Annotated in this window: 57 protein-coding genes (1 of these 57 only partly in view); 23 read left to right on the top strand and 34 right to left on the bottom strand. The window is 67.2% G+C overall.

Going from position 1 to position 54918, the window contains the following annotated elements; all coding sequences use genetic code 11:
• Positions 1-12: 12 nt before the first annotated feature.
• The gene (locus ACN0WF_RS09215) at positions 13-1044 is read right to left on the bottom strand and encodes a substrate-binding domain-containing protein (protein WP_417772566.1); all 1032 of its coding nucleotides are present in this window, start codon (positions 1042-1044) and stop codon (positions 13-15) included.
• 154 nt (positions 1045-1198) lie between these two features.
• Positions 1199-2569 (bottom strand): ATP-binding protein, encoded by a 1371-nt coding sequence (locus tag ACN0WF_RS09210; protein WP_417772509.1) that lies wholly within the window; start codon positions 2567-2569, stop codon positions 1199-1201.
• 216 nt (positions 2570-2785) lie between these two features.
• Between ACN0WF_RS09210 and ACN0WF_RS09205 the strand changes: the two genes are divergently transcribed.
• Positions 2786-3376, top strand: coding sequence for a tetratricopeptide repeat protein (locus tag ACN0WF_RS09205; protein ID WP_417772508.1), 591 nt, complete (start codon positions 2786-2788; stop codon positions 3374-3376).
• Here the strand turns inward: ACN0WF_RS09205 and ACN0WF_RS09200 are convergent.
• From ACN0WF_RS09200 to ACN0WF_RS09175, 6 genes are all read right to left on the bottom strand, one after another.
• Positions 3350-4093 carry a hypothetical protein gene (locus tag ACN0WF_RS09200; RefSeq protein ID WP_417772507.1) on the bottom strand — a complete coding sequence of 248 codons (744 nt, stop codon included), beginning with the start codon at positions 4091-4093 and terminating at the stop codon, positions 3350-3352. The genes ACN0WF_RS09205 and ACN0WF_RS09200 overlap by 27 nt on opposite strands.
• Before the next feature lie 15 nt (positions 4094-4108).
• Positions 4109-4585: an SRPBCC family protein gene (locus ACN0WF_RS09195; RefSeq protein WP_417772506.1), complete on the bottom strand. Its 477-nt coding sequence runs from the start codon at positions 4583-4585 to the stop codon at positions 4109-4111.
• A gap of 102 nt (positions 4586-4687) precedes the next feature.
• Entirely contained in the window at positions 4688-5533 is an 846-nt protein-coding gene (locus ACN0WF_RS09190; RefSeq protein ID WP_417772505.1) for an ABC transporter permease, read from the bottom strand.
• Positions 5530-6867 (bottom strand): ABC transporter permease, encoded by a 1338-nt coding sequence (locus tag ACN0WF_RS09185; RefSeq protein WP_417772504.1) that lies wholly within the window; start codon positions 6865-6867, stop codon positions 5530-5532. The genes ACN0WF_RS09190 and ACN0WF_RS09185 overlap by 4 nt, the downstream gene beginning before the upstream one ends.
• Positions 6868-6871: 4 nt before the next feature.
• On the bottom strand, positions 6872-7969 hold the full coding sequence (locus ACN0WF_RS09180; protein ID WP_417772503.1) for an ABC transporter ATP-binding protein: 1098 nt from the start codon (positions 7967-7969) through the stop codon (positions 6872-6874).
• A 90-nt stretch (positions 7970-8059) separates the two neighbouring features.
• Positions 8060-9178 carry a substrate-binding domain-containing protein gene (locus ACN0WF_RS09175; protein ID WP_417772502.1) on the bottom strand — a complete coding sequence of 373 codons (1119 nt, stop codon included), beginning with the start codon at positions 9176-9178 and terminating at the stop codon, positions 8060-8062.
• 353 nt (positions 9179-9531) lie between these two features.
• On the opposite strand from ACN0WF_RS09175, the gene ACN0WF_RS09170 reads away from it, so the two are divergent.
• From ACN0WF_RS09170 to ACN0WF_RS09135, 8 genes are all read left to right on the top strand, one after another.
• Complete coding sequence (locus ACN0WF_RS09170) at positions 9532-10443, top strand: MBL fold metallo-hydrolase (RefSeq protein WP_417772501.1); 912 nt, start codon at positions 9532-9534, stop codon at positions 10441-10443.
• Positions 10444-10526: 83 nt separating this feature from the next.
• Positions 10527-11237 (top strand): HAD family hydrolase, encoded by a 711-nt coding sequence (locus ACN0WF_RS09165; protein ID WP_417772500.1) that lies wholly within the window; start codon positions 10527-10529, stop codon positions 11235-11237.
• Positions 11234-11953: an HAD family hydrolase gene (locus ACN0WF_RS09160; protein WP_417772499.1), complete on the top strand. Its 720-nt coding sequence runs from the start codon at positions 11234-11236 to the stop codon at positions 11951-11953. Before ACN0WF_RS09165 ends, ACN0WF_RS09160 begins: the two co-directional genes overlap by 4 nt.
• A gap of 72 nt (positions 11954-12025) precedes the next feature.
• Positions 12026-13084, top strand: a complete 1059-nt coding sequence (locus ACN0WF_RS09155; protein ID WP_417772498.1) for a DUF1499 domain-containing protein — start codon at positions 12026-12028, stop codon at positions 13082-13084.
• A 371-nt stretch (positions 13085-13455) separates the two neighbouring features.
• Positions 13456-13602 carry a hypothetical protein gene (locus tag ACN0WF_RS09150; protein WP_417772497.1) on the top strand — a complete coding sequence of 49 codons (147 nt, stop codon included), beginning with the start codon at positions 13456-13458 and terminating at the stop codon, positions 13600-13602.
• A 187-nt stretch (positions 13603-13789) separates the two neighbouring features.
• Positions 13790-14764 (top strand): magnesium transporter CorA family protein, encoded by a 975-nt coding sequence (locus ACN0WF_RS09145; protein WP_417772496.1) that lies wholly within the window; start codon positions 13790-13792, stop codon positions 14762-14764.
• A gap of 211 nt (positions 14765-14975) precedes the next feature.
• A complete protein-coding gene (locus tag ACN0WF_RS09140; RefSeq protein ID WP_417772495.1) occupies positions 14976-15506 on the top strand; it encodes an RT0821/Lpp0805 family surface protein in 531 nt (176 codons plus the stop codon).
• Between the two features lie 307 nt (positions 15507-15813).
• Complete coding sequence (locus ACN0WF_RS09135) at positions 15814-16788, top strand: DnaJ C-terminal domain-containing protein (RefSeq protein WP_417772494.1); 975 nt, start codon at positions 15814-15816, stop codon at positions 16786-16788.
• A gap of 91 nt (positions 16789-16879) precedes the next feature.
• Here the strand turns inward: ACN0WF_RS09135 and ACN0WF_RS09130 are convergent, their stop codons facing one another.
• The 3 genes from ACN0WF_RS09130 to ACN0WF_RS09120 are packed head-to-tail and all read right to left on the bottom strand — an operon-like array spanning position 16880 to position 20350.
• Positions 16880-17743, bottom strand: a complete 864-nt coding sequence (locus ACN0WF_RS09130) for an SDR family oxidoreductase (RefSeq protein WP_417772493.1) — start codon at positions 17741-17743, stop codon at positions 16880-16882.
• Positions 17744-17790: 47 nt separating this feature from the next.
• A complete protein-coding gene (locus ACN0WF_RS09125; protein WP_417772492.1) occupies positions 17791-18543 on the bottom strand; it encodes a crotonase/enoyl-CoA hydratase family protein in 753 nt (250 codons plus the stop codon).
• 34 nt (positions 18544-18577) lie between these two features.
• Entirely contained in the window at positions 18578-20350 is a 1773-nt protein-coding gene (locus ACN0WF_RS09120) for an acyl-CoA dehydrogenase (RefSeq protein ID WP_417772491.1), read from the bottom strand.
• A 202-nt stretch (positions 20351-20552) separates the two neighbouring features.
• Between ACN0WF_RS09120 and ACN0WF_RS09115 the strand changes: the two genes are divergently transcribed.
• From ACN0WF_RS09115 to ACN0WF_RS09105, 3 genes are all read left to right on the top strand, one after another.
• On the top strand, positions 20553-21551 hold the full coding sequence (locus ACN0WF_RS09115) for an L-threonylcarbamoyladenylate synthase (RefSeq protein ID WP_417772490.1): 999 nt from the start codon (positions 20553-20555) through the stop codon (positions 21549-21551).
• 388 nt (positions 21552-21939) lie between these two features.
• Positions 21940-22869 (top strand): histone deacetylase family protein, encoded by a 930-nt coding sequence (locus ACN0WF_RS09110; RefSeq protein WP_417772489.1) that lies wholly within the window; start codon positions 21940-21942, stop codon positions 22867-22869.
• A gap of 113 nt (positions 22870-22982) precedes the next feature.
• A complete protein-coding gene (locus tag ACN0WF_RS09105; protein ID WP_417772488.1) occupies positions 22983-23240 on the top strand; it encodes an exodeoxyribonuclease VII small subunit in 258 nt (85 codons plus the stop codon).
• Positions 23241-23274: 34 nt separating this feature from the next.
• Here ACN0WF_RS09105 and ACN0WF_RS09100 read toward each other — a convergent pair whose 3' ends face one another.
• The 12 genes from ACN0WF_RS09100 to ACN0WF_RS09045 all read right to left on the bottom strand — a co-directional run bounded on the left by ACN0WF_RS09100 (position 23275) and on the right by ACN0WF_RS09045 (position 36444).
• Complete coding sequence (locus ACN0WF_RS09100) at positions 23275-24414, bottom strand: class I SAM-dependent methyltransferase (protein ID WP_417772487.1); 1140 nt, start codon at positions 24412-24414, stop codon at positions 23275-23277.
• 51 nt (positions 24415-24465) lie between these two features.
• Entirely contained in the window at positions 24466-25740 is a 1275-nt protein-coding gene (locus tag ACN0WF_RS09095) for a class I SAM-dependent RNA methyltransferase (RefSeq protein ID WP_417772486.1), read from the bottom strand.
• Between the two features lie 91 nt (positions 25741-25831).
• On the bottom strand, positions 25832-26575 hold the full coding sequence (locus tag ACN0WF_RS09090) for a TlyA family RNA methyltransferase (RefSeq protein ID WP_417772485.1): 744 nt from the start codon (positions 26573-26575) through the stop codon (positions 25832-25834).
• An 11-nt stretch (positions 26576-26586) separates the two neighbouring features.
• Positions 26587-26778: a hypothetical protein gene (locus tag ACN0WF_RS09085; protein WP_417772484.1), complete on the bottom strand. Its 192-nt coding sequence runs from the start codon at positions 26776-26778 to the stop codon at positions 26587-26589.
• A 29-nt stretch (positions 26779-26807) separates the two neighbouring features.
• The gene (locus tag ACN0WF_RS09080; protein ID WP_417772483.1) at positions 26808-27425 is read right to left on the bottom strand and encodes an SCO family protein; all 618 of its coding nucleotides are present in this window, start codon (positions 27423-27425) and stop codon (positions 26808-26810) included.
• Positions 27426-27432: 7 nt separating this feature from the next.
• Complete coding sequence (locus tag ACN0WF_RS09075; RefSeq protein WP_417772482.1) at positions 27433-28077, bottom strand: copper chaperone PCu(A)C; 645 nt, start codon at positions 28075-28077, stop codon at positions 27433-27435.
• A gap of 91 nt (positions 28078-28168) precedes the next feature.
• Complete coding sequence (locus tag ACN0WF_RS09070) at positions 28169-28612, bottom strand: hypothetical protein (RefSeq protein WP_417772481.1); 444 nt, start codon at positions 28610-28612, stop codon at positions 28169-28171.
• Positions 28613-28682: 70 nt separating this feature from the next.
• On the bottom strand, positions 28683-30143 hold the full coding sequence (locus ACN0WF_RS09065; protein ID WP_417772480.1) for an MFS transporter: 1461 nt from the start codon (positions 30141-30143) through the stop codon (positions 28683-28685).
• Between the two features lie 164 nt (positions 30144-30307).
• Positions 30308-32227, bottom strand: a complete 1920-nt coding sequence (dxs, locus tag ACN0WF_RS09060; protein ID WP_417772479.1) for a 1-deoxy-D-xylulose-5-phosphate synthase — start codon at positions 32225-32227, stop codon at positions 30308-30310.
• A gap of 386 nt (positions 32228-32613) precedes the next feature.
• Positions 32614-33933 (bottom strand): 3,4-dihydroxy-2-butanone-4-phosphate synthase, encoded by a 1320-nt coding sequence (gene ribB / locus ACN0WF_RS09055; RefSeq protein WP_417772478.1) that lies wholly within the window; start codon positions 33931-33933, stop codon positions 32614-32616.
• A gap of 69 nt (positions 33934-34002) precedes the next feature.
• Entirely contained in the window at positions 34003-35088 is a 1086-nt protein-coding gene (gene aroC, locus ACN0WF_RS09050; protein ID WP_417772477.1) for a chorismate synthase, read from the bottom strand.
• Positions 35089-35196: 108 nt separating this feature from the next.
• Positions 35197-36444: a DUF3095 domain-containing protein gene (locus ACN0WF_RS09045; protein ID WP_417772476.1), complete on the bottom strand. Its 1248-nt coding sequence runs from the start codon at positions 36442-36444 to the stop codon at positions 35197-35199.
• 189 nt (positions 36445-36633) lie between these two features.
• On the opposite strand from ACN0WF_RS09045, the gene ACN0WF_RS09040 reads away from it, so the two are divergent.
• On the top strand, positions 36634-36897 hold the full coding sequence (locus ACN0WF_RS09040) for a DUF1344 domain-containing protein (RefSeq protein WP_417772475.1): 264 nt from the start codon (positions 36634-36636) through the stop codon (positions 36895-36897).
• A gap of 48 nt (positions 36898-36945) precedes the next feature.
• Here ACN0WF_RS09040 and ACN0WF_RS09035 read toward each other — a convergent pair whose 3' ends face one another.
• Entirely contained in the window at positions 36946-37599 is a 654-nt protein-coding gene (locus ACN0WF_RS09035) for a hypothetical protein (RefSeq protein ID WP_417772474.1), read from the bottom strand.
• 286 nt (positions 37600-37885) lie between these two features.
• On the opposite strand from ACN0WF_RS09035, the gene ACN0WF_RS09030 reads away from it, so the two are divergent.
• Positions 37886-38512 (top strand): LysE family translocator, encoded by a 627-nt coding sequence (locus tag ACN0WF_RS09030; RefSeq protein ID WP_417772473.1) that lies wholly within the window; start codon positions 37886-37888, stop codon positions 38510-38512.
• Between the two features lie 37 nt (positions 38513-38549).
• Here ACN0WF_RS09030 and ACN0WF_RS09025 read toward each other — a convergent pair whose 3' ends face one another.
• From ACN0WF_RS09025 to ACN0WF_RS09010, 4 genes are all read right to left on the bottom strand, one after another.
• Positions 38550-38822, bottom strand: a complete 273-nt coding sequence (locus ACN0WF_RS09025; RefSeq protein WP_417772472.1) for a hypothetical protein — start codon at positions 38820-38822, stop codon at positions 38550-38552.
• A 135-nt stretch (positions 38823-38957) separates the two neighbouring features.
• The gene (locus ACN0WF_RS09020) at positions 38958-39386 is read right to left on the bottom strand and encodes a TIGR02301 family protein (protein WP_417772471.1); all 429 of its coding nucleotides are present in this window, start codon (positions 39384-39386) and stop codon (positions 38958-38960) included.
• A gap of 89 nt (positions 39387-39475) precedes the next feature.
• Entirely contained in the window at positions 39476-39922 is a 447-nt protein-coding gene (locus ACN0WF_RS09015) for an NUDIX hydrolase (RefSeq protein WP_417772470.1), read from the bottom strand.
• 61 nt (positions 39923-39983) lie between these two features.
• A complete protein-coding gene (locus ACN0WF_RS09010; protein WP_417772469.1) occupies positions 39984-40490 on the bottom strand; it encodes a hypothetical protein in 507 nt (168 codons plus the stop codon).
• Between the two features lie 119 nt (positions 40491-40609).
• On the opposite strand from ACN0WF_RS09010, the gene ACN0WF_RS09005 reads away from it, so the two are divergent.
• Positions 40610-41365 carry an SOS response-associated peptidase gene (locus ACN0WF_RS09005; protein WP_417772468.1) on the top strand — a complete coding sequence of 252 codons (756 nt, stop codon included), beginning with the start codon at positions 40610-40612 and terminating at the stop codon, positions 41363-41365.
• Between the two features lie 24 nt (positions 41366-41389).
• Here the strand turns inward: ACN0WF_RS09005 and ACN0WF_RS09000 are convergent, their stop codons facing one another.
• Positions 41390-42814: an FAD-binding oxidoreductase gene (locus tag ACN0WF_RS09000; RefSeq protein WP_417772467.1), complete on the bottom strand. Its 1425-nt coding sequence runs from the start codon at positions 42812-42814 to the stop codon at positions 41390-41392.
• 224 nt (positions 42815-43038) lie between these two features.
• On the opposite strand from ACN0WF_RS09000, the gene fabI reads away from it, so the two are divergent.
• A complete protein-coding gene (gene fabI, locus ACN0WF_RS08995) occupies positions 43039-43857 on the top strand; it encodes an enoyl-ACP reductase FabI (RefSeq protein ID WP_417772466.1) in 819 nt (272 codons plus the stop codon).
• Between the two features lie 130 nt (positions 43858-43987).
• Entirely contained in the window at positions 43988-44614 is a 627-nt protein-coding gene (locus tag ACN0WF_RS08990) for a histidine phosphatase family protein (protein ID WP_417772465.1), read from the top strand.
• Positions 44615-44647: 33 nt separating this feature from the next.
• On the opposite strand, the gene ACN0WF_RS08985 is transcribed toward ACN0WF_RS08990, so the two are convergent.
• Positions 44648-45922 (bottom strand): L,D-transpeptidase family protein, encoded by a 1275-nt coding sequence (locus tag ACN0WF_RS08985; RefSeq protein WP_417772464.1) that lies wholly within the window; start codon positions 45920-45922, stop codon positions 44648-44650.
• A gap of 360 nt (positions 45923-46282) precedes the next feature.
• On the opposite strand from ACN0WF_RS08985, the gene ACN0WF_RS08980 reads away from it, so the two are divergent.
• The gene (locus ACN0WF_RS08980; protein ID WP_417772463.1) at positions 46283-47050 is read left to right on the top strand and encodes a hypothetical protein; all 768 of its coding nucleotides are present in this window, start codon (positions 46283-46285) and stop codon (positions 47048-47050) included.
• Positions 47051-47063: 13 nt separating this feature from the next.
• Here the strand turns inward: ACN0WF_RS08980 and ACN0WF_RS08975 are convergent, their stop codons facing one another.
• The 4 genes from ACN0WF_RS08975 to ACN0WF_RS08960 all read right to left on the bottom strand — a co-directional run bounded on the left by ACN0WF_RS08975 (position 47064) and on the right by ACN0WF_RS08960 (position 51142).
• Positions 47064-47552, bottom strand: coding sequence for a GNAT family N-acetyltransferase (locus ACN0WF_RS08975; RefSeq protein ID WP_417772462.1), 489 nt, complete (start codon positions 47550-47552; stop codon positions 47064-47066).
• Positions 47553-47567: 15 nt separating this feature from the next.
• Positions 47568-48890, bottom strand: a complete 1323-nt coding sequence (locus tag ACN0WF_RS08970; RefSeq protein ID WP_417772461.1) for an ArgE/DapE family deacylase — start codon at positions 48888-48890, stop codon at positions 47568-47570.
• Between the two features lie 121 nt (positions 48891-49011).
• Positions 49012-50346: a dihydroorotase gene (locus tag ACN0WF_RS08965; RefSeq protein ID WP_417772460.1), complete on the bottom strand. Its 1335-nt coding sequence runs from the start codon at positions 50344-50346 to the stop codon at positions 49012-49014.
• A complete protein-coding gene (locus ACN0WF_RS08960; RefSeq protein WP_417772459.1) occupies positions 50339-51142 on the bottom strand; it encodes a class II glutamine amidotransferase in 804 nt (267 codons plus the stop codon). Before ACN0WF_RS08960 ends, ACN0WF_RS08965 begins: the two co-directional genes overlap by 8 nt.
• Before the next feature lie 361 nt (positions 51143-51503).
• Here ACN0WF_RS08960 and ACN0WF_RS08955 point away from each other — a divergent pair, with 361 nt between their 5' ends.
• The 5 genes from ACN0WF_RS08955 to ACN0WF_RS08935 form a co-directional block, all read left to right on the top strand.
• The gene (locus ACN0WF_RS08955) at positions 51504-52421 is read left to right on the top strand and encodes a YgfZ/GcvT domain-containing protein (protein ID WP_417772458.1); all 918 of its coding nucleotides are present in this window, start codon (positions 51504-51506) and stop codon (positions 52419-52421) included.
• Positions 52418-53050 carry a YfbR-like 5'-deoxynucleotidase gene (locus ACN0WF_RS08950; RefSeq protein WP_417772457.1) on the top strand — a complete coding sequence of 211 codons (633 nt, stop codon included), beginning with the start codon at positions 52418-52420 and terminating at the stop codon, positions 53048-53050. Before ACN0WF_RS08955 ends, ACN0WF_RS08950 begins: the two co-directional genes overlap by 4 nt.
• Positions 53051-53150: 100 nt before the next feature.
• Positions 53151-53693, top strand: a complete 543-nt coding sequence (locus tag ACN0WF_RS08945; RefSeq protein WP_417772456.1) for a tyrosine phosphatase family protein — start codon at positions 53151-53153, stop codon at positions 53691-53693.
• On the top strand, positions 53690-54655 hold the full coding sequence (locus ACN0WF_RS08940; RefSeq protein ID WP_417772455.1) for an NUDIX hydrolase: 966 nt from the start codon (positions 53690-53692) through the stop codon (positions 54653-54655). The genes ACN0WF_RS08945 and ACN0WF_RS08940 overlap by 4 nt, the downstream gene beginning before the upstream one ends.
• 134 nt (positions 54656-54789) lie before the next feature.
• Positions 54790-54918: the 5' end (the start) of a DUF1868 domain-containing protein gene (locus tag ACN0WF_RS08935; RefSeq protein ID WP_417772454.1), read on the top strand. It continues 594 nt past the right edge of the window; only the first 129 of its 723 coding nucleotides appear in the window; its start codon is at positions 54790-54792; the stop codon falls past the right edge of the window.

Below are 54918 nucleotides of genomic sequence, written 5' to 3'. Positions count from 1 at the left end.
TTTCTAGTCGGCTTAGTGGGTCAGGACGGTTTCGCTGGCAACCGCTTCCTGGACCTTGGCCAGCTCCGGATCGGAGACCAGGCCATACTGTGCGAGCGGACCGGAGGGGCCGGCAATCTCGTCGGAGACGAAGAACTGGGCGTACTCCTTGAGGCCCGGGATCACGCCGATGTGCGCCTTCTTGACGTAGAAGAACAGCGGGCGGGAAACCGGGTATTCGCCGGACGCGATCGTCTCGGTGGACGGCGTGACGCCGGCCATGGTCGCGACCTGCAGCTTGTCGGTGTTGTTCTCGTAGAACGAGAGACCGAACACGCCGATGCCGTCCTTGTTGGCATCGATACGGGCGAGCGTCTCGGTGTAGTCGCCGTCGATGTCGACCGAGCGGCCGTCCGTGCGCAGCGACATGCAGGCCTTCTCGGCGGCCTTCTTGTCGGTGCCGGCGTCGATCATCGCCTTCAGCGCGCCGCTGTCTTCGCAGCCCTGCAGGATGACCTTCTCCTCGAACACTTCACGGGTGCCGTGCTTGGTGCCGGGAACATAGGCCTGGATCTGCTGATCGGGGAGCTGGTCGTTGACCTGCTTCCAAGAGGTCAGCTCGTTCTTGACGAGCTTGCCGTCGACGAGGATCTCGGCGGCGAGCGCCTTGTACCAGTCGGCCGGGGTGAACTTGAAGGAGTTACCCTTGATGTCGGAAGCGAAGACGATGCCGTCATAGCCGATGCGGACTTCGATGATGTCCGTCACGCCGGCCTCGGCGCAGGCCTTGATCTCCTTGTCGCGGATGGGGCGCGACGCATTGGCGATGTCGATGGTGTTCTCGCCGACGCCGGCGCAGAACTTCTTAAGACCGGCAGAGGAACCGCCCGACTCGACGACCGGGGTCGGGAAATCGGTGTTCTCGCCAAAGGCTTCGGCAACGATCGAGGCGTAGGGAAGCACCGTCGAGGAGCCGGCAATCTGGATCTGGTCGCGGGCATGGGCAGCGCCGGCGAAGGAGGTCGCGGCAACAGCGAGCGCCGTCGCGCTGAGAAGGGCTTTGATTTTCACCTGACTTCTCCCTGGATGTTCAGGATTTCGTGCGTCCCCTTGCGAACTTATTCCGTCAAGGGCAGGGGGACCCTAGTCCCGCGCCGTGATCCTTCTATGAAGCTTTCGTATCCGTTTTATGACAGTATAAGCATATGAGTTATATGCATTATTTGTTTGAGCCAATCGCCGGGTGCGTTTCCGCAGCCGGTATTTTGACAGTAAACCGCGCCCCCTCCCCGAGCTTGCTCTCGATATCGAGGCGCGCCTTGTGACGGGTAAGGATGTGTTTCACGATGGCCAGACCGAGGCCGGTGCCCTTCATCTCGCGGCTCGTCGCGACGTCGGCGCGGTAGAAGCGCTCTGTCAGCCTCGGCAGATGCTCCGGCGCGATGCCTGGCCCATGGTCGCGCACGCTGATGCACCACTGCCGGGGAGCGCGTGCGGGGCCGTCCTCCCCCTCCCCGCCCTGGGCGAAAAGCGCGATCTCGACCCGACCGCCGGTCGCCCCGTACTTGATGCCGTTTTCCGTCAGGTTCTCGATGACCTCGATCAGTTCATCGCGGTCACCGCGCACCAGGCAGGGTGTCGCCGGGAACTCCAGCGACAGGTCCACGCCGAGGTCGTCGGCCACCGGCTTCAGCGTGTCCCCCGTCTGGCGGACCAGAGGCGCGAGGTCGATCACGGTTTCCGGCTGGACATGCGCCTTCATCTCGATCCGCGACAGTGACAGCAGATCGTCGATGAGCCGGCGCATCCGGTCGCCTTGCTGGAGCATGATGTTGAGAAAACGCTCGCGGGCGACGGCATCGTCGCGGGCCGGGCCGAGGAGCGTCTCGGCGAAGCCGGTGAGCGAAGCCAGCGGCGTGCGCAATTCATGGCTCGCGTTGGCGACGAAGTCGGCGCGCATCCGCTCCAGTCGGCGCTGTTCGGTGAGATCGCGCACCGTCACCAGGATCAGCCGGCGGCCTTCCGGTTCGTCCTGCCCGCCGGAGGCGTCCGCTGCAAGCGGCGCCACGGGCGACACATAGGCTTCCAGCCACTGCTCCGTCGGCACCTTCTCGCTCCACTCGATCCGCTGCGCCTCGCCGCTGGCGATGACCCGGTCGAGCGCCTCGATCAGGCCGGGTGAGCGCAGGCGGAAGGACACCGGATCGCCGGGGTGGGGATTGCCGAAACGTTCGCTCGCGGCGCGGTTGACATAGCGGGTGATGCCACGCGCATCGACGATGAAACAGGGGTTGTGGAGTGCATCGGCGATGCGCTTCATGCCCGCGTCCGGCCACGGCAACGCGGCACGCGCCTGGCGCAGGCGCCGGGCGGCAAGCGGCCGGCGCTGCGGCGCAAGCAAGGCGGCTGCGGCCAGAACGGCAAGGCCGATGGCAACCTGCGCGGGCGTCGCAACGCCCCCGCGCAGCACCAGCGCCGCCAGCAGCACCGCCGCGATCAGCACCCAGCGCTGCGCTTCGAGACGCTCGCGAAAGGGATGGCGCAGCCGCCCGCCGCCGGACCGCGGCCGGGATGTGGAGTTGTCGCTCATGCGCGTGGCCTCGCATGTGCCGGCGGATGAACCGCGCTCCGCGCGATGTCCGAATCCGGCAGGGGGTGGAGTGAAGCGTGCTTCATATCATGGCCCGGATGACAGCCCCAAGACACCGAAACCTAAGCGATTCTCGCAATATTCGTCTTCATCGTCAGAGGCGGTGATGCTAACAACGGTGGCGGGATCGACGCGGCAACGGGAGACACGGGCGCGATGACACCGAGGCAGGCTGCCACCAGGCTCCCCGGCGCGCTTTCCGCCGGTGATTGGCCAGTGGCGCACAAGGCACTGATCGTGCTGTCGAAGGCGGATCCCGCCAACGCCTCCCTTGCTTACAACCTCGGCCTCGTCCTGCGCCGCCTCGGGCGCGACCGGGAGGCCGAAAAGGCGCTCTCACGCGCCCTCGCCCTTGCTTGCGATCATCACAACGCCCGCTTCGAGCTGGCCGCCTGCCACATGGACCTTGGCGAAATGGACCGGGCGGAAGCTGGCTTCGATGCCTATTGCGCGGTGCGCGCGCAGGATGCGGATGCCTGGCTGAACCTCGCGCGGCTGCGGCTGCGGCGCGGCGACGGGCCGGGAGCCATCGACGCCTTCTCGCGACGCGCGGCTCTCGTCGAGTGGGATCTCGAAGCGGAGATCGGCAAGGCGGAGGCGCTGCTGCTTGTCGATGCGCAAGGTGGCCAGGCGGCGCTTGCGGCGCTGTTTCGCGCCCACGCGGGCGAGCGTCCGCGACTGCTCAAGGCGATGACGCAGGGACGCCGCGGACGGATGCCGCTATCGGCCTCCTCCCTTCTCGGCTGAGCCGCCGGGCCTGACCGGCCCGGCGCGGAACTCCTTGCGATAAAGTCCGGGAGACGACTGCAGCCCCTCCTGCACGGCACGATGACGCGCGCGCTCCGCATCCGTCATCGCCGCCACCGACAGTTCCAGCGCCTCGCGGCGGATGGGAAAGGCCTGGGCAACGGGCGTCCCGGCGGCAAGCCGCCCGGAAAAGCCCGGGTCCGTCCAGAGCGCGGGGAAATGCACATAGCCGTCGCGAAACCGGTCGCAGTCGACGAGGCCGGCGAGCGTGCGGAACGGCAGATCCTCGCGGTTGAGCGGATGGGTGAACAACAGCGACACGCCATCGGGCGCCTCCACTGTCCAAAAGTTGGTGAACTTGACGATGAACTGCCCGGGCTCGAGGCCGAAGGGAGCACCGTTTGCCTGCTCGGGCACATGCGCGCCAACGGGCGAGCGTGTCTCGGTCGCCGCCGCATCGAGCGGCGGATCCCAGTCCCAGGACAGCGTCCCGTCGGCGACCTCGACATCGGCGGCAAGGCGGAACATCACGCCAAGCGAAAGCGCATCGACGAGTGGCGGACACTGCTTCATGCCGCGCACCTCCACCCCGCCAAGCGTCTCGCTGACCACCATGGAGGGAAGCGCGCGCAGCCAGTCGGGAAGACTGGCGCGGGCAGGCACAGGCTCGGGCACATGACCCAGAAGCTCCGGCAGGCAGCGCAGGGCAAGCTTCATCCGCCGTTCAGCCCCTTATTTGCGCGCGCGCGCGGCCTCGGCCAGCCGGGCGAGGCAGAGCGGCCATCCCTCCGGCGCCGACATCGCCTCGCGGTAGGCATCAGCTCCATCGCCGTGGCGCAGGAAGTCGGTGTGGGTCAGCTCGACGCGCGTGCCGTCAGCGGCGGTGCGGAACTCGACCATGACGCGGCTCGAGGCAGCCGGGTCGGCAATGACCTCCCGGTTCGGGCCGATCTGCCAGGCGAGGCGAATGTAGAGCGGCCGCTCGATCGACAGCACCGTGCCCCAGACGATGCGCGGCCTGCCAGGCGCAAGCTCGGTACACGCCCCGCCGACCATCGGCTCGATGGACAGGTGGCAATCGGGATCATGGGAGAAGGTGTATTCGTTCGGCCACCACGCGGCCATGCGGTCGACGAAGAGCGCGAAGGCATCCTCGCGCAGATAGGGAAGCGTGGTGTCGAAGATGCAGGGCACTTCCGTCCCGGCCATGGGTGCGTCCTCGCGTAACTTGTTTTCGTTCGTGCGCGCCTTCGGGAATGCGACTCCGCCCCTCGGCATTGCGGCCAAGGTGACAAGCCTTTCCAGCGTCCGTCAACCGGACTTGTCGCTGCGCTGCGAAAGAACCCAGGCCGTGGCGGCGACAATGGTGATCAGCACGAAGATGACGCCGATAACATTGACCACGGGCGACAGACCGAACCGCATGCGCGCGCCGATCTCGGTCACCAGCGTCCAGCTCGAACCGATGGCGAAGAAGGTGGTGTTGTAGTTCTCGATCGACTGGAGGAACGAGATCACCGCAGCCGTCAGCACCGTCGGCATGAGGAAAGGCAGCGTGATGCGCCGGAAGACGAAGATCGACGATGCGCCAAGGTCAAGCGCCGCCTCCTCCAGCACCCGGTCCTGACGCTGCAGGCGCGCCATGAACATCAGCATGCAGTAGGAGGCGATGAAGGCAGCCTGCGCGATAGAAGCCGTCAGCAGCCCCGCCTCCACGCCGAAGACATCGCGCCAGAAGATCATCGTCGTCGCGCCCAGCACGATGCCGGGCGTCAGGATCGGCGAGACCAGCACGGTGTAGAGCAGCGTCGAGGCGCCGGAGCGCAGCCGCGTCAGAATGAGCGCGCCGGCAAGGCCCAGCGGTATCGCGATGACGATGACGCCGAAGGCGATCTGCAGGGAGTGCAGCAACCCGTCGATGAAGCGCTGGTCCTGCGGCAGTTCGCGGAACCACTTCAGCGAGAAGCCCTGCCAGTCGGTGACCGACGGGGTCGGATTGGCGTTGAAGGCTGCCGCCACCATGAAAAGAAGCGGCAGGAACATGTAGGCAAAGAAGACGACGAGATAGCCGGCGAGGATCGCGTCCGACCAGTCGCGGGTCTTCTTGCGGGCCGGGGCGTGGGCCGTCGGCGCGATGTCTGTGTTGGCCGCGCTCATTTGGCGATATCCCTGATGCCGACGCGGAAGACGGCCATGTTGATCAGAATGAAGAGAAGGCAGGCGACAAGCAGCGCCAGCGAATAGGCCGCGCCTTCGTTCCAGGCGTCCGCCTCGAAGAAACGACGGTAGATGACCTGCGAGAACCAGTCCGGGTGCAGGCCGCGCCCGACGATCTCTGGCGCCGCGATGGACCCGGCCGACAGCATGAAGGTCATGATCGCGCCGACGGCGATGCCCGGCTTGGCGTGCGGCAGCACCACGCGCCAGTGAATGCGCCACATGGAACTTCCGAGATCCTTCGCCGCCTCGATCTGGTTGCGGTCGAGCGTCTCGATGGTGTTGTAGATCGGAAACACCATGAACAGCACATAGGCATAGACCATCACGGTGAAGACCGCGCCGTTGGAGGCAACGAAGCGCAGCCCCTCGCCAGCACTCATGTCGATCAGCCCGAGCAGGTCGAGCAAACCATTGAGAATACCCTGCTTTTCCAGGATCATGACCCAGGAGAAAATGCGCAGCAGCTCATTGATCGCATAGGGGATGATGAGGCCAAGCATCATCAGCGCGACCTTGCGCGGATTGTCGGTCGTCGCCACCGCATAGGCAACCGGGTAGCACACGACGAAGGACAGCACCGTGACGCAGAGCGCATAGAAGAGCGTCGAGACGAAGATCTTGAAGTGCAGCTCGCTCATGTCGGTGAAGTTTTTCGCCGAATAGCTCTCGTTGACGCCGACGGCGGAGGAATTGTTGGCCTCCTCCTTCTCGAGAACGGCGATCTTCTCCTGCAGGCCGGCCTTCTCGGTCTCCAGCGCCTGGATGCGCGTCTCCAGCTCGGATGGCGACAGGCTCGGCGTGGAGGAGCGGGCAAAGGGGCTCGGCGCAAGGCTCGGGCTCGGCGTCAGGCCAGGCAGTGACGGGCTTGGCGTTGAGGGACTGGGCGTTGAGGGACTGGGCGTTGAGGGACTGGGCGTCGACGGGGACGGACTGGGAACCAGCGACGGCGACGGTACAAGCGATGGTGACGGCACAAGCGGAAGCGCGCCGTCGGCGGGCGGGCTGGCCGGCCCGCCACTGTCCGAGGCCCGGGCGCGGTCGAGCTGAGCGCGCAGGTCGCGCAGGCTCTCGTCAATCTGGAAGACGCGCACATAGGCGTTGTCGATATCGACGGAGAGCGTCGCCGCCTCGCCGCCGCGATCGCTGTAGGTGAAGGCACGCTCGATCATGCGCACCTGCGGCAGGACGATCAGGATCAGGATCCAGCCCACCGTCAGCAGCACGAAGAGGCCCGTCAGTCCCTTTCCGTAGCTCTTGACCAGAGATCCCATGGCTTCAGGCGCCCCCGCCCGTTGTCGCGTCGGGGCGCATCACCAGCGTGTCGCCGGCGGCGAAGACCAGTGTCTGCTCGCGCGCGGCACCGAGCATGGCATCGCCGGTGTTGTGCAGGCTCACCTGGACCGGCTCACCCGCGGCTTCCAGATGCAGGTTGACCAGCGGGCCCTCGAGGTCGCGCCGCTGCAGGAGGGCGGACATCCGGTTGACGTCGTTCTCGGCCGCCGCCTCGCCGAGGCGGATGCGCTCCGGGCGGACCATGGCAAGCGCCGCGTCACCGACCGCCAGATCGTGGCGGTTGAGGCCGCGGATCGGGCCGTGGCGCGTCTCAACCTCCACGTGACCGTTGACGGTCGATGTGACCTTGCCGGCGAAGACATTCTGCTCGCCGACGAAACCGGCGACGAAGGAGGTCCGCGGGTTGTTGTAGATCTCGTCGGCGGAGGCGACCTGCTCGATCACGCCGCGGTTCATCACCGCGACGCGGTCGGACATGGTCAGCGCCTCGCCCTGGTCATGGGTGATGTAGATGAAGGTGACGCCGGTCTTGCGCTGCAGCTCCTTGAGCTCGGCGCGCATGTGCTGGCGAAGCTTGAGGTCGAGCGCCGACAGCGGCTCGTCGAGAAGCAGAACCGACGGCTCGACGGCGAGCGCGCGCGCGATGGCGACGCGCTGGCGCTGGCCGCCGGAAAGCTCGGAGGGACGTTTCTCGCCCTGCCCGTCGAGCGCCACCATGGCCAGGAGCTCCTCGGCGCGCTCGCGGCGCTTCTTCTTCGAGACACCGCGCGCCTCGAGCCCGAAGGCCACGTTCTCCCAGACGCTCATCAGCGGAAAGAGAGCCAGGTTCTGGAAGATCAGCGCCGTCGGTCGCGCATTCGGGCGGATGCCCGTCATGCTGCTGGTTCCGATGCGGATATCGCCCGAACTCGGATCAAGGAACCCCGAGACCATGCGCAGGATCGTGGTCTTGCCGCAGCCCGAGGGACCGAGAATGGAGAAGAACTCCCCGGCATTTACCGTGAGGTCCGTTGGTTGCACCGCGACGAAATCGCCGAACCGCATCGATACCCCGTCGAGAACGACGTCCTGTCCGTGCATCTGCCCCTCTTTGTCGTTTTGGCGGGAGATCCCGCAAAAGCCTCGCGGACCGCGGCACGGGGCCGCGATCCGCGCGATCTGTCAGACGCCTCAGGCGTTGGTGATCTTGTCGACGTATTCCTGGCGCATCGGCGCGACCCACGGCTGGTCGGCCGGCCACCACCACAGGTTCGCCAGGTTCTCCGCGTTGTAGGTGTCGGCGAACTGCTGCTTGTAGGTGTCGCCAGCATAGTCGGCGGCGCCGGCCACGGCCGAGTTGTAGCCAGTGTTGGCGCACATCAGGCCGGCCATCTTCGGGTCGAGCATCGCGTTGAGGAAGGTATAGCCCTGCTCGACGTTCTCAGCGCCCGACGGCATGCCGACGGAGTCCATCCAGGTGATGCCGCCCTCCTTGGGCATGCGGTACTTCCACTTGGCGTCCTCGCGATTGAGGAGAAGGCCGGTGGTGTCCCAGGTCTGACCGATCTGAGCGCCGGCCTGCTTGAACGCGTTGATCGCCTCGGTGGCGTTGTTCCAGAAGGCGGCAATGTTGGACTTGTGCTCGATGATGAACTGGGTGCAGGCATCGAACGCGCGCCGCGCATCCTCTTCCGACTTGTAGACGTCGGTCATGCGGTTGGAATTGAACTTGCCGATCGCTTCCAGATAGAGGCCGACACCCATCAGGGCCGACTTCTGGCGGAAGGAGGCCTTGCCGACCGCTTCCGGGGTCCACATGTCGCCGAAGGAAACAGCGTCGGCGTTGAAGACGGTGCTGTCGAGCGTGATCGCCTCGGTGCCCCAGTTGAACGGCAGCAGCATGCGCTTGCCGCGATAGGTGCCGCCGAGCTGGATGCTGTCGCGCAGCATCGAGGGGATCAGAGCGTCGAGCTTGACCTTGCTCTCGTCGATCGGCGCCAGAAGGCCGTCGGGATAGTAGTTGTTGCCGTTGGTGATCGACGGGAAGATCACATCGAAGCCCTTGCCGCCGGCGGCGCGCAGCTTCTGCTCGGCCTCGTCGTTCGAGCCGTAGGTCGACAGGTTGACCTTGATGCCGGTATCGCCCTCGAACTTGTCGATCATGTTCTGCTGGATGTAATCGCCCCAGGCGAAAACATTGACCTGACCCGAGGAGGCCAGCGCGTCACCGGCCTTCAAAATGGCAGGCACCGCAAGAACGGTCGACGCGGCGGCCGACCCCTTCAGCATGGAACGACGTGAAATTTTCATGAGGACCTCTCCCGTTGGACAAATTATGGACCTGACGACGACCATCCAAGCGGAGAAGACCACTCGGGTCGTTGCCATCGCCAATAGGTCAAATTGACAACGCTTGTGTGACACAAACCGTCGCGCAACCCTGCCGGGATCCTCCCTCCCTTGGCCGGTCGCGCGCGCATTTTGCGCGGAACTACTTTGCCGCGCAAGCAGTTGCGCTACGGAAGCCCGCCCCCACTTTCCATGCAGGTCGGATCGCGGCGCTTGCCTCGGCGAAGTCTGATCGGCTAAAGCCGCCGGGAAGCAGGCCGTCGCGGCCGATTCCCGGCGTTCAAATCGAGGCCGCACGCCCCTCGGGAGGTTCGATGACAGCACTGCGCCACGACAGGACCTTCGACCCCGCCCACGGGACGGCCGTCACGCTTTCCGATGCGGTGCGCCGGATCACGGTCGACAACCCCGGCCCCTTCACCTTCCACGGCACCAACACCTACCTCGTTGGCCGCGACGAGGTGGCGGTGATCGATCCGGGCCCCCTCGACCGGAACCATGCACGGCTGATCCTGGAGACCGCCGGCAAGGCTCCCATCTCGGCGATCGTCGTCTCCCACACCCATATGGACCACTCGCCCTGCGCACGGCTGCTGAGGGAAATGACCGGCGCGCCCATCGTCGGCTGCGCGCCGCACCGGGCGGCACGGGCGCTCGCCGGGGGCGAGGTCAATCCGCTCGACGCCAGCGGCGACCGGGAGCACCGCGCCGACAGGGAGATGGCGGACGGCGACAGCCTCACCGTCGACGGGCTGACGCTGAGCGCGGTTGAGACCCCTGGCCACACGGCCAATCACCTCGCCTTCGCCCTCGACGAGGGCGACGTGCTTTTCTCCGCCGATCACGTGATGGCCTGGTCGACCTCCATCGTCGCGCCTCCGGACGGGTCGATGCGCCAGTACATGACTTCGCTCGACCGGCTGATGGCGCTCGACCATGCTCTCTACCTGCCAGGCCACGGCGGGCCGGTGATGGAGCCCGCACCCTATCTCGAGGCATTGAAGGCGCATCGCAAGGCCCGCGAGCGCGCGCTTCTCGACCAGCTCGCGAAGGGGCCTGCATCGATCCGCGAGATGGTCGCCACCATTTACCGCGACGTCGACCCGGCGCTCCACGGCGCTGCCGCGCTGTCCATGCTGGCGCAGGCGGAATGGCTCGTCGAACGCGGCCTGATCCTTGCCGGCGACACTGTTCCCGATCCCGCCACACGCCTGCGGCTTGCCTGAGCCCGGCGCTTTGACGAAGACGTGCGGGCATGGCAAGACTGCCCGCCTGTGCGCCCGCATCCTTCTCCAAACGGACTGAAACCATGCAGATCAAGGCCGTCCTCTTCGACCGCGACGGAACCCTCACCGACTTCGACCGCACCTGGGGGCCGGCCATCGCCGCCGTTCTCGGTGAACTCGCGAACGGCGACGACGACACCCTCGCGATGCTTGAGGACATGGCGATGTTCGACGTCGCGCGGCAGTGCTTCACCGGGCCTTCGGTGCTTAAGGTGCAGACGCCGGCGGACTATTCCGCCGCCTGGGCGGAGGCACTTGGCGAGAGCGACCATGCCGCCATGCTGGAGCGCATCGAGGCGACCCTGCTTGCCCGCTGCGGCATCAACGTCACACCTTTCGACGGCGTTGTCGACACGCTGAAGGGGCTCGTCGCCGCCGGCATTCCCATCGGCCTTGCCACCAATGGCACCGAGGCCTCGGCGCGCCACCAGATGGACGTGCTCGGCCTCGGCTCCGACTTCAGCTTCCTGGCGGGTTATGATTCCGGCTTCGGCCGCAAGCCGGAGCCTGGCCAGCTTCTCGCCTTCGCCCGGCACACCGGCTTCGCGCCGTCCGAGATCGCCATGGTCGGCGACAGCCTACACGACATGCACGCGGCCGAGGCGGCCGGCATGATCCGTGTCGCCGTGACCACCGGCGCTGTCGCGCGCGAGGCGCTGGAACCGGCGGCCGACCACGTCTTCGACAAGATGTCCGATCTTCTGACGCTGGCGCTTGGAGAGGCCGTCGAATGACGGGCGCCTTCCCGCCCGTCCGTGCGGTCCTGTTCGACAAGGACGGCACGCTGATCGACTTCCAGGCGACCTGGGGCCCGACCTTTCACGCGCTGATCGCCCATCTGGCAGGGAACGACGAAGCCGTGATGGAGCGGCTCGCCAAGGCGAGCGGTTATCACCTGGACAGCCGGACGTTCGATGCCGATTCCGTTCTTGTCGCCGGCTCGAACGATGATGTTGTCGAGGCCTACGCGGAGATCCTCGGCCTTGCCGATCCGTCGGCGCTGGCGTTGGAGGTCAACGCCATCATCGGCGAGATGAGCCTGCCGTTCCTCAGCGGCTTTCCCGATCTCGACGCGGCCACCGCCCGCCTGCTCGAGCTCGGGCTCGTGCTCGGCGTCGCCACCAACGATTCGGAAGCCTCGGCCCGCGCCCAGATGCAGGCGCTCGGCCTCACCGACCGGTTCCGCTCGATCATCGGCTTTGACAGCGGCCATGGCGCCAAGCCGGCGCCAGGCATGGTGACGGCGTTTTGCACGCTCAACGACCTCGCCCCGGGCGAGGTCGTGATGGTCGGCGACAGCCTGCACGACATGCACGCGGGCCGCGCGGCGGGCGCGCGCACGCTCGCGGTGACCACCGGCCTGATCGAGCCGGCAACCCTCGAGGGCCACGCCGACGCCATCGTCGGCTCGCTTGCCGCTGCGGTCGACTGGATCTCGGCCCAGCGCTGAAGGCGGCTTCGCACGGCCACGGGGGCGTGCTAAGCCCTTGGCAGATACAACAACGGGACCCGCGTGTCCGCCATGCGAAAGACCCTTCCCACGCGCCGCTCGCGGCTCGCAGATCTCAGCCTGCGCTGCGCCCGCTACGGGGTGCCCGTGCTGGTGATCGCCGTTCTCGCGCATCGCAGCGGCCTCGTGGCCACCCCCCAGTTCCTTCTCGCGATCAGCCTCGGCTCACTGATCGGACTGGTCGCCCTGGTCGGTGCACTCGCTGCGATGATCTCCCTCTGGCGCAACGGCGGAGCGGGATGGGCACGCGCGTTGCGTGCGCTGGTCTATGCGCTGGTGGCACTGCTGCCGCTGGCCGGCGCGTCTGTCGCCTTCGTGCAGTACCCCATGCTTTCCGACGTGAGCACGGACCCGCTGTCGCCGCCCTCGCTCGGGCCGGACGACACGGAGCTGCCGACGCAGGAACAGCTTGCGCTTCAGAACGAGGCCTATCCCGATCTGGTGACCCGGCGGTTCCGCATCTCGCCCGGAGAACTGCACCAGGCGGCGCTCAAGGTCGCGACCCAGTCGGGGTGGCAGCTGACCGCCGAGCTTCCACCGGGAATGCCCGACGAGCCAACCCGGTTTCAGGCCGTGGCGGTCTCGCCCGTCTTCGGGTTTCGAGACGATGTCGCCGTGCGCATCCTGCCAGACCCTGTCGGCGCACGGCTCGACATCCGCTCCGCCTCGCGCGTCGGCACCCATGACCTCGGCGCCAACGCGCGCCGCATTCGCGGCTTCTTCCGCGATCTCGACGCGGTGTTGCTCGAGGCCTATGGCGTGATCGAAACCGTGGACGAGGAGGTCGAGGGCGTCGTGCCGGACGAGCTACCGCCGCTCGACCCGAATGCGCCCGCGCCCGCCAATCTGCCGCCACCGCTGCCGGGCTTCAAGCCTGCGGCGGAGGCGCCCCTCGACACCCCGAGGGCCAGTGCCGGCGAAGACGGACAGGCAGGCGAGGCCGACGCCATTGCGGAGCCCGAGGTGCTTCCCGACGATCTCCAGGAGATCTACCAGGAGGAGCCCGACGCGTCTCCCGCGACGCGCGAAACATCTCCCTTATCGCGGTTGAATCCCGTTGCCGGGCAATAGACAGCCGGCAAAAGGCACGGGCATGACATCGCCCGTGATCACAATCGTCAGACCGTCGCGCGAGCGCCAAAAATGACCTTACGTCATCTTCGACTGAGGAATGACACTTCGAATAATTCGTCAAATATTTGATTTTACTCATCTTATCACGACATCCCAGCGCCCGGGATGGGCAATGTGACCGGCTCTTTTGCGTCTCTCGCCATGGAAATTTCGGCCCAGGAAAGCTTTTTGATTACAGGAAGATAAGGAATGTGACTGGCGTCACGGTGTTTCCCTCCCCAATCCTTAGTTTGGTCCCAATTCCACGAGAATTGTCCAAGGCCAATCGGGACTTGCCGAGACCACACAACCCTACGCTGGACAGACCAATGACTGCCAAGAAGCCACAACCCGCAGAAACCACCCCGCGTCCCGACCTGGGCGCCCTCTACAAGCCTGTCGGCATCAGCGCCGTCACCGCGGCGACGCTGTGTCGCAAGCCGGATGTGCGCGTCAAGGCCGGCACCGGCCGATAAGTTTCCGGCCCCTCCAGGCCCTGCGATGGCAGCTTCGACCAGCGCCCTGCGACAGCAGTTATCCACTGCCGTATCGCGCGTTGCAAAACTGTGCGGATTCCCGGCTAAACTTCCGGAAACCGGCGCGCTCGGCCCTGCTTCGGGTGGAGCCGCCGGTATCCCGTCCCCCTCCCGGAGCTTTCCGCCCATGATCAACGCCTGCTGTGTCGACCAGACCTCCGTGACGTTCCGGCTGCTCGCCGAGACAGAGCCGGTGCCCATGGACGCGATCTGGCTCGATCTCGTCTCGCCCGGCCCCGAGGCCCGCGCGAAGGCCGAGGCATGGCTTGGCGTGGGCATTCCCACCCGCGAGGAAATGGCCGCGATCGAGACCTCCGAGCGGCTCTACGAGGAGCATGGCGCGCTGATCATGACGGCATTGCTGCCGATGAACGTGCGCGCGCCCGATCTCAAGTCCTCCGCCCTCACCATCGTCGCCCGCCGCGACCGCATCGCGACGCTGCGCCACACCGAATCCCATTCGCTCAACATCGCCGCCAAGCGCCTCCAGGCGCAGGTCCAGCCCAGCCATGGCGCGGGCGATGCGCTGTTCGTTCTGCTCGATGCCATCGCCGACAGGGCGGCCGATGTGATCGAGGAAGCCTCGGCCGAGTTCGACGCCATCTCCAGTCATGTGTTCGAGGAAGGCATCGATTCCCGCAAGAGCACGGAATACAAGGGCATGATCCAGCGCATCGGCCGCATCGGGCTGAAGGTGGCACGCATGCACGATGTCTGCGGCAGCCTCGAGCGCCTGTTCCTGTTCCTTGCCGCCCATGCCAAGACCGTTGGTCTGACCAGCCAGCAGAAGACCCTGTGCAAGACGCTCGGCCGCGACATCCGCTCGATCCGCGAGCATGCCGACGCGCTCGACAACAAGCTGAACTTCCTGCTCGACGCCACCGTCGGTCTCGTCAATCTCGAGCAGAACCAGATCATCAAGATCTTCTCGGTGCTCGCGGTCGTCTTCCTGCCGCCAACGCTGATCGCCTCGGTCTACGGCATGAACTTCGAGATCATGCCCGAGCTTCACTGGGACCTCGGCTATCCGTTCTCTCTCGTGCTGATGGTGATATCGGTGATGCTGAACTACCTGTATTTCCGATGGAAGAAGCTTCTCTGACGCCCCGCGCCAAGGCGCACCCGCCCCCTTCGGCGAAACGCAAATGCCTGCGCGAAAACGCAGAACGCAATCGCTGTTGTTTCGTGCTTACCATTTGTTAAGCGACATCGCCGATCCTGTCGGGAAGCCGCCGGGGACGCGGGAGACCGTGCCCCACGGCATGACGCGATGGCTGCAACGCCCTCGCCTGCAACAGCGGGACGAGACCGACATGACGCCCTTGCCGTATCCGACACGCCAGATGAAAGCTCCGTCCGCCGGGTCATGCCGCGCGACGCACGGGATATGGCGTGGACGGACCGCGGCGCGCATCGCCCTGCTCTTCCTGCCGCTGGCTCTTGCCGCCTGTGGCGGCGTGTCGATGCCCATCGGCAGCGCCGACGTGGCAACGCCGCTTGACCTGACGGGCTCAATCGACAGCCAGCAGAACGCCGCCGACGTCGACATCAACCAGCAGGACCGCGCGGTCATCGCCCGCACCATCGCCACCGCCCGGGACAACGCCCAGGCGCCGGCGCCCTTCACCTGGACCAACCCGATCAGCGGCAACTCCGGCACGATCCTCTCGCTCGTCGACGACAGCGTCGAGACCGGCACCGGCTGTACGCGCTTCGAGACCACCGCCAACACCATCGGCGGCGTGCGCGCCTATCAGGGCCTCGCCTGCCAGGACGTGATGAAGGACTGGTCCGTCATCGCGCTCAAGGAAAAAGCCGAGGAAACGCAAGCGCCGGAAAGCTGAAGCCGCGCCGCGCCTGCATGCTGCCCGCAACCACCACCGCCTGATCCCCTGCCGGGCGTCTCCCGCCTTACCTCCGCGTTTTCCCCAGACGGCCGGAAGCGAGTGCCGGGTCTTGCATCCCTATCGCCGCGCGGTCATGCTTGTCGCGCCTCGAAGTGGAATGCGCGTGGGGCCTGGGGGCCGCCCTGCCGGACCCTGTGTCGGCAACGCGAGGGGGCTGGATTTTATTCCTATAAACTCCCATATGGCACATGAGCCTTTCGCGGGTGTATACCCGTGACAACCACAGACATTTGCGGTCGGAACCATGCGTGACCCCTACAGCGTCCTCGGCGTCGACAAGTCGGCGAGCGAGGCGGACATCAAGCGGGCGTACAGAAAGCTCGCCAAGGCGTTCCACCCGGACCAGAACGCCGACAACCCTTCCGCGAAGGAACGCTTCGCCGAGGTGACCCAGGCCTATGAGATCATCGGAGACAAGGAGAAGCGCGGACAGTTCGACCGTGGCGAGATCGACGCGGAAGGCAAGCCGCGCTTTCAGGCCCACGGCTTCGACGGCTTCTCCGACAGCGACATCTTCCGCAATGCCCGTGGCGGGCGCGGCTTCGCCGGCGGCGGCGGGCCTCAGGCGGGCGGCTTCGACGATATCCTGAACGACATCCTCGGCGGGTTCGGCGGCGGCCGGGCGCGGGCCGGCGGTGGCGGCGCTGGCGCCGGTTTCGCAGGCGCGCGCGCGGCCAAGTCGCGGCGCGGCGCGGATGCGCAGATCACCGCACGGGTGACGCTGGAGGAGCTCGTCCACGAGCACAAGGTGCGCGTCAGCCTGCCGAGCGGCAAGTCGGTCGACGTCAAGCTCCCCGACGGAACGGTCGACGGCGAAAAGATCCGTCTGCGCGGCCAGGGGTATCCGGGCGAGAATGGCGGCAGCGCCGGCGATGCCATCGTCGAGATCCAGCTTGCCCGCCATGTGTTGTTCACACCGGCCGGCGACGATCTGAAGCTCGACCTTCCGATCACGCTCTACGAAGCGGTTCTGGGCGACAAGGTGCGGGTGCCGACGCTTGACGGCGCGGTCAACCTGACGGTCGGCCCCAATGCATCCGCCGGCAAGACAATGCGGCTGAAGGGCAAGGGCCTGCCCAACAAGGCGGGCGGCCGCGGTGACCTGCTGGTGTCGCTGCGCATCGTGCTGCCCGAGGGCGGCGACGAGGAGCTGACGACGCTGATGCGGGCGTGGAAGGAACTGCGCCCCTACCGCCCGCGCGGGCCGGAGTTCAGCTGACTCTCGGTTAAATCATCGATTTAATCGAATTTGAGTTCAAAATCATCGAGAAGCGCCGTCCGCAAGGCCGGCGCTTCTTTTTTGACGTGGATCAGCCCTTCGCCGGCCCCAGCGAGGCTGGCGCGATGCTATCTTCCGGCACGAAGAAATCCGCCATCAGCTCCTTCGACGGATCGACCCGGTACTGGTCGAAATCCGTGACCCCACGGCTGGCCAGGAAGGTATCGTCGATCAGGAACTGACCGGTCAGTTCGCGCGCCGGCGAGGTGAAGATCTCACGCGCGGCATCGGCGAGGATCTCCGGTGTACGACTGCGCGAAATCATGTCGTCGCCGCCGATGATGTTCCTGACGGCGGCCGTCGCGATGGTTGTGCGCGGCCACAGAGCGTTGACGGCGATGCCGCGCGCCCGCAGCTCTCCGGCAAGTCCGAGAACGGCGAGACTCATGCCGTATTTGGCAATCGAATAGGGCGTGAACGGCGCGAACCATTTCTCCGACATGTCGAGCGGCGGCGACAGCATCAGGATGTGCGGGTTGTCGGACTTGGCCAGATGCGGGATCGCGTGCTTGCACGAAACCAGAGTGCCCCGCGTGTTGATCTGATGCATCAGGTCGAAGCGCTTCATGTCGGTCTGGGACAGAGGCGTGAGCTGGATGGCGCTGGCGTTGTTGACGAGGATGTCGATACCGCCGAAGGCATCCGCCGTGCGCTCCATCGCCTCCTTCACCGCCTCCTCGTCGCGCACGTCGACGACGAGCGGCAACGCCCGGCCGCCCGCGGCCTCGATCTCGCTGGCGGCGCTGAAGATCGTGCCCTCGAGCTTGGGATGCGGCTCCGCCGTCTTGGCGGCAACCGCGACATTGGCCCCCTCGCGCGCGGCGCGCAACGCGATGGCCTTGCCGATGCCGCGCGAGGCGCCGGTGATGAAAAGCGTCTTGCCGGATAGCGACATCGAATTCCTCCCAGATGCGATGACGAGCGGGTCCTTGGCCAGGCGGATCAGTCCGCCGGGCGCGCCCGGTCCATGAAGGCGGTAAAGGCGGCGCGCGCCTCGGGCGAGGAAAGCCGTTCGGTGAAGGCGGCGATCTCACGCTCGACGCGCACGGCAAGCGCGGCGCGGTCGCCCAGCAGCAGCTCGCGCGACAGGCGCATCGCCTCGGCCGGCTTGGCGGCGATGGCCCGTGCGGTTGCCATCGCCCGCGCCTCGAGCTCGTCTTCCGCCACGATATGACTGACGAAGCCGGCCGCCTTCGCCCTGACCGGGTCGAAGCTTTCGCCGAGACAGAGAAGCTCGAAAGCCCGCGCATGGCCCATCAAGGCCGGCGCCAGCAGGCTGGAGCCGGCTTCCGGGACCAGCCCGAGGTCGATGAAGGGCGTCTTGAACAGCGCGCGCGGGCTCGCGAACACCATGTCGCAATGAAACAGCATGGTCGTGCCGACGCCGATGGCCAGCCCGTCGACAGCCGCCACCATCGGCACATCGCACCCCACGAGCGCGCGCAGGAACCGCACCACAGGCGCATTCTCCATGCCGCCATTCGAGGCATAGGCGAGAAAGTCGGCGATGTCGTTGCCGGCGGTGAAGCTGCCGGCAACGCCGCAGACCAGATGCACGCCGACCCCCGGGTCGGCGTTTCCCGCCTCCAGCGCCTCGGCCATGGCCGTATACATCTCGCCGGTCAGCGCGTTCTTCTTCGCCGGCCGGTTCATGCGGATGACCTGCACCCGCCCCTGACGCTCGATGTCGATCATGCCGTTCCCCTCCCTGTCGCGGCCGTCGTCCGCCTCAGGCCGCCGGCTCGAAGGACAGCACGGCGTCGGCCGCGCTCTCGATCTGCTCGCGCAGGCTCGCCGTCTCCGGCAGGTGCGCCGCCGCGAAATAACGCGCCAGCAGGATCCGATGGCGCGCAGCCTCGGAATTGTCGCCAAGGCTGGCGACCGCGCCCTTCAGCAGCAGGCCGCCGCCAAGCGCGATGCCCATCAGCCGCAGGAACGGCGTCGCGCCGGCGAGCGCCGTCTGCTGGCGTCCGTCGGCCAGCGCCTCAAGCAGCCAGGTGGAAGCCTCGCCAAGATTGAACAGCGCCCTGTCGAGCCGGTCGGCCGCCTCGGAAAGCTCCGCCACGCCGCTGTCGCGGGCCGAGGCCCCGACGGTGGCCAATTCGCTGATGAGCCCGCGGATATGGTCACCGCCGGAAAGCGGCAGCTTACGGGCGACCAGATCGATGGCCTGGATGCCGTTGGTGCCCTCGTAGATCGGGGCGATCCGCGCGTCGCGCAAATGACGGGCGGCCCCCGTTTCCTCGACGTATCCCATGCCGCCGTGGACCTGCACGCCGAGGGAAGCGACCTCGACGCCAATGTCGGTGGACAACGCCTTGGCGATCGGGGTGAGCATCGCCGCCCGCTCGCTCCAATGCGTCTTCGTATCCGCCTCGCCGGAAAGATTGGCCATGTCGATGGCCTGCGCATTGGCGAAACAGATGGCACGGGCGACCTGCGTCCAGGACTGCATGGAAAGCAGCGTGCGGCGGATGTCGGGATGGGCGGCGATCGGGCTCATGCCCTCGTCCTTGCGGCCGGCGGCGCGGCCCTGCCGGCGGTCGAGCGCATAAGCCAGCGCCTGCTGGGTGGCGCGTTCGGCAACGCCGAGCCCCTGGATACCGACCGCGAGGCGGGCGTTGTTCATCATCGTGAACATGCAGGCCAGGCCGCGGTTCTCCTCGCCCACGAGCCAGCCGATGGCGCCGCCCTCGTCGCCATAGACCATCGTGCAGGTCGGAGAGGCGTGGATGCCGAGCTTGTGCTCGATGCCGGCGCAGCGCACATCGTTGCGCGCGCCGAGCGAGCCGTCGCCGTTGACCAGGAACTTGGGCACGACGAACAGCGAGATGCCCCGCGTTCCGGCCGGTGCATCGGGCAGGCGGGCAAGCACCAGGTGAACGATGTTGTCGGTAAAATCATGCTCGCCGTAGGTGATGAAGATCTTCTGGCCGAAGATGCGGTAGGTGCCGTCGTCGGCGCGTTCGGCGCGCGCCCGCAGCGCGTTGAGATCGGACCCCGCCTGCGGTTCTGTAAGGTTCATGGTGCCCATCCACTCGCCGGAGACGAGCTTGGGCAGATAGGTTTCCTGAAGCTCGGGCGTTGCGTGCTTCTCCAGCGCCTCGATGGCACCGACGGTCAGCGTCGGGCCGATGGCAAACGCCATGGATCCGGAATTCCACATCTCGAACGCCGCCGCCTGCAGCATCATCGGCAGGCCCTGGCCACCGAACTCGGGCGCGGCGATCAGCGAGTTCCAGCCACCCTCGGCCCAGGCGCGATAGGCCTCGCGCCAGCCCGGCGGCATGGTCACCTCGCCATTCGTGCATTTGGCACCGACGCGGTCGCCGACCTCGTTGAGCGGCGCGATCTGCTCGGACGCGAAACGCCCCGCTTCTTCCAGGATCGCCGCGACGAGGTCCTCGCCGATCTCGGCATGCGCCTCCTCGGCAAGCACGTCGGAAAGCCCGGCCACGTGCTTGAGCGTGAAGGCAATCTCCTGAACGGGGGCACGGTACATATCTGTCTCCCTGACGGAATGGCGCCGCCGGCTTGACGAACGGCGAAGGACGCCGCAGAACCGGCCCGCAACGGGGTCGGCGGCGAGGATGGTCCGCATTGACGTAAACGTCAACCGGTGATCTTTCGACGGACGGAGCACTGCACCGCATGCCTCAAGTGCGCGGGCGCAGCCCCCTATTTCAGGAACGGAACGAAGCCACATGCGACGCTGGACGATCGACCCGAACCACCGCGACTGGCGGGGCACCCCGGAATTCGCCGCCGCTGTCGCGGACATCGTCGCCGGCAGACTCGTCGCCGTTCCGACGGAAACTGTTTACGGGCTGGCGGCCGACGCGTCGAGCCCCGAAGCCTGTGCCGGAATCTACGCGGCGAAGGGACGCCCCAGTTTCAATCCGCTGATTTCACACGTCGAATCCCTTGCCGCAGCGGAACGGCACGGCCTTTTCGACGCGCGCGCGCGTGCGTTGGCCGAGGCGTTCTGGCCCGGGCCGCTCACGCTCGTCGTGCCGAAGCGGGCGGACAGCAGCGTCTGCGATCTCGCGACCTCCGGCCTGCCGACGCTTGCCCTGCGGGTGCCGTCGGCCGCGATCATGCGCGATCTCGCCGAGGCAAGCCAACGGCCGATCGCCGCCCCGAGCGCCAACCGTTCCGGGCGCATCAGCGGCACCACCGCTGATGCGGTGGCAGGCGACCTCGGCGATGCGCTGGCTCTGCTCATCGACGCGGGGCCGACGCCCGTCGGCGTGGAATCGACCATCGTGTCGCTCATCGACGACACCGCACGCCTGCTCAGGCCCGGCGGCATTGCCCGCGCCGATCTCGAGGCGGTGCTCGGCGCACCGCTCGCCGGGCCGCCGCCGGCGACGCCCACGGACCCGGAGGCGCCGCTTTCCCCGGGCCTTCTCACCTCCCACTACGCGCCCGGCGCGCGCATGCGGCTGGACGCGCGGGACCTGCGCGCGGGAGAGGCGCTGCTTGCCTTCGGCCCTGACCTGCCCGAGGGAAGCGCCGGCGCCCCGGCCATCGAGAACCTGAGCGAGCGCGGCGACACGGTCGAAGCGGCGGCGCGCCTCTTCACCGCCCTCCGGCGGCTCGACGCCTCCGGCGCCTCTGTCATTGCCGCCATGCCGATCCCCTCCGAGGGGCTCGGCGAGGCAATCAACGACCGTCTGCGCCGCGCCGCCGCGCCCCGCTAGGCAACACCCGCCCGCTTGCCGCAAATGCGAGCTCCCAAAATACTGATGAAAATTCAAATCCACTATCAATATGCCTCTACGTAAATACTGAAACTTTATTCATTAAATAAAATATAAAATGAAGTATCTTTAATTTATCCGGAGAATCAACTAGCATAAGAATTGCATTATTTGACAATGCTGCGGACCTCCCCTACGGGCACGCTCGTGCCCGCACCTTCACCGGGACCTGCCTTCACGCGGTCCCGGCTTTCTTTTGACCAGGCCGCGCCTCCCGAAACCCGCCCCTCCCCTTGTTGATCTCGCTCATTGACAGGCCGTTCCGCCAACGTCCACATTGGCTGATGTTTCGCCTCATATGTTGCTGCGTTTCTTCAAGGATCCTGTCTTGAGCACCCTTTACCTGCACCATGGCGCCTATCTCGATCACCTGACACCGGTCGGGCACCCCGAACGTCCCGACCGCATTCGCGCCATCGACAGGATCCTGGAGCACGAGCGCTTTCAGGTGCTGGAGCGCGATCTCGCTCCGCTTGGCGAGCGCGACGCCATCCTGCGCGCCCACCCGGCCGCCTATGTTGACATGATCGAGCGCTCCGCCCCCGGCGAGGGTCTGGTGCGCGTCGATGCCGACACCACCATGTCGCCCGGCACCTGGGAGGCGGCTCTGCGCGGCGTCGGCGGTGCCTGCCGGGCTGTCGACGAGGTGATGACCGCCCGGGTCGCCAATGCCTTCAGCGCCTCGCGCCCCCCCGGCCACCATGCCGAGCTGACGCGGGCCATGGGCTTTTGCTTCTTCAACAATGCCGCCGTCGCCGCCCGCCACGCACAGGCCGTCTATGGCGCGGAGCGCGTCGCGATCATGGATTTCGACGTTCATCACGGCAATGGCACGCAGGACATCTTCTGGCGCGATCCGACGGTGATGTATTGCTCCACCCACCAGATGCCGCTCTATCCGGGCTCGGGCGCGGCGAACGAACGCGGCGAGGCCGACACGATCGTCAACGCGCCGCTTGCCGCCGGCGACGGAGGCGAAGCCTTCCGCGAGGCAATGGACATCGCAATCCTGCCACGGCTCGAGGCCTTCTCTCCGGATCTGGTGATCATCTCCGCCGGCTTCGATGCCCATGTCCGCGATCCGCTCGGCGGGCTCTGTCTTGTGGAGGCCGATTTCGCCTGGGCAACGCTGAAGCTGATGGAAATCGCCGACCGCCATTGCGACGGCCGGGTCGTGTCGCTGCTGGAGGGTGGCTACGATCTCGAGGGGCTCGCCCGCTCGACCGCCGCCCACGTCATGACGCTGATGAAGTCCTGATCAGACCGCGTTCGCGCCGCCGTGTCTCGCCTGTCCACAAGGGCGCACACCGTCTTGCCGCGCGCGGGCGCGACTTATAGGATCGCGGCCAACGCAACCCGGAGACCGATCCCTTGACCAGCGAAGCGCCCGCCGATCCGGCCATTGATGCCATGCCCTTTGAGGCGGCCCTGCGCGAACTTGAGGTCATCGTCGGCCGGCTCGAGCGCGGCGACGTTCCGCTCGAGGAGAGCATCGAGCTCTATTCGCGCGGCGATGCGCTGCGCCGCCATTGCGACAAGCTGCTGAAGGCGGCGGAGGCGAAGGTCGAGAAGATCCAGCTCGCCGAGGACGGCAGCGCCGCCGGCACCGCACCTCTCGACGTCGACTGACGGCGGCTCCGACCGTCACCGTCCCGCCTTCCCCTCAGGCCCCGACCGTCTTCTCGTAAACCGCGATCCGCGTCAGGAATGCGGTGTCGAGGCGCGTGCGCCTGAGGCCACCGACAGCAAGGAGCGCATCGAGATCCTCGCTCAGATAGCTGCGGTAGTAGGGTTCGTGGAAGAGGTCGGGAAACAGCCCGAGCAGCCCGTCGTTCTCCGGCAGGTCGCCCGTCTGCAGGCTGTCGGCAAAGATCAGCTGGCCTCCCGGCTTCAGAACCCGGGCGAACTCCAGCGCCACCAGAGCCCGCACCTTCGGCGGCAACTCGTGGAAGAGATAGACCGCGCTCACCACGTCGAGGCTCCCGGTGGCAAAGGGAAGTGCCTCGGCCGGCGCGCAGACAAAGCCGGCGCGTCGACGCATGCGTGAGGGCAGTCGCGACCGCGCCTCGGCGAGATAGGGCGCGGACAGGTCGACACCGATCCCGGAAAGCCTTGGAAACGACGCCAGCGCCGGCGCCAACAGCCCGCCGGTGCCACAGGCGATATCGGCATAGGCCAGGTGCCGCTGGTCCCTGGCCCGCACGGTCCGCGCCAGCGGCACCAGCGCCTGCCGCCGCATCGCCGCCGTCGCTCCCTTGAACAGCACCTCCACCTGGAAATCGTAGATGCGTGCGCTCTCGCCCGAGAGCCAGCCGTCGGTCTGGAAGTGAAAGTTCTGCCGGTAGTAGCGCGGAAGCCCCTGCGGCGCGTCGCGCGTTGCCTCGAACACCTCCTGCGCATTGCCGGTCGCCCGGCGGCGGGCAACGGCCGGTACATCAGCGAGGAACCGCCGGCTCAGGTCGGCGAAAGCCAGCGGCGATCCGAATTCCCCTGCCGGCATCGGATAGAGCCCCGCCTCGATATTGGCGAGATCACGTCGAAACAGCTCGGCAATCTGACCGAGGATCCGGGGCAGATCGGGCCGTTCACGCGCCGGCCCAGCCGGAGCGGAGGCCGGGCGGCCATCGTCCGCCGGCCGGTCCGTGCCGTTGTCGCGCGCATGGGCACGCGAAACCCGCCGCGAAATCGCCTGCGCGAGTTCCCCGTGAGCAGCGAACCAGGCAACCCGGCTCCCCTGCCGCGCCGCATACCGCGCGCGACGCGACCAGATGCGAGCAGCTGCGGACAGACTTGCCTCGGCCATGGCGACATCCCCGTCTTGCGAAGGCGGCACGCTCCGCGCGACAGCGGTGGATCAGTCGCGCGCGAGCACCGCCACCGCCTCAATATGGGGCGAGAAGCGGAACTGGTCCACCGGCAGCACCGACAGCACCCGATAGCCGCCGTCGACGAGATGGCGCAGGTCGCGGGCAAGCGTCGCGGGATTGCAGGAAACGGCCACGACGCGCTTCACCTTCGAACGGGCGATCTCGCGGGCCTGGGCCTCGGCGCCGGCGCGCGGCGGATCGAACACAACCGCCTCCATGCCTTCGCCGAAATCGTCGAGGTCGCCTGCTGTGAGCGGGTTTCGCATCAGGTCGCGGCGCTCGCAGACAATCTCGCGTAGGGCGCCGCCGGCCGAACGACGGGCGCGGTCGAGCGCGGCAAGGCTCGCCCGGTCGCTCTCCACCGCATGCACTTTCGCCTTGCGGGCAAGGCGGAGCGCGAAAGTGCCGGCGCCGGCGAAGAAGTCGGCGACCTTGCGGGCGTCGCCGACGCCCTGCAACACGCGGGCGACAAGCGCGTCCTCGCCCGCCCGGGTCGCCTGCACGAAGCCGCCGGGCGGGGGCACCAGCGATACGCCGCCCATGTCAAGCGCCGGCGCGCGGGTCTCGACCAGCACCTCGCCGTTGAACGCCAGGCGCGAGATGCCGCCGCTCATCGCCGTCTCGATCAGTTCGGCGATGGCGCGCGGCGCAAGCTTCGCCTGGCTGGTCATCGCCAGATCCGCGCCGTCGGCGGTGGCAAGCACCGAGAGCCCGACCTCCCCCTTGCGCGGCATGGCAAGGCCGGCCAGTTTCTTCAACAGAGGCAGCAGGCGGACGATCTCGGGAACGAGCACCGGACATTCGGCAAGGTCGACCAGCCGGTGGCTGGCGCGCTCATGAAAGCCGAGCAGGATCTTCTGCCCGGCCCGCGTCGCCGCCAGCACCGCGCGCCGCCGGCCATCGCCTCCCGCATCGACGGTTGGTTCCACCAGCGGCTCGAGATCGCCGAGCCCGCGCGCGGCGAGCGCTGAAACCACCAGCGTCCGCTTCCAGTCGAGCAACGCCGGCATGTCCATGTGCTGGAGAACACAGCCGCCGCAGGTTCCAAAATGGCGGCAGACCGGCGCAACGCGCAGCGGCGACGGAGAGACCACCTCAAGGAGCCGCCCCCGCCCGCCCGAAGCGTTGCCCGCCTCCAGCTCGACGCGGACGGTCTCGCCCGGCAGGGTGTAGGGCACATGCACCGGGCCGTCGGCGGTGTCGGCGCGGCCCTCGCCCTTGTGCGCCAGGGCGTCGATGGTGAGGGTGGCTTGGCTGGTCATGGGATCTCGCTTGGTCATGGCAGGCGCGGTAGCCTGCCTGCGCGCCAAAGGCAAGCGGCTTGACCGCGCCGCGCCTGTGGGCGGGACGCCCCTAGCCGTCCTTCACGGCGCCGAGGAGCCACTCGCTGTTGCCGTCGCCGCCGAGGATCGGCGAGGGATCGAGGCCGAGCACGCGCCAGCCGGCGCGTTCCGCCAGCCAATCGGCAAGCTCGCGGGCAACCCGCTCGCCGGTCTCGGGATCGACGATCCCCTTCTTGCCGATCGCCGCACGGCCCGCCTCGAACTGCGGCTTGACCAGAAAGATCCCGCTCGCCCCGGGGCCTGCAAGGTCGAGCGCCGGCGGCAGCGCCAGGCGCAGCGAGATGAAACTCATGTCGGAAACGACGATGCCAGGGCGTTCGCCGGCAAGATCCTCGACTGTCAGCGCGCGGGCATTGAGCCCGTCGCGACGCAGCACCCGCGGGTCGCGGTCGAGACTTTCGTGAAGCTGGTCGTGGCCAACGTCGATGGCGTGAACGCGCAGCGCCCCGCATTCCAGCAGCACCTGCGTGAAGCCGCCAGTCGAAGCCCCGAGGTCGAGTGCCACTTGCCCCGACACATCGATGGCGAAACGCTCAAGCCCGGCCTTGAGCTTGAGCGCGGCACGCGAAACATAGGCAGCGGCCGGGTCGTCGATGCCGATCACGGCACCCTTTCCCACCTTCTGCGCCGGCTTGGTCGCGGCCCGGCCGTCGACGGTGACCGCCCCGCGCAGCACCGCGTCGCGGGCGCGCGCGCGGCTCTCGAAATGTCCGAGGGCGACCAGATGCTGGTCGAGACGTTCGCTTTCCGCCACCGGTCCGCTCGTCAGAAACAGTTGACGATGCCGGTCAGCAGCCGGTCGACATAGATGCTTTCGCCATAGATCCACCAGAGGCCGGAGGCGAGGACGAGCCCGAGCGCAAAGACCAGCGCGAACGGCAACAGCAGGCTGGCGGTCTCGCCTCCCTCCGTTGCCGCGCCCGCAAGGGCCGTGTCGCGCATGTCTTCGCCGTTCATCACTGTCCCCGCCGTCCGTTCCGGTCGTTTCAGCCCTTAGTATCGATCAGGCGGCGCAGTTTGGCCATGGCGTTTTCGGGTGCCTCCTCATAGGCGATGGTGCCGAAGAAGGTGTTGTCCGGCTTCATCAGGTAGACGGCCGCCGAATGGTCCATGGTGTAATCGCCGTCGTCGAGCGGCACCTTGCGTGCGAACACCCGGTAGGTCTTCAGCATCTCGTCGATCTGCGGGCGCGTTCCGGTGAGTGGATGAATGCGCGTGTCGAACGCGGCGACATAGTCGCGCATCACCTCGGCGGTGTCGCGCTCCGGATCGACGGTGACAAAGGCGAAGTTGATCTTGTCGGCGTCGGGACCGAGCTTTTCCAGCCAGGTCTGCGTTTCGGCCAGCGTCGTCGGGCAGACGTCCGGGCAGAAGGTGAAGCCGAAGAAAAAGGCCGCCGGCTTGCCCTTGAAATCGGCTTCCGTCACCGTCTTCCCGGTTCGCGCGTCGACCAGGGTGAAGGGACCGCCGATGGCGGCGATCCCCAGGTTCTGGTCCACGTCGACCCATCCGAGCCGCGGCGCGAAGAAGACGTAGGCGATGACGCCAAGCATGACGGCGACCGCCGCCCATGCCACATAGCGAATGATCTTGATCGTGGACATGCGTTCCTCAGTTGTTGGAGCCGCCGCTCATCGTGCCATGGTCCATCTTGCCGTGGCCCATGTTGCTGTGGTCCATCGTGCCATGATCCATGCTGCCATGATCCATGGCACCCTTTTCCTGCGAACCGCCATGCGCGGCCTCGCCGTGTTCGGGGCCCTTGGCGCCGATGCGCTCGACCTTGAAGTTGAGCGTGACCTCGCCGGCCTTCTCGAAGGTCAGCGTCACCGGCACGTTTTCGTCCTGCTTCATCGGCTGCGTCAGGTCCAGGAACATGACGTGGTAGCCGCCGGGCTTGAGCTCGACGGTCGCGCCGGCGGGAACGACAATGCCGTCCTTCATCTCGCGCATGGTCATGATGCCGTCCGTGACGGCCATCTCGTGGATCTCGGTGCGCGCGGAAACGGGCGCCGACGCCGATACGAGCCGGTCGTCGGTGCTGCCGGCGTTCTCGATCTTGAGGAAGGCTCCGCCAGCCTTGGCGCGTGGCGGCGTGGCGCGGGTCCAGGCGCCCGACACGGTGATGTCGCCGACAGTCTTGCTGTCATGAGCGAAGGCCCCGCCCGTGGCAAGTGTTGCAGCCAGCAGCGCAGGCGCGGCGACACGCGCCAGCGGACGAAGAAGGGCGCGGGTGAAAGCGATGCAATTGGTCATGTGAGTATTCCGGTGTTTCGACGGGATTCGCGGGTGCGCGTCATGGCGCCACCCGGCGGAAGGCCCCTTGCGGGGCAACCCTGCGGCGGCGTTATGCCGGCACGCAGGTCCTTGCCGAAACCGGAGGGCCGCGGATTGCCCGGGCCGTCAGATGGGCCTCGTCCGGGGGAAAGGCGGGCGCGGTACGCGCCAGGCGGGGCTCGGCCGCCGGCTCTGTGTGTTCGACCGCGACGAAATTCATCGGCACCGCACCGATGATGCCGCTGCCGCATGTCAGGACATGCAGGCACACGGGGCCGCAAACGCATCCTCCCGGCGCGTGGCCGGCTGGATCCTGCGCGCCGCCGCCCGCCTCGCCCACGGCAAAGCCGCCGCCTCCGAGACAGATGATCGCGGTTCCCCGATCCGCCGCCGGGGCGGCATAGGCCGCCATCGGCGCGGCGACAACCTGCACAAGCAGCACCAGCATGGCGAAAAGCGCCAGGGGCAGCCGCTCGCGCCGGACGGCGCCGAGACATGTCGCGGATCTGTTCATGGCCGGGACAATGCCCCAGCCCCTTGCCGACGTCGAGTGCAGATTTGTCGCGGGCAGCGCGCGGACCTTCTCAGGGCTTGCGCTCGCCTGGCGCATCCGGCGCATCCTTGTCCAGCGGGCGCGAACCGGTCGCCTCGTCCTCGCCTGTCGGTTCCCCGCCCTCGCGCGTCTGCGGAGCCTCGTCGGCGACGCCATCCGCATCGGCTTCGGCGGTCTGATAGGTCTCCTCCTGCACCGCCGGCTCGTCCTCGGGGGTATCGTAGTCATAGGCCGGGAATTCTCCCGGCGAGATGACCTGCGGATCCTCCAGATCGAGTGGTTCGGGCGAGAGCACGGTACCGACCTGAGCGGTTGCGGCGTAGTCGAAGTCCGTCTTCTCCTCCGTTGTCGGCGCGGCGCGCTGGAACAGGCGCGAGAGGATATAGACGCCCATCACGGCCTGGATCAGCGCCGTCTGGAGAAAGAGGCCCCAGGGGCCGACCGCCTGCATCAGGAAAGCGGCGGCGAGCGGGCCGATCGAGGAACCGATGCCGAAGGCCAGGTTCATGCCGGACGAGGTCTCGACATAATCGTCGCGCTCGGCGTGGTCGAAGGCGTGCGAGGCGGCGATGGCATAGGCCGGCTGCACGGCGACGCCGGCCAGCATCGCCAGCGGCAGGGCGACCGCGAAGGAGGTGATCGGAACGCCGATGAAGACGACGCCGACGATCACCGAGGCAACCGACAGGCCGAGCAGCACATAGCGTCGGTCGAGCCTGTCGGAAATGCGGCCTATCGGCCACTGCGCCAGCGCGCCGGCGCCGATGATCGCGGCGGAGAAGAAGGCCGCTTCATTGGTGGTCATGCCGATCTGGATGGCGTAGAGCGGGGCCATCATGCCAAGTCCGCCCTGGGTGATGCCGATGAGCAGGACCGCGATCAGCGCCGTCGGCGACGTGCGGTAGAGCTTGACCGGGCGAAACCGGACAACGGTGATCGGCGCGGGCTGGTTGGCCGTCGTCAGCGACACCGGGATCACCGCGAGGCTGACGGCGACGGAGGCGATGACGAAGGGCACGAAGGTGGTGATGTCCATCTGCGTCAGCGACATCTGGCCGACCGTCATCGCGCCGTAGACCAGCAGAATGTAGATCGACATGATCGTGCCGCGGTTCTCGTTGCTGGCCTGTTCGTTCAGCCAGCTCTCGACGATCATGTAGAAGCCGGCGAGGCAGAAGCCGGCGATGATGCGAATAGCGGTCCAGGCCAGCGGATCGACGAAGACCGGATGCAGGATCGCGGCCGCCGACATCAGCGACACCAGCGCTGCGAAGGCGCGGATGTGGCCGGCGCGCATGATCACATAGGGCGCGCCGAGGCAGCCGAGCACCAGACCGAAGTAGAAGCTGGAGGAAACCAGACCAACGGCAAGCTCGGAAAAGCCGGCCCTGTCACCGGCCAGCGGCAGCAGCGTATTCTGCAGGCCGTGGCCGAAAACCAGCAGCGTGATCGCGATCAGAAGGGCCGTGACGGGGGCCAGTGCCTGAGCCATGGGGCGGCGGTCCTTTCGCGCGCGGGATTGTTCACTTGCAGAACATGACGTTTCCTGCCCGGGCGCAACGGCCCTGGAAAAGGCAGGCCCCGGTGGCGGAGCCGGCGCAAGTCCCGCCCTTTTACGAGCGGCTCATGTCAGCACTGCGTCGGTTTGCGGCCGCCTCACGCCCGCAGGACAGAGGCGCCCGCGTCCTTGCCCAGCGCGGTAAAGACCGTGGTCAGGATACCGCGCGCATCGAGCCCGGCCTGTGCATACATGACCTCGGGCTTGTCGTGGTCGATGAACAGATCCGGCAGACAGACCGGGCGCACCTTGAGCCCGGCGTCGAGCGCACCGCGCGTCGCCAGAAGCTGAAGCGCGTGGGCGGCGAAGCCACCCGCCGATCCATCCTCCACGAGGACGAGAACCTCGTGCTCGCGGGCAAGGCGCAGGATGAGATCCTCGTCGAGCGGCTTGGCGAATCGCGCATCGGCGACGGTGGTCGACAGACCGGCGGCGTCGAGTTCGTCGGCGGCCGCCAGGCATTCCTTCAACCGCGCGCCGAACGACAGGAGCGCCACCTTGGAGCCCTCGCGCAGCACCCGGCCCCGGCCGATGGCCAGCACCTCGCCGCGCGTCGGCAGTTCCATGCCGACGCCCTCGCCACGCGGATAGCGGAAGGAAATCGGCCCCTCGTCATAGGCCGCCGCCGTCGCCACCATGTGGCGCAGCTCGGCCTCGTCAGCCGCCGCCATCACCACGAAGCCGGGAAGGCAGGCGAGATAGGCCGTGTCGAAGCTTCCCGCGTGGGTCGGCCCGTCGGCACCGACAAGGCCGGCGCGGTCAATGGGAAAGCGCACCGGCAGCCCCTGGATCGCCACGTCGTGGACGACCTGGTCGTAGCCGCGCTGGAGGAAGGTCGAATAGATGGCACAGAACGGCTTGTAGCCCTCCGAGGCCATGCCGGCGGCGAAGGTCACCGCGTGCTGTTCGGCGATACCGACATCGAACACCCGCTTCGGGAATGCCTGGCCGAAGAGATCGAGGCCGGTGCCATCGGGCATGGCGGCGGTGATGCCGACGATGCGCTCGTCGTGGCGCGCTTCCTCGATCAGGCTCTCGGCGAAGACCCGCGTGTAGCTGGGCGCATTGGCCTTGGGCTTGGCCTGCTTGCCGGTGACGACGTCGAAACGGGCAACACCGTGATACTTGTCGGCCGAGGATTCGGCCGGCGCGTAGCCCTTGCCCTTGCGCGTCACCACATGGATCAGCACCGGCCCCTGGTGGGTGTCGCGCACGTTCTTCAGCACCGGCAGAAGATGATCGAGATTGTGCCCGTCGACCGGCCCCACGTAGTAGAAGCCGAGCTCCTCGAACATGGTGCCGCCGGTCCAGAAGCCGCGTGCGTATTCCTCCGCCCGCGCCGCCTTCTGCTGGAGCTGGCGGGGGAGAACCTTGGCAAGCTGCTTGGCCACGTCGCGAATGGTCATATAGGCCCGACCCGACACGAGGCGGGCCAGATAGGCGCTCATCGCACCAACCGGCGGGGCAATCGACATGTCGTTGTCGTTGAGGATGACCACCAGGCGCGAATGCTGCGCGCCGGCGTTGTTCATTGCCTCATAGGCCATGCCGGCGGACATGGCACCGTCGCCGATCACGGCGATGACGTTGTTGTCGCCCTCGTCCAGATCGCGGGCGACCGCCATGCCGAGGCCGGCGGAGATCGAGGTCGACGAATGGGCCGCGCCGAAGGGGTCGTACTCGCTCTCGGCACGCTTGGTGAACCCGGACAGGCCGCCGCCCTGGCGCAGCGTGCGGATGCGGTCGCGCCGGCCGGTCAGGATCTTGTGCGGATAGCACTGATGGCCGACGTCCCAGATCAGGCGGTCGCGCGGCGTGTCGAAGACATAGTGGATGGCCGTCGTCAGCTCGACCACGCCGAGCCCCGCGCCCAGATGGCCGCCCGTGACCGAGACCGCGTCGATCACCTCCGCGCGCAGCTCGTCGGCGAGCTGGCGCAGGTCCTTCTCCTGAAGACGGCGCAGGTCCTCGGGGGTTGTCACGGTGTCGAGAAGCGGCGTTTCGGGGCGTTGATACACGGACAGGATCCCGGGCTTGCGGCGTCGCACTCTGGCGACCGAACGAGCGGGCTCAATACCATCAAGACCCGCAAGGGCGCAAATAAGGCTCACCGACAGCTGCGGCAAGCCGTACATGCGCGGCGCGATGCCGCGCGCCAGACCTCTCCGCGCCTCCGGAAAACACCCTATGGGTTGCGCTGGCAATTGGGAAATTCGAGAGAAATTGCCGGGGGATGGGCAAAAAGGGGATGCAAGAGGCGAAAAAAAACACTAAACAGAAGTTGTGGTCGATGGGGCCACGTGCACAGTGATCAACTGAGGCCGTGTTCACACACGGCCTCTTTTTTTGCGCGCGTTCCACCATCGCACCGAAGCGGCGCCGCGACCCTGCCGCGGCGCGCGGCTTACCCCTCGCGGATCTCGGTCTTTTCGATGTCGATGCCGAATCCTTCCAGGCCAACATAACGGCGCTGGCGGGATGCGAGCAGCGTGATCGAGTTGACGCCGAGGTCCTTGAGGATCTGCGCTCCGATGCCGATCTCGCGCCACTGCTCCTCGCGCGCCTGGGCGGAATGATGCTCCTCGACCTCGGCGGCGGCGAGATCGCCGCGGGCGCGGCGCGTCTGCCGCGCGACGCCGACCGATCCCTCGCGCAGGTAGACGATGACGCCCCGTCCGCGGGCGGAGAAATCGCGCATCACGTCGTCGAGAACCCGCGTTTCGCCGAAGACGTCGTCGAGGACGGATTCAAGCTGCAGGCGCACCGGCACGTTGCGGCCGTCCAGAATGTCGCCAAAGACGATGGCGACATGGTGCATCGGGTCATAGGGAGTGGCGTAGGTGACCGCATAGGCGGGGCCGGCGACGGTTTCCACCGGCTGCTCGCTGATACGCTCGACCAGCCGCTCCATGCGCTGGCGCCAGGCGATGAGATCGGCGACCGACACCATCTTGAGATTGTTCTCGGCGGCGAATTCCGCCACCTGCTTGCCGCGCTTCACGGTGCCGTCGTCGTTGACCAGCTCGGAGATCACGCCGACCTCCGGCAGTCCGGCGAGCCGGCAAAGGTCGACCGCCGCCTCGGTGTGACCGGAGCGGATCAGCACGCCGCCCTCACGGGCGACCAGCGGGAAGACGTGCCCCGGACGGGCAAAATCGGCCGCCCCGGCGTTCGGGTTGGCGAGCCCACGCACGGTGGCGCAGCGCTCCTCACCCGAGATGCCGGTGGTCAGACCGTGGCGATAGTCGACGGAAATGGTGAAGGCGGTCGACAGCGGCGCGTCATTGTCGGCGACCATCGGGTCGAGCCGCAGGCGACGCGCCGTGTCGCGCGTCATCGGCGCGCAGACGATGCCGGAGGTGTGGCGGATCATGAACGCCATCTGTTCCGGCTTGATCAGGGAGGCGGCGACGATCAGGTCGCCCTCGTTCTCGCGGTCGTCGTCATCAGTGACAACGAGCATTTCACCACGTTCGAAGGCACGAATGGCCTCCGCGACACGGGACTGGGACATGTCCAATTCCTTGGGTCCTTTCAGGCCGAGCAGGTCGTTGGGTGTGACGGCGCCGCCGGTCGCGGCGGCGATCCGTTCCGCGCTGTCGCGCGACACCCAGACGCCGGGATCGTTGCAAAGCGCGGTCACCGCCGCCGGCGACATGCCGGCGCGACGGGCGAATGCCGACCGCGTTTCCTTCTTCTGTTGAAGCCACTCATCGAGACGCATGGCGACATGCTAGCCGACGGCACCTTCACCAGCAATGAAAAAGGATCAGAATTTCAGCGATACTGAATATCAGCCAACCTGGCCGCGATGGCGCAGGACGTGATCGGCCAGCACGCAGGCGAGCATGGCCTCGCCCACCGGCACGGCACGGATGCCGACGCAGGGATCGTGACGCCCCTTGGTGCGCAGGTCCACCTCCTCGCCGGCGCGCGTCACCGAGCGGCGCGGCGTGAGGATCGAGGACGTCGGCTTGACGGCGAAGCGGGCGACCACCGGCTCACCGGAGGAAATGCCGCCGAGCACGCCGCCGGCGTTGTTGGACAGGAACACGGGCCGACCGCCCTCCCCCTTGCGCATCTCGTCGGCGTTCTCCTCGCCGGTCAGTTCCGCCGCCTCGAAGCCGTTGCCGATCTCCACGCCCTTGACCGCGTTGATCGACATCAGCGCGCTGGCAATGTCCTGGTCGAGCTTGCCATAGAGCGGCGCACCGAGGCCGGCGGGCACGCCCTCGGCGACAACCTCGACCACGGCGCCGACGGAGGAGCCTTCCTTGCGGATAACATCGAGATACTCCGACCAGCGCGCCGCCGTCGTCGCGTCCGGGCAAAAGAACGGATTGTTGCCGATCTCGTCCCAGTCCCAGCGGGTGCGGTCGACCTTGTGCGGGCCGATCTGCACAAGCGCGCCGCGAATGGTGATGCCGGCGATCACCTTGCGCGCGATGGCGCCCGCAGCGACCCGCGCCGCCGTCTCGCGCGCCGAGGAGCGACCGCCGCCGCGATAGTCGCGGATGCCGTATTTGGCGTCATAGGTGTAGTCGGCGTGCCCGGGACGGAAGCTCTCCTTGATCTCGGAATAGTCCTTGGAGCGCTGGTCGGTGTTCTCGATCATCAGCGAGATCGGCGTGCCGGTGGTGCGCTGGACGCCCGCGTCGTCGACCATCACGCCGGAGAGGATGCGCACCTCGTCGGCCTCGCGCCGCTGGGTGGTGTATTTGGACTGGCCGGGCTTGCGCTTGTCGAGAAACGCCTGGATCTCCTCCGCCGTGATCGGGATCAGCGGCGGGCATCCGTCGACGACACAGCCAAGCGCTGGCCCGTGGCTCTCGCCCCAGGTGGTGACGCGGAACATGTGGCCAAAAGTGTTGTGCGACATCGACAAGACCCGGAGAAACGCATGAAGGGACCGGGGACAAGATCCCCATTCCGGTCTTCTAGGCGGTGAGCGGCAAAAATGAAAGCCGGTCGTCGCGACGCACGGAGGTCAGGCGTGCCCCTTCTCCCGCTCGAGCCGCGCCTCCAGGTCCAACGCCGCGCGGGTGAAGCCGCCGTCGTTGCCGTCGACGAAATGCACATGGCTCGACCGGTCGAGACCGAAGACGAGGCAGGTCATCAACGCCGCATCGGAGACATGCATGCCATAGGCGATGCGCCCCTCCCGCGAGGCCTCGTCCAGATAGGCTGCGAGCGCGCTGACCTGCGCCCCGGTCACATCGAGCACGAGGCGCAGCGTATCGTCGAACTTGCGAAAGTCCGTATTGACGACAACGTCGTCGAGATAACTGGACGCGTCGAAGGACCCGAGCCGGCGGCCGCTCGCGGTGGCATAGACGAAGGCCACCGAGGCGGCGAGCCCGCGCAGCAGCGTGCGCGCCATGCCGCGCCCCCAGCCGACCATGCGCACCTCCGCCATCAGCCCGGAGGGAGGAAAGCGGAAGCGCAGGTTGCTGCGCCGGGCGGGCGCGACCTTCGGACTGCGCGCGGCGAGGTCGAAGCCGAGCGCGCCGTCGAGATCGGCGAGAACGGCGCGCAGCTCCTCCGGCCGACCATCGCGCGGGCGCAGCAGCAGTGTCACCATGCAGCCGTGCTCGGCCGGCAGCGGTTCCCAGCGGCAGGACAGTCCGTCGAGATCGGCCGCGTCGCGCGCCTTGGTCTCCGCAATGCGGTAAGGGATGATCCGTTGCGGGTCCTTGAGGATGGCCTCGCCGCATTCGATGCCGCCGCCGGAGAACATCGCCAGATTGTTGCCGGGGCTCAGCTCGAACTTGGCGACCCGCAGATCGTGGCCCAGGGCACGGATGTCGGCGACCGGGATCGCGGCGACGCGCAAGTCGAGACCGCAGACCGCCTTCGCCATGGCGCGCACGCCGGCAAGCGCGCGTGACGCCTTTTCGGCGTGTTGCGGGGGGACTGCGGCAAGCGCGCCGTCGCCTCCGAAGACGAAGGGAAGCTCGGCGCGCCCGGCCGCATTGAGCACGGCGGCAACGACACTCGCGGCGATCATGTTCACCGTCTTGTAGCGCCCTTCTGCAAGGGCATCGCGAGAGCGCACGATGTCGGCGGCCAGCAGCACCCAGTCGTCCGGCAGCGGCTGGAAGGCGTCCGCCTCGCCGACGCGCGCGAACTCCGTGAACGCCGTCAATGTGGCGTAGAATTCCCCGCTTCCTGTCATCGCCTGCGCCATCGAAACGCCATCCTTGCGCTCTATCCAACCGCCCCTGCGCATCGTCATGGCGAGACGCGCCGGCTGTCTGCTCCCCTCTACGGGCACAGACTGCCCGCGGTTTTGCGAAAGAGCCAGCCACACGCTTTCGTGACAGGCGCAGTTCCGAACCGGAGCCGTTCCAGAGACTTGACGCAACACGACGGTTCCGCTTCGATCCAGTGCCGCCGCTTGAACGACGGCCCCACGGAGACCGCAATGACACGCTTTCTTCAGACCGCTCTTGCAACCCTCGTGGTGCTCGGCGCAACACTTTCCGCAGCGCTTGCCGGCGAAACCGAGGCCACGATCGTGGACATCAAGCCGGACACATCCTCGCTGGTCCTGTCGGACGGCGCCTCCTACCTGATTCCGGTCGACTTCTTCATCGACGACCTGAAGCCCGGCATGAAGGTGCTCGTGTTCTTTGACGAGGACAGCGGCGGACGCACGCTCACCGACGTGCAGATTCTCGACAACTGACCGACGGCCGGCGGGCCCTCCCGCCGGCTGCCCTCCTGCCTTTGCGTTTCAGTCGCCGGCGACGAAATAGTGCAGCGTCCCATCCGGGCCGATGCCGACGCGGTAGAACGTCCAGGTGCCGGTAATCGCCATGTCGGCGTAGTCGCCGGACGTGACGATGCGGAACATCTCGACCTTCTGCTCCGGCGACAGGCGCGCCAGCGGATAGCGGGCGAAATAGGGCCAGATGTACATTTCCTGCGCGCTGCCCGCGTCGGCGTGAACATATCCAGCCTCCATGATCTCCGACAAAATCGCCAGGATCTCCAGACCCTCGCCATCGCCCGAGGCCTCCTTGAGATAGGCGATCGGGTCGTCCATTTCCCCGAAGGTCAGCGTCGGCATCATCTCGTTGCCCTCGAGCACCATCCGAAGCTGCTCCAGATCGCCGGCCTTGGCCGCCTTGAGCAACTGGTCGCGCATTCGCGCCACCGGCTTTGGCAACTCGGCGTCGCCATAGTGGATTTCAGGGAGATTGACGGGAAGCGGCGCGGACATGTCGGAGGGTGCGGTGCCGGCCTCCGGCTCCAGTCCGTCCGGAATCCCGGCCGGCTGGTCGACCTCCGGCGGAGCGACCTGGATGCGCTCGGTGCTGACCGTGGCGGCAAGGCCTGGCGCGGTCGCGAAAAGGGCAAGGAATGCTGCGGCAAAGGCGGATTTCATCGGGGGGCTCGGTCCTGCGGCAAGAAGGGACAACCGTCCGGCGGACGTCGGTCGGCGTGAGCCTATACCACCGCCGGGGCCGGAGAAAAGGCATGGATCTCAACCGGCCCGCCCGCACGCGGTTGTGTCCAAGCGCGGTTGAGCAAGTCCGCCGCATTGTCTAAAGGGAGAGGAGCCGCACCGGCGGGGCTGGAAGCCGGGGCACGAGGGAGCGGCGGTATCCCGAAGGGGAAATCGCACCGGGCAGGGCCTGACGGCCGGAGAGCGAGCGCGTTTGCCGGAACCATTGTTTTTTTTCATCGGCATGGCGATCGGCCTGGCGACGAGCGCACCGGTCGGGCCGGTCAACATCGCCGCGGTTGAGCGGGCTCTGCGCCACGGCTTCGTGCCGGGCCTGCTGGCCGGCCTCGGCGCGGTTCTCGCCGATGGCGTCTACGCGAGCTTCGCCGCCTTCGGCATCACGGCGGTGTCGGAATTCGTCGAGGCCAACAGCGACATCATCCAGTTCGTCGGCGCGCTGCTGCTGATTGGCTTCGGCGTGCGGGTGCTGCGCTCGCATCCCCATCTCAGCGCCGACGCCCCGGGCAAGCAGACGGGCATGATTTCCGCCTTCTTCACCTGCTTCGCCATCACCATCACCAATCCCGGCGTGGTGCTCGGCTTTCTCGCGATCTTCGGCAGTCTCGGGAAATGGGCGCCCGACCCGGGCGATTACACCGGCGCCGCCTTCATGGTCGCCGGCGTGGTTTCCGGCGCGCTGGGCTGGTGGGTGTTGGTCTCGGCGACGGTCTCGCATCTGCGCGGACGCATGACCGACGCCTGGCTGGACTGGATGAACAGGATTTCCGGTCTGGCGCTGGTCGCCTTCGGCCTGGGCATCTTCGCCCATCTGGCCTATGCCGCCTGGAGCTGAGCGCGCCCCGGTCGTTCAGTGCAGTGAAGCCGGCCGTTCAGTGAAACTGGCGCATCACCGTGTAGTCGCCCCGGCGCACCCGGTCGGGAAAGCTCTCGACCAGCTCGGCAACCGCTTCCTCTCCGAAGGAGGCGACGAGGTCGGCCAGGGCGGTGAACAGGGCGGCATGAGCGACAGCGGCCGAATCGATGCCGTCGGCAACGGCCTCGGCAAAGGCCGTGTCGATGTAGCCGAGCGCCATCTGGCGGATCTCCTGATCCGTGACAGGCACGTCCTCGAACTCGATATCGCTTTGGTCGGTGTCCCGCATTCTCGCGCCGCTTTCGATTGATCTTGATTGGCTGATCGGGACAGTTTGCGTGAGTCGCGCCGCGAGCGTAAAGAAAACCTTAAAGTTCACCCCAAAATTTAAATTATATGGTTAACAACCGAGAGGCCCGCCGCGTCACCTGTTGTAGCGCGTCGTCACATTGCGAATGAGCGCGCCGCCCTCCTCGACATACCGCGAAAGCGCGGTTTCGGCCGCAGGCGTGCAGCGCCGGTAGACCGAGGAATACCCGCGATAGCCCTGGTTGAAGCGCTCGATGAAGCGCCGCTTGCGGTCGCCGTCCTGCACCTCCGCATCAAGCAGCGCCTGCATCTGGTCGCGCCACAGGCTGCCGTCCGGCGCACCGCACAGCGGGCGCAGGTAGTGCAGCGCACCGAGGATCTCCGCCAGGCGCATCAGCTCCGTCTCATAGGGCGGATCGTCGGGCCGCACGGGATCCTGCGCGCGAACGCCGGCGGCGGAAGCCACAATGAGCGCCACGGCAAGAACCGCCGAAAGAAGGCAGGCCTGCGCACGGCGTCGGGCAATCGCGGACGGGATTTTCACGGCAACGGCGATCATGGCGCAGAAGATGCGTCGGCGGGCCGGCTTGCGCAAGCGCGCCGTGACTGCCGCGCGCCGCGCCCCGCGCACCCTCACGCGGTTTCGATGCCAAGCAGACGCCGGATACGGGCGGCGGTGCCCGGCGTCATCGCCTGCGCATCGAGCGCATCGGGAGCGACGAAGGCCGCCTCGGCCGCGTCGTCACCGGCCACCAGAGCGCCCTGCGGCGCGCTGGCGCGAAATACCGCGATGACGAAATGCGCTCCAGGCTTCATCCCCGATGGCGGCGAGACGAGCTCGACGAGTTCGGCAGGCTGCGCCTCGATCCGCGCGCCCAGGCCGGTTTCCTCACGCAGCTCGCGCGCCGCCGCCTCGACCAGCATCTCGCCGTATTCGACGCTGCCGCCCGGCAGGCTCCAGTGGCCGAGATACGGCTCCTTGCCGCGTTTCACCAGCAGCACGCGGCCTGCGTCCTCGAGCAGAACGCTGACACCGAGGCGTGGCAGGGGAACGGGGACGATGTCTGGCGCGCTGGACATGGGGAAAAGTCGTGACATGCGGCGCGCGCGTGCGCAAGCAGGTGGCTCGCAAGCACGCGGTTCAGGCGAAGAGCGCGTCGATCTCGGCCTGCGAATCGGTGTCTTCCGCCTCGCTGGCGACCGGCTCGCCATGAATGATGGCACCGGCGGCGGCGATCAGCGGGCGCACCTCCTCCACAGTCTCGCGGGCAAGCATCTCGCTGATGGCGGTGATGTCGTCGCTCTCGCGGATGCGGCCCTGCTTCTCGCAGACGGCGGTGTCGAGCGTCGCAACCACGTCGCGCAACGCCCGGCGCACCTGCTCCGGGGCGGCGCGAAACGCCTCGATGGCGAGTTTCTTCTCGGCGAAACTGGAAGCCTCGAAATGCTGCTCGTAGTTCGCAGGAGCCCATTCAAGAACGTCTTCGGCGCATTCCGGCATTGCCGGAAGCATTTCGAGCATCATCACGACTTCGTTGAAATGGTTGAGGTAATCGGTTGCCAGACCGGTGCGCGGATTGATATTGGCCGCGGCGAGCTTGTCTGCCGACAACCGCCCTTTCCCCAATGTCAGATCCTCAACGGTCATCTATTCCGCCTCTTCAGTTCTGTTTGCAGGGAGTATAAATGTTATCCGGTTTCGAATTAGCTAATGTTGAGAGCGGGTTCCGAATGCGCCGCGGCGCTTCCTGAAAATGGAGAGGCATCATGTGCGGACGCTTCGTTCTGGCGGCGCCGCCGGCGGAAGTTCGAAATCTGTTCGGCTATGCGGATGAGCCTGACTTCCCGCCGCGCTACAACATCGCCCCGACCCAGCCGATCGCCACGGTTCGCCTGGAAGAAGGCGCGCGGCGCTTCCGGCTCGTGCGCTGGGGTCTGGTGCCGGGCTGGGCCAAGGATCCGGCCGCCTTGTCGCTGCTTGTCAACGCCCGCGCCGAGACGGCGGCGCAGAAGCCCTCGTTCCGCGCCGCCATGCGCCACCGCCGCTGTCTCGTGCCGGCCAGCGGCTACTATGAATGGTACCGTCCCGACACCGGCCAGAAGGTGCCCTACTGGATCCGGCCGCGCGACGGCGGGATCCTCGCCCTTGCCGGACTGTGGGAGGACTGGTGCGATCCGGACGGCGGCGTGATCGACACCGGCGCGCTTCTGACCGTGCCGGCGAACCACGCGCTTTCGGGCGTGCACAACCGCATGCCGGCGGTGATCCGGCCCGAGCATTTCGACCTGTGGCTCGACGTGAAGAACGCATCGGCGAAGGAGGTCAAGGCGCTGCTGCGCCCCCTGCCCGACGATTTCCTCGAGGCGATCCCGGTCGACACGCGCGTCAACGCGGCGCGGGCCGACGATCCAGGTCTCATCCGCGAGGCGGAGCCGGAGGTCGCGGCCCCCAAGCCGGCCCCGCGCAAACGCAAGACCGCCGGAGGCGGGGCCCCCGGCGGCGATCAGCTCGATCTCTTCTGAAGGGGAGCCGGCAACACGCCGGTGTCAGAGCACCCGGCCCGGATTGAGCGTGCAATTCGGATCGAAGGCGGCCTTGACGCGCTTCATCAGTTCCAGCTCCAGCGGGCTCTTCACTTCGGCGAGCAGATCGCGCTTGAGGCGGCCGATGCCGTGCTCGGCCGAGACCGAACCGGCGAACCTGCCGACGATGGCATGGACGATTTCGTTCATCTCGTCCCAGCGCGCCAGATAGGCGGCCTTGTCGGCGCCGACCGGCTGGCTGACGTTGAAGTGGATGTTGCCGTCGCCCATGTGGCCGAAGGGCACCGGACGGCAGCCAGGCACCATCTTCTCCACCGCGGCGATGGCCTCGTCGAGGAACCGGGGCACGCTGGCGACAGGCACGGAGACGTCATGCTTGATCGAGCCGCCTTCCTCGCGCTGCACTTCCGACATGCCGTGGCGCAGGTGCCAGAAGGCGGCGGCCTGGGCGTTCGATTCGGCAAGCGCGGCGTCGGCAACGAGGCCGGCCTCGAAGGCCTCGCCGAGGATCGTCTCCATCAGCGCCCGGGTCGGGTTTTCCCCGTCTTCCGTCTCGGTACCGGAAGACAGCTCCATCAGCACGTACCAGGGGTACGCCTCGGCGAGCGGATCGCGCGCGCCCTGCAGGTGGCGCAGCGTGAATTCGAGGCCGACGCGCGGCATCAGCTCGAAGCCGGTGAGCATGCCGCCGGCGCGGGCGCGGGCGGCCGCGAAGAGCTTCAACGCCTCATGCGGCGACTCAAGCCCGATAAAGGCGACATCTTGTGCGCGCGGACGCGGGAACAGCTTGATGACGGCGGCCGTGACGATGCCAAGCGTCCCTTCCGCACCGATAAACAATTGTTTCAGATCGTAACCGGTATTGTCCTTGCGAAGGCTCCTGAGCCCGTCGAGAACCCGCCCGTCGGCCATCACCACCTCGAGCCCCAGCACGAGATCGCGGGTGTTGCCATAGGCCAGAACGGCGGTGCCACCGGCGTTGGTGGAGATGTTTCCGCCAATCTGACACGACCCCTGAGAGCCAAGCGTCAGCGGGAACAGACGGTCGGCCTCCTCGGCCGCGTCATGGATCGCCTGAAGCGTGCAACCAGCCTCCACCGTCATCGAGAAGCCTTCGGCATCAACCTCGCGCACCCGGTTCAGCCTGCCCAGGCTCAGAACGATTTCGCGTGCTGAATCATTGGGGATCTGCCCTCCGACGAGGCCGGTGTTGCCGCCTTGCGGGATGATCTTGAGACCGTTCGCATCGGCGTGGGCAAGGATCGCGGCGACCTCTTCGCGCGTTCCCGGGCGCAGCACGGCCGGCGTCTCCCCCTGATAGAGATCGCGCCATTCGCGCAGGAAGGGAGCCATGTCCTGCGGGTCGGTCAGGACATTGGCCTCACCGACGATTTCGGCGAAGCGGGACAGGGTCTCGGGAGCGAGCATCGGCGGCACCGTCTTGTTTCGAAGGGCGTGTGGAGCGGTGGGCCGACGCATATCACATTTTGCTTCAGCGTCGACAATCTCCGTGTTCTCTCTGTGGCTTGAAGCTGTTTGGGCGCTGTGCCATAGGAACCCCTCCCTGCGAGGAGCGGTTGCCCCGCGGGCAGGGACATGCGCGGATACCGTCGGTATTCACGCAAGCTGATTGTGCGTGCAGGAGACGAAGCATGGCGACGACACAGGGACTGATGGCTGGGAAGCGCGGGCTTATTATGGGCGTCGCCAACAATCGGTCCATCGCTTGGGGAATTGCCAAGGCATTGTCGGACTCGGGCGCGGAGATCGCGCTGACCTATCAGGGCGACGCGCTGCGCAAGCGGGTCGAGCCGCTCGCCAAGGAGCTTGGCGCCATCGTCGTCGGCCATTGCGACGTGACGGACGAGACGACCATCGACGCGGTGTTCGACAAGCTGGCCGAGACCTGGGGCAAGATCGACTTTGTCGTTCACGCCGTCGCCTTCTCCGACAAGGACGAGCTGACGGGCCGCTATGTCGACACCAGCGCCGACAACTTCCGCCACACGATGCAGATCTCCTGCTACTCGCTGACCTCCGTCGCCCAGCGCGCCGAGAAGCTGATGAGCGAGGGCGGCTCCATTCTCACGCTGACCTACTACGGCGCCGAGAAGGTGATGCCGCACTACAACGTCATGGGCGTCGCCAAGGCCGCGCTCGAGGCGAGCGTGCGCTACCTGGCCGCGGACCTCGGCAAGAACGCGATCCGCGTCAACGCCATTTCGGCCGGCCCGATCAAGACGCTGGCGGCCTCCGGCATCGGCGACTTCCGCTATATCCTCAAGTGGAACGAGTACAACGCGCCGCTGCGCCGCACCGTCACCATCGAGGAAGTGGGCGATGCCGCCCTGTTCCTGCTGTCCGACCTGAGCCGCGCCGTCACCGGCGAGATCCAGCATGTGGATTGCGGCTACCACGTCGTCGGCATGAAGGCCGTCGACGCGCCGGACATCTCGGTCGTCAAGGACTGAGTAAGACATTCTCTGCCAGATAGGAGCACCGGGCGGCCTGCCGCCCGGTTTCTTATATCGCGCAAGGCGGGAGGGGGCTTCCGGCATCATCGCCGGGCGTGGGGCTGTCCGCCGACTTCCCGGAGCTGCCATGACCACGAACGACCCCGATGCCCTGCATCTCTCGCCGCCGTTTCTCGTCTTCATCCGCCACGGCCAGACCGACTGGAACGCGGAGGGACGGATGCAGGGCCAGAAAGACATTCCCCTCAACGACACCGGCCGCGAGCAGGCCCGCCGCAACGGCGAGGCCCTGAAGGGCTTCCTCGACGGGCGCGGCATGAGCGATGCGGACCTCGCGTTCCTTTCCTCGCCGCTGTCGCGCACCGTCGAGACGATGCAGATCGTCTGCCGCGAGCTTGGCCGCGCGGAGGATTCGTTCCAGCGCGATGACCGGCTGCGCGAAATCACCTTCGGCGCCTGGGAGGGACACACGATCCCGGAACTTGCCGAGAGCCAGCCGCACAAGACCGCGGCCCGCAAGGCCGACAAATGGGGCTTCGTGCCGCCCGAGGGCGAGAGCTACTCCATGCTCTCCAACCGCATCGACGCCTGGCTGGCGACGGTGACGCGGCCCACCCTCGTGGTCTCGCACGGCGGTGTCATGCGCGTGCTGCGCGGCCGTCTCGAGCAGATCCCGCGCCAGGAGATTCCCGGCCTCGACACCCCGCAGGACAAGGTCCTCGTCTGGGACGGTCAGGCCTTCGACTGGATCTGATCCGGACGAAGCTCGAATGCGTGATGACCCGCCTTACTGGCGGGTCATCACGACGAAGTCGGTGCCAAGGCCCGAATGCAGGCGGAACGGCCGGTCGGTGACCGTCAGCGACGAGCCGATGGCAAGCTGCCCCTCGACGAAGGCGCGCGCCTCCGCGGTCCACTCGATCCGGTCCAGCACGCTTGCCGCGCTGACGCCCTCGACCTCCTCGGCGGCAACGCCCATCCAGCGCGGGCCGCCCCTGTCCTTGCCGATCAGCGTGAAGAGATAGGTGCCGAGCGGCGCGTCCGGGTCCTTCAGCGTGATGCCGGCGGCGTAGATTTCCTTGAACTTGCGACGCACCAGCAACCGCCCGGTCGACGGGCCGCTCTCGCCCGCCTCCTTGTAGAGCGCCTTCAGCACCACATCCGTCGGATTGCCGGTAATCGGCAACTCCGCGCCTTCCTGGAACAGGCGAATGGCGTCGCGGGTCTTGCGCCCCATGACGCCGTCGACGGGTCCGGGCCGGTAGCCGAGACGATCAAGCAGGCGCTGCATCTCGCGCACCCGCTCCACCGGCGTCGCGCGGGTGATGAGCATGCGCAAGGGCTCGCCCGGCTGCGCCTGCAGCTCGACATTGCCGATGGCGCCGACGGTGGCCGGCTCGCTGTCGGCGATGGCAGGCGCCGGCAGGCCCGGACGCAGGCCGACGATGCTCTCGTCGAGGCTCGCCACCTCGGTCGCGCGGGAGCCTGAGCCCGGCAGCGCGGCGCTGACGATCTCGTCGGGATGGGTGCGGCCGCGGGTGACGATGACATGGCCGCCGTGCTCGGTCATGCCGAAGAGATTCTTGGCGAAGCCGCGCGGCAGACGCACGCAGCCGTGCGAGGCCGGATAGTTCGGCACTCTGCCCTCATGCAGCGCAATGCCCGACCACGTCAGCCGCTGCATGTAGGGCATCGGCGCGTTGTCGTAGATGTTGGAGAAATGCCGCCGGCGCTTTTCCAGAATGCTGAAAACGCCCGTCGGCGTGCCATGCCCGGCTTTGCCGGAGGAAACGCGCGTCGTCTCGATCAGCCGCGTGCCGCGATAGACGTCGAGCCTCTGCTCCGACAGCGACACGAGGATCTGGAGCGGCGCGTCCTCGTCGACCAGGGGCGCCGACAGCGAGGCGGCCTTTTCGCCGGCCACCGGCTTCAGGCCGGCCACATCGTGGGCGCGCGCCGGACCGGCGGCAAGCATCGCGACAAGGCTCAGGGCCATCACCGCCCCGGAGACGCGGGCGCTGGTGGAACCGACTATCACCGACCTGTCTTTCGTCCTGAACACTGCAAAGATCCTCGATCTCGTTCCGGCTTTTCGCGAGTACTCTAGCGTGAAGCCGTGAATCCCTGGTTAGTCTTGCCCAGATATGGCGGAGATCGCGTCACATCGCCGTGATCGCAGTCACAGGCTGTCGCATCCGCAATCTCCCGAGCGGGAAAGCACGGAGCCCTGTCGCCGATTCGCGCATGTCCACACAAAACACTACCAAAACATCGAAATAAGCTTGCCTCTGTCAGGCCTTTCAAGGTTGCGACTCGGCACTCGATTCGGAATCTATTTACCAAGACGGCCCGTTTCGGACCGGCCACCCGAAAAGAAACGCATTTGCGCTCGACCCCGCCGGGGCCGACAAAGGAGATTGCTGTGCTCAAAGCTCCTGACACGACCGACATCAAGACGCTTTCGCTGTTCACCGACATCGGCGACATCCGCATGACGGACTGTCCCGTGGAGGTGGAAGCCCTGCCGGTCGTGAACAAGCTGCTGCAACAGCACCCCTGCTTCCGCAACATGAGCGAGACCTTCGAGGCCGGGCTCTTCGACATCGTCGAGATGAACTTCCTGGAGTGCAACCCGCCGCAGGAGCAGGCGCTGCGCCATCTCGTCCACCTGCTGTCGCGGCGCATCCTCGATATCTTCGAGGCCTCGCTGCTGATGAAGCAGCTGGCGCTGGAGGACGGCACCGCCCGGCTCACCGGCGCGCAACTGTCCGCCTTCGTCGAGACGGCGCGCGAGGAAGCGCAGATCCAGTGCCTCGACATCAACGAGCTGCGTCCGACCAGCGAGGAGATGGCCTATGCGGCGGTGCTGCGCACCATCTTCGACGAGCTGCGCGCCTATCTGGGTCTGCCGACGCTCGACCTGGAGTTCCTTATCCCCGAGCTCAAGTCCTGCATGGACCTCGTGATCCAGCGCCATGTCTGGCGGCGGGTGCGCATCGAGACGGAGACCCATCGCCGCGTCGGCAGCCAGATCGAATCGCTGATGACGCTGGCCTCGGACACCGGCACACCACGCGTCCCGCGCCTGTTCACCATCCGCCCGATCCCCGCCCGCGCCCGCATCGCAGACCTGACCGCCGTGCTTGGCGGTCGCGGCGGCCACGGATCGCTGCCGAGCCCGGCCGCCTGAGCGCGGCAAAGGGTCAGGCCGGCGCAAGCTCCTTGGCCATGTCGACGCGAAAGAAACCCGGCCGCGCCGCATTGGGGCGGCGGCCCGTCTCCACGTAACCGAGCCTTGTGTAGAGCGCGATGTTCCGCTCCATCAGCGCATTGGTGTAGAGTCGCATTTCGCGCTTGCCGGCCTGGCGCGCCCGCTCCTCCATCTCCGTCATCATCAACGGCCCGAGCCCGCGCCCCGCGTGCTCGGGCGCGACTGCGACGCTGTAGATCAGGTCGAAGTCCGGCGCATCGGTCTCCATCACGATGAGACCGAGCGCGACCCCCTCCCCGTCGCAGGCCAGATGCACCTCGCCGCGCGCGATGCGCGGGGCATAGTCCTCCTCGACGGGAAGCGGCGGATAGCCGAGCACCGGCACCCACGCCGCATAGGCGCGGCTGGTGATCCCCCGCACGGTTTCGAGATCATCGGCAAGGGCACGGCGGATTGCCGGCGGTTCGCTCTTCTCGCGCATCGTCTCGCCCTTCCTTCAGTCGGTGCCGGCGCGCGCCGTCTGCTGCGGCGCCTCCACCGGCTCGAGCCCGCACCATTCGGCGATGAAGAGCGCGATGGCGCCCGTCACCCGGCGGATCGAGGCAAGGCTGACGCGCTCGTCGAACCCGTGCACGCTCTCCGAGGTGGGGCCATAGACGAGGCACGGCATGCCGGCATAGATCACGAAGACACGCGCATCGAGATAGGCCGGCGTCACGAAGGTCTCAAGCGCCGCCTCGCTCGCAAGCCCATGCGCCCGGGCAAGCGCCGCTTCCGCCTCGCTGCCCTCGTCGAGCACATAGCCGCGGGCGAAGAAGCCGTTCCAGGTGACCTTCGGCGGACGGTTTCCGAGGAAGGCGTCGTCGGCGAGCGCCGAGGCCAGATGCGCCTCGATGGCCCGCGCCCGGTCCGCCGGATCGTCTCCGGGATAGATCGCGATCCGGCAGGAAAGCTTGCACCACGCCGGCACGGAGGAGGCCCAGTCGCCGCCCTCGATCCGCCCCACGTTGAAGTTGATCGGGTGGTCGAGATCCGCGAAATGCGGGTGGTCCGCCTTTTCCGCGTTCCACGCCTCGCACAGGTGCTTGAGCGCCTCGATGACCCGATAGCCCGCCTCGATGGCGTTGGCCCCGGAACCGGCCTCGCGCACATGCACCGGATGGCCGGCGACATGGACCTCGAACCACAGCACCCCGACATTGGCGCGCACCAGCCGTTCGTTCACCGGCTCGGGAATGATCGCCGCGTCCGCCGTATAGCCCTCGACGAGGCAGGCGAGCGCGCCGTTGCCGGTGCATTCCTCCTCCACCACGCTTTGCACATGCACCCGCGCCGCCGGCTGCAGGCCGAGGCGGCGGAGCGCGTCGAGGGCGAAGAGATTGGCGGCGATGCCGGCCTTCATGTCGCCGCCGCCGCGCCCATGGAGCCAGTCGCCGACACGCTTCGGCGTGAAGGGCGGGGAGACGTCCCACATCTCGTGCGGCCCCTCGGGCACCACGTCCATGTGTCCGTTGAGGATCAGCGAGCGCCCCGTCTCCACCCGCGGCCGATGGGTGGCGACGACGTTCACCGCCTCGCTGTAGTCGACGTCGACCGGCGAGAAGCCCGGATGATCATGGATCTTGTCGAGATCGATGGCGAAGCTGTCGACCGCGTAGCCGCGTCTTTCCAGCTCTCCGGCGATGAAGTCCTGTGCCGGCTTTTCCGCGCCCCGCAACGAGGGAAAGCGGATCAGCTCTTCGGTGAAGGCGATCTGCTCCTCGAAGCCGTCATCGACCGCACGCAGGATATCGCGGGCAAGGAAAGCATCCAGCATCATGACCTCGCTTTGGGAAGACAGGCCCGCAGCGGATCCGCCCGGGACAGGGAAGGAACGCCGGCGGCAGGGCTCCTGAACGAAAGCCCGGCCCGACCGCCGGCGCGCAGTCTCGCGCTGCCGCTCAGCCGCGCGGCAACGCCTCGTCGAACAGCACCGGGCGACCGGCGGAGGGGCCGGTCAGCTCGCCCTCCCACATCACCTGATTGCCGCGCACGAAGGTGCCGACCGGCCAGCCCGTCACGGTCTTGCCGTCATAGGGCGTCCAACCGCATTTGGAGGCGATCCAGTCATTGGTGATGGTCTCGCGGCGCTTCATGTCGACGACGGTGAAATCGGCGTCGTAACCGGCGGCGATGCGGCCCTTGCGGGCGATGCCGAAGAGCCGCTGCGGGCCGGCCGAGGTCATGTCGACGAAGCGGGCGAGCGACAGGCGGCCGGCGTTGACGTGGTCGAGCATGATCGGCACCAGGGTCTGCACGCCGGTCATGCCGGAGGGCGAGGCCGGATAGGGCTTCTGCTTTTCCTCCAGCAGGTGCGGGGCATGGTCGGAGCCGAAGATGTCGAGGATGCCCTGCTCCAGCCCCCACCACAGCCTCTCGCCATGGCGTTTGGCGCGCACCGGCGGGTTCATCTGCACCAGCGTTCCGAGCCGGTCATAGTCCTCGTCGGTCAGCGTCAGGTGGTGCGGCGTCACCTCGATGGAGGCGACATCCTTGTGCGGCATCAGGAAATCGACCTCCTCCGCCGTCGACAGGTGCAGGATGTGGATGCGTGCGCCCACCGAGCGGGCGATGCGCACGAGGCGCTCGGTGCATTGCAGCGCCGCCTGGGCGTCGCGCCACACGGGATGCGAGCGCGGATCGTTCTCCTTGCGCTCGCCCATGCGCTCGCGCAGGCGGAACTCGTCCTCGGAGTGGAAAGCGGCGCGCCGGCGGGTCCTGGACAGGATGCTCGCCACGCCGGCGTCATCTTCGACCAGCAGGTCGCCGGTGGAGGAGCCCATGAACACCTTGATGCCGGCAGCGCCCGGCAGGCGCTCCAGTTCGGGCAGGTCGTCGACGTTCTCCCGCGTGCCGCCGACCCAGAAGGCAAAGTCGGAGTGCATGCGGTCCGTGCCGCGGGCGATCTTGTCCTCGAGTGCCGCGGCACTCGTCGTCAGCGGATTGGTGTTCGGCATCTCGAAGACGGCCGTGACGCCACCCATGACGGCGGCGCGCGATCCCGACTCAAGATCCTCCTTGTGGTCGAGGCCCGGCTCGCGGAAATGCACCTGTGTGTCGATCACGCCCGGTAGCACATGCAGTCCGGTGCAGTCGATCGTCTTGCCGGCCTGCGCGGCGTCGAAGCTGCCGAGGCCGACGATCGTGCCCCCCCTTACCGCCACGTCCCGTTGTATGGCGCCGTCCTGGTTGACGACGGTGCCGTTCTTCAGGACGAGATCGTAGGTGTCAGGCATTCACGGTTCCTCGCGCATCGATCCGGACAAGCGGGCTGATGGTCACGCCCGCCCCGGAGAGTTCGTACAGGGCATCCGGCTCCACCTTGCGCCAGCGGTCGCAAGGCCCCTCAAGGGGCTCGGAGGCGAAAGCGCGGCCTCCGTGGTCCAGACAGTCCGACAGATAAAGCGTCGGAGCCCTGCCGTCATCCGCGGATCTGAAGGCAAAGATGCGCGTGCCGTCGCTGAAGGCACAGGTGAGCCGTGTCGGCTCGCCCCGCGTGCCGCGCTTTTCCGCGATTTCCGCAAGCTGCGTCAGCGTGCGCGACAGCGCCCCGGCCGGGTCCTCCTCCAGCCCGTTGGTCAGCAGCATGAGGAAAACCAGTTCCGAATCGGTCGTCCCGCGCCGGCCGGCGTAATAATCGTCGGCGATCACCGCCTCCATGTCGCGGCGCAGGACCGCGAAATTGCCGATGCCGCCATTGTGCATGAAGGCCCAGCGCCCGTGGACGAAGGGGTGGCAGTTGTCGCGCGAGGAGGCACCCGTCGTTGCCGCGCGCACATGGGCGAGAAACAGATGCGAGCGCACCAGCCGGCAGACGCTCGGCAGGTTGGTATCGGCCCAGGCGGGCAGCACGTCCTTGAAGAGCCCGGGCTCCGGCAGATGCCCATACCAGGCGATGCCGAAGCCGTCGCCATTGACCCGCAGCTTCGCCTCCTGAGCGTCCTGACTCTGGACGAGAAGCGAATGGCGCGGGCTTGCGATGATGTTTTCAAGCGGGATTTCGGTCCCGAGATAGGCAGCCAGGCGACACATGGCGAAACGGGCCCCAAACAGGCGCGGCCCCCGCCCGGCCACGGCGGCCGGCCACGGAACGCCGCAGGACAACGACGCGCGATCCTATCGCCGAGATCCGAACAAAGCGTGTCGAATTTTCAGCATCTCGCCCCCAAAGACCCGGATTTGCCCCGAATAAGCGCTGCTTTTTCGATCATTTTCCCCAAGAGCCTCTTGTCACGCCAACCGGCGACGGCGGCGCGGGTGTTTTTCGCAGGCGGCGCGGGACGATCCGACGCCCGCCCTTGTTGCGCCGGGCGATCCGGCCTATGTCGCAGGGGACGGTGTTTCCACGTAGCGGCATGAGGGCCGAGAGCCTTGTCGCGGGGCGGAGGGTTTGATGAGCGAGGGCACGGGTGTTCGCCTGTCCGGACGCGGCGTTCTGCGGGTTTGTGGCCCGGACGCGCGCCATTTCCTGCAGAATCTGCTGACCAACGATCTCGACACGGTGGATGAGACGGGCGCGGGCCATGGCGCCTTGCTGACACCGCAGGGCAAGATCCTGTTCGCCTTCCTGGTCGCCCGGGCACGCGACGCGCAGGACGCCTATCTGCTGGAAAGCGACGCGCAAAGCCTTGCCGAGCTTGCCCGACGCCTGCGGTTCTACAAGCTCCGCTCCAAGGTCGAGATCACCGATATCAGCGACACGACCTCCGTCCATGCGCTGTGGGGCGCGGACGCGCCAGCGGCTGAGGGAGCGCTCGCGAGGGCCGTGGTCTTCGCCGATCCGCGCCTTGCGGCGATGGGCACCCGCGTGCTGCTCGACCACGGCGAGGCGGGTGCGCCGGACGCGATCGAGGGTTTCTCGGCCGCGCCTGAAAGCGCCTATCACACACGCCGCGTCGTCTTTTGCGTGCCGGAAGCGCCCTTCGACTTTGCCCTCGGCGAGGCCTTTCCCCATGACGTCGACATGGACCAGCTCGGCGGCGTCGCCTTCGACAAGGGCTGCTTCGTCGGCCAGGAGGTGGTGAGCCGGATGCAGCACCGCGGCACGGCGCGCCGGCGCATCGTCAAGGTCTCGGCCGAGGACGACCTGCCGGAAAGCGGCGCGGAGATCCTTGCCGGCGACAAGCCGGCCGGCACGCTCGGCACCGTGTCGGGCACGCGCGCGCTGGCGCTGCTGCGCCTCGACCGCATCGCCTCGGCGCGGGCGAAGGGCGACGAGATCACCTGCAACGGCCTGCCGATCGAGGCAACGCTTCCCGAATGGGCGAGCTTCGCCTGGCCGGAGGTTTCCGGGGCGGAGGGCGGCGCGTGAGCGCGCGCGCCGCGCCGAAGAGCGAGCCTCGTGCCTGGCAGCGCATGCTGTCGGGCCGCCGGCTCAACCTGCTCGACCCCTCGCCGCTCGACGTGGAGATCGAGGACATCGCCCACGGGCTTGCCCGCGTCGCCCGCTGGAACGGACAGACCGTCGGCGACCACGCCTTTTCCGTCGCCGAACATTCGCTGCTGGTGGAGGAACTCGCCCGCCGGCTGGAGCCCGACCTCGCGCCCGACGACTGCCTTGCCGTGCTGCTGCATGACGCGCCGGAGTATGTGATCGGCGACATGATCTCGCCGTTCAAGGCGGTGATGGGCGGCAACTACAAGGAGATCGAGGCGCGGCTGCAGGGGGCGATCCACCTGAGCGTCGGCTTGCCGGCGGCGATGCCGGCGCGGGTCAAGCGGCTGGCCAAGAAGGCGGACACGCTCGCCGCCTATTTCGAGGCGGTGGAACTTGCCGGTTTCGATGACGCGGAGGCGGGGCGCATCTTCGGCCGGCCGAGCGGTTTCGGCGGCACCCGCGCCAGGGGACCGCGCCTCGGCCTGGCGCCGCTGCCCTCGGCGGCGGCGCAACGGCGCTTTCTGGCGCGTTTCGCCGCCATCCAGGAAGACCGCGCGCGGTAGCTGCCATCGCGCTGACACGCGCGGACGTGTATTTTGACCAGGATGTCTTTTGACCGGGATTCGGGCCCGGAAAGCGGCCATAACATATACAGGAGGCGCGATGATCACGGTCTGCTCGCTGGCACGGCTTGCCGAAACGGTCGAACGCACGGGCGCCCGGCGCCTGGTGACGCTGATCACGGCTGGAACCGATGTGCCGCGCCCGCATTCCATCGCGGCCGACGATCACCTCTTCCTCGCCTTCAACGACATCACCGTGCCGGCAGAGGGCCTGACGCCGCCCGGTGTCGAGCACGTCGAGCGGTTGCTCGATTTCGTCACCTCCTGGGACCGGACCCAGCCCATGGTGATCCATTGCTTCGCCGGCATCAGCCGGTCGACGGCCGCCGCCTTCATCGCCTGCTGCGCGCTGTCGCCGGAGGCGAGCGAACGCCGGCTTGCAGCGCGCCTGCGCGAGGCCTCCCCCTCCGCCACGCCCAACGCCCGGCTCGTCGCGCTCGCCGACGACCGGCTCGGGCGCGGCGGCCGCATGGTCCAGGCGATCCGCGCCATCGGGCGGGGAGCCGATGCCTTCGAGGGAGCGCCCTTCAGCCTTGACGTTCCGCTGGGCCTTGCCCGCCCCGCGCCGGGGACGTCGCGATGATCGAGATCGGCCTCAACGCCGTCATCGTGTCCGTCGCCGATCCGCAGCCGCAGGTGCTGACCATTCCCGTGCCCGACGAGGGCGAGGCGCCCGCTCTGCCCTTCGGCCCCTTCGACCCGATGCGGCATCGCACCTTCGAGATTGGTCTGCGCGAGTGGGTGGAGGAACAGACGGCGCTGAAGCTCGGCTACGTGGAGCAACTCTACACATTCGGCGACCGCGGTCGGCACCACATCCATCCGGACGCCGGACCGCATGTGGTTTCCGTCGGCTATCTCGCCCTTGCCCGCCAGACCGCGCGGTCCGACGAGGCGATGGCGCTGCAGGCGGCGCGCTGGCGCTCGTGGTACACATTCTTCCCCTGGGAAGACTGGCGCTCGGGGATGCCCGCCATCGTCCAGCAGGAGATCCTGCCGGCGCTCGAGCGCTGGATGGTCTCGCCGGTTCCCGACGACGCGCCGCCGCGCTCCAACACCCGCGAGGACCGGGTGCACCAGGCCTTCGACGTCAAGGACGGCATCTGGAACGAGGAGCGTGCGCTCGACCGCTACGAGCTGCTCTACGAGGCGGGGCTGCTTGAGGAGTCACGCCGCGACGGCCGCCCGGCGGCGCTCGAGCACACCGACATGCCAATGCTCGGCAAGCCGATGCTCTACGACCACCGGCGCATCCTGGCGACCGCGATCTCGCGCCTTCGCACCAAGCTCAAGTACCGGCCGGTGGTCTTCGAGCTGATGGCGCACAGCTTCACTCTCACCGAGTTACAGCGCTGCGTGGAGGCGATCTCCGGCCGCCACCTGCACAAGCAGAACTTCCGTCGGCTGGTCGAGAACACCGAACTCGTGGAACCGACCGGCGAGACCTCGACCCGCACCGGAGGCCGCCCGGCGGCCCTCTTCCGCTTCCGTCACGAAGTGCTGAAGGAGCGCCCCGCGCTCGGACTGCGCGTCGGCGGCCGCTGACCCCTTTTTGCGCGAGCGCCGGGAGGCAGGACCCATGGACTTCGGCAATCGCCCCTTCGGCCTCGCGGATCCGCAAGGCGCCGCCAGCCTGCCCCGGCGCGCCCTGAAAATCCCTCCCGCACATGGATGACGGAATGTCCCTCGACGACCTGCTGCCGCACCTGCGTCCCTATTCGCGCACGCTCGACACCAGCCCCCTGCATCATCTCGGCCGGCGTTACGACGCGACCGGCGCCTTCCTGCCGGAGCCCGGAAACACCATC

The organism is Stappia sp. (assembly GCF_048268045.1).
In the GTDB taxonomy this organism is placed as follows: Bacteria; Pseudomonadota; Alphaproteobacteria; order Rhizobiales; family Stappiaceae; genus Stappia.
The sequence above is the reverse complement of the archived record's forward strand: the minus strand, read 5'-3'. Positions and strand labels throughout refer to the sequence as shown.

What these genes read in the sequence shown, in the direction of transcription:
- ACN0WF_RS09210 (WP_417772509.1), bottom strand. Translation starts at nt 2,569, where the DNA reads ATGAGCGACAACTCCACATCCCGGCCGCGGTCCGGCGGCGGGCGGCTG.
- ACN0WF_RS09205 (WP_417772508.1), top strand. Translation starts at nt 2,786, where the DNA reads ATGACACCGAGGCAGGCTGCCACCAGGCTCCCCGGCGCGCTTTCCGCC.
- ACN0WF_RS09200 (WP_417772507.1), bottom strand. Translation starts at nt 4,093, where the DNA reads ATGAAGCTTGCCCTGCGCTGCCTGCCGGAGCTTCTGGGTCATGTGCCC.
- ACN0WF_RS09195 (WP_417772506.1), bottom strand. Translation starts at nt 4,585, where the DNA reads ATGGCCGGGACGGAAGTGCCCTGCATCTTCGACACCACGCTTCCCTAT.
- ACN0WF_RS09190 (WP_417772505.1), bottom strand. Translation starts at nt 5,533, where the DNA reads ATGAGCGCGGCCAACACAGACATCGCGCCGACGGCCCACGCCCCGGCC.
- ACN0WF_RS09185 (WP_417772504.1), bottom strand. Translation starts at nt 6,867, where the DNA reads ATGGGATCTCTGGTCAAGAGCTACGGAAAGGGACTGACGGGCCTCTTC.
- ACN0WF_RS09180 (WP_417772503.1), bottom strand. Translation starts at nt 7,969, where the DNA reads ATGCACGGACAGGACGTCGTTCTCGACGGGGTATCGATGCGGTTCGGC.
- ACN0WF_RS09175 (WP_417772502.1), bottom strand. Translation starts at nt 9,178, where the DNA reads ATGAAAATTTCACGTCGTTCCATGCTGAAGGGGTCGGCCGCCGCGTCG.
- ACN0WF_RS09170 (WP_417772501.1), top strand. Translation starts at nt 9,532, where the DNA reads ATGACAGCACTGCGCCACGACAGGACCTTCGACCCCGCCCACGGGACG.
- ACN0WF_RS09165 (WP_417772500.1), top strand. Translation starts at nt 10,527, where the DNA reads ATGCAGATCAAGGCCGTCCTCTTCGACCGCGACGGAACCCTCACCGAC.
- ACN0WF_RS09160 (WP_417772499.1), top strand. Translation starts at nt 11,234, where the DNA reads ATGACGGGCGCCTTCCCGCCCGTCCGTGCGGTCCTGTTCGACAAGGAC.
- ACN0WF_RS09155 (WP_417772498.1), top strand. Translation starts at nt 12,026, where the DNA reads ATGCGAAAGACCCTTCCCACGCGCCGCTCGCGGCTCGCAGATCTCAGC.
- ACN0WF_RS09150 (WP_417772497.1), top strand. Translation starts at nt 13,456, where the DNA reads ATGACTGCCAAGAAGCCACAACCCGCAGAAACCACCCCGCGTCCCGAC.
- ACN0WF_RS09145 (WP_417772496.1), top strand. Translation starts at nt 13,790, where the DNA reads ATGATCAACGCCTGCTGTGTCGACCAGACCTCCGTGACGTTCCGGCTG.
- ACN0WF_RS09140 (WP_417772495.1), top strand. Translation starts at nt 14,976, where the DNA reads ATGACGCCCTTGCCGTATCCGACACGCCAGATGAAAGCTCCGTCCGCC.
- ACN0WF_RS09135 (WP_417772494.1), top strand. Translation starts at nt 15,814, where the DNA reads ATGCGTGACCCCTACAGCGTCCTCGGCGTCGACAAGTCGGCGAGCGAG.
- ACN0WF_RS09130 (WP_417772493.1), bottom strand. Translation starts at nt 17,743, where the DNA reads ATGTCGCTATCCGGCAAGACGCTTTTCATCACCGGCGCCTCGCGCGGC.
- ACN0WF_RS09125 (WP_417772492.1), bottom strand. Translation starts at nt 18,543, where the DNA reads ATGATCGACATCGAGCGTCAGGGGCGGGTGCAGGTCATCCGCATGAAC.
- ACN0WF_RS09120 (WP_417772491.1), bottom strand. Translation starts at nt 20,350, where the DNA reads ATGTACCGTGCCCCCGTTCAGGAGATTGCCTTCACGCTCAAGCACGTG.
- ACN0WF_RS09115 (WP_417772490.1), top strand. Translation starts at nt 20,553, where the DNA reads ATGCGACGCTGGACGATCGACCCGAACCACCGCGACTGGCGGGGCACC.
- ACN0WF_RS09100 (WP_417772487.1), bottom strand. Translation starts at nt 24,414, where the DNA reads ATGGCCGAGGCAAGTCTGTCCGCAGCTGCTCGCATCTGGTCGCGTCGC.
- ACN0WF_RS09095 (WP_417772486.1), bottom strand. Translation starts at nt 25,740, where the DNA reads ATGACCAGCCAAGCCACCCTCACCATCGACGCCCTGGCGCACAAGGGC.
- ACN0WF_RS09085 (WP_417772484.1), bottom strand. Translation starts at nt 26,778, where the DNA reads ATGAACGGCGAAGACATGCGCGACACGGCCCTTGCGGGCGCGGCAACG.
- ACN0WF_RS09080 (WP_417772483.1), bottom strand. Translation starts at nt 27,425, where the DNA reads ATGTCCACGATCAAGATCATTCGCTATGTGGCATGGGCGGCGGTCGCC.
- ACN0WF_RS09075 (WP_417772482.1), bottom strand. Translation starts at nt 28,077, where the DNA reads ATGACCAATTGCATCGCTTTCACCCGCGCCCTTCTTCGTCCGCTGGCG.
- ACN0WF_RS09070 (WP_417772481.1), bottom strand. Translation starts at nt 28,612, where the DNA reads ATGAACAGATCCGCGACATGTCTCGGCGCCGTCCGGCGCGAGCGGCTG.
- ACN0WF_RS09065 (WP_417772480.1), bottom strand. Translation starts at nt 30,143, where the DNA reads ATGGCTCAGGCACTGGCCCCCGTCACGGCCCTTCTGATCGCGATCACG.
- ribB (WP_417772478.1), bottom strand. Translation starts at nt 33,933, where the DNA reads ATGCGTCTCGATGAGTGGCTTCAACAGAAGAAGGAAACGCGGTCGGCA.
- aroC (WP_417772477.1), bottom strand. Translation starts at nt 35,088, where the DNA reads ATGTCGCACAACACTTTTGGCCACATGTTCCGCGTCACCACCTGGGGC.
- ACN0WF_RS09045 (WP_417772476.1), bottom strand. Translation starts at nt 36,444, where the DNA reads ATGACGATGCGCAGGGGCGGTTGGATAGAGCGCAAGGATGGCGTTTCG.
- ACN0WF_RS09040 (WP_417772475.1), top strand. Translation starts at nt 36,634, where the DNA reads ATGACACGCTTTCTTCAGACCGCTCTTGCAACCCTCGTGGTGCTCGGC.
- ACN0WF_RS09035 (WP_417772474.1), bottom strand. Translation starts at nt 37,599, where the DNA reads ATGAAATCCGCCTTTGCCGCAGCATTCCTTGCCCTTTTCGCGACCGCG.
- ACN0WF_RS09025 (WP_417772472.1), bottom strand. Translation starts at nt 38,822, where the DNA reads ATGCGGGACACCGACCAAAGCGATATCGAGTTCGAGGACGTGCCTGTC.
- ACN0WF_RS09015 (WP_417772470.1), bottom strand. Translation starts at nt 39,922, where the DNA reads ATGTCCAGCGCGCCAGACATCGTCCCCGTTCCCCTGCCACGCCTCGGT.
- ACN0WF_RS09010 (WP_417772469.1), bottom strand. Translation starts at nt 40,490, where the DNA reads ATGACCGTTGAGGATCTGACATTGGGGAAAGGGCGGTTGTCGGCAGAC.
- ACN0WF_RS09005 (WP_417772468.1), top strand. Translation starts at nt 40,610, where the DNA reads ATGTGCGGACGCTTCGTTCTGGCGGCGCCGCCGGCGGAAGTTCGAAAT.
- ACN0WF_RS09000 (WP_417772467.1), bottom strand. Translation starts at nt 42,814, where the DNA reads ATGCTCGCTCCCGAGACCCTGTCCCGCTTCGCCGAAATCGTCGGTGAG.
- fabI (WP_417772466.1), top strand. Translation starts at nt 43,039, where the DNA reads ATGGCGACGACACAGGGACTGATGGCTGGGAAGCGCGGGCTTATTATG.
- ACN0WF_RS08990 (WP_417772465.1), top strand. Translation starts at nt 43,988, where the DNA reads ATGACCACGAACGACCCCGATGCCCTGCATCTCTCGCCGCCGTTTCTC.
- ACN0WF_RS08975 (WP_417772462.1), bottom strand. Translation starts at nt 47,552, where the DNA reads ATGCGCGAGAAGAGCGAACCGCCGGCAATCCGCCGTGCCCTTGCCGAT.
- ACN0WF_RS08970 (WP_417772461.1), bottom strand. Translation starts at nt 48,890, where the DNA reads ATGATGCTGGATGCTTTCCTTGCCCGCGATATCCTGCGTGCGGTCGAT.
- ACN0WF_RS08965 (WP_417772460.1), bottom strand. Translation starts at nt 50,346, where the DNA reads ATGCCTGACACCTACGATCTCGTCCTGAAGAACGGCACCGTCGTCAAC.
- ACN0WF_RS08960 (WP_417772459.1), bottom strand. Translation starts at nt 51,142, where the DNA reads ATGTGTCGCCTGGCTGCCTATCTCGGGACCGAAATCCCGCTTGAAAAC.
- ACN0WF_RS08955 (WP_417772458.1), top strand. Translation starts at nt 51,504, where the DNA reads ATGAGCGAGGGCACGGGTGTTCGCCTGTCCGGACGCGGCGTTCTGCGG.
- ACN0WF_RS08945 (WP_417772456.1), top strand. Translation starts at nt 53,151, where the DNA reads ATGATCACGGTCTGCTCGCTGGCACGGCTTGCCGAAACGGTCGAACGC.
- ACN0WF_RS08940 (WP_417772455.1), top strand. Translation starts at nt 53,690, where the DNA reads ATGATCGAGATCGGCCTCAACGCCGTCATCGTGTCCGTCGCCGATCCG.